Annotated in this window: 48 protein-coding genes, 2 tRNA genes and 1 pseudogene (1 of these 51 only partly in view); 24 read left to right on the forward strand and 27 right to left on the reverse strand. The window is 67.1% G+C overall.

The window, feature by feature from the left end:
- From CSW62_RS19445 to CSW62_RS19465, 5 genes are all read right to left on the reverse strand, one after another.
- On the reverse strand, positions 1-8 hold the 5' end (the start) of the coding sequence (locus CSW62_RS19445) for a MucR family transcriptional regulator (RefSeq protein ID WP_099582373.1). It extends 412 nt beyond the left edge of the window; only the first 8 of its 420 coding nucleotides appear in the window; its start codon is at positions 6-8; its stop codon lies off the left edge, out of view.
- Positions 9-237: 229 nt separating this feature from the next.
- Entirely contained in the window at positions 238-1,458 is a 1,221-nt protein-coding gene (locus tag CSW62_RS19450) for a DUF2336 domain-containing protein (protein ID WP_099580663.1), read from the reverse strand.
- Positions 1,459-1,542: 84 nt separating this feature from the next.
- The gene (locus tag CSW62_RS19455) at positions 1,543-2,427 is read right to left on the reverse strand and encodes a crotonase/enoyl-CoA hydratase family protein (protein WP_099580665.1); all 885 of its coding nucleotides are present in this window, start codon (positions 2,425-2,427) and stop codon (positions 1,543-1,545) included.
- A 163-nt stretch (positions 2,428-2,590) separates the two neighbouring features.
- Positions 2,591-2,776 (reverse strand): DUF5808 domain-containing protein, encoded by a 186-nt coding sequence (locus tag CSW62_RS19460; RefSeq protein ID WP_099580667.1) that lies wholly within the window; start codon positions 2,774-2,776, stop codon positions 2,591-2,593.
- A 73-nt stretch (positions 2,777-2,849) separates the two neighbouring features.
- A complete protein-coding gene (locus CSW62_RS19465; RefSeq protein WP_099580669.1) occupies positions 2,850-4,184 on the reverse strand; it encodes a cytochrome P450 in 1,335 nt (444 codons plus the stop codon).
- A 166-nt stretch (positions 4,185-4,350) separates the two neighbouring features.
- On the opposite strand from CSW62_RS19465, the gene CSW62_RS19470 reads away from it, so the two are divergent.
- The 6 genes from CSW62_RS19470 (at position 4,351) to CSW62_RS19495 (ending at position 11,206) form a co-directional block, all read left to right on the forward strand.
- Positions 4,351-6,018, forward strand: a complete 1,668-nt coding sequence (locus tag CSW62_RS19470) for a GMC family oxidoreductase (protein WP_099580671.1) — start codon at positions 4,351-4,353, stop codon at positions 6,016-6,018.
- A 14-nt stretch (positions 6,019-6,032) separates the two neighbouring features.
- Positions 6,033-7,571, forward strand: a complete 1,539-nt coding sequence (locus tag CSW62_RS19475) for an acyl-CoA synthetase (protein WP_099580673.1) — start codon at positions 6,033-6,035, stop codon at positions 7,569-7,571.
- A 69-nt stretch (positions 7,572-7,640) separates the two neighbouring features.
- Entirely contained in the window at positions 7,641-8,654 is a 1,014-nt protein-coding gene (locus CSW62_RS19480) for a GSU2403 family nucleotidyltransferase fold protein (RefSeq protein ID WP_099580675.1), read from the forward strand.
- A 50-nt stretch (positions 8,655-8,704) separates the two neighbouring features.
- Positions 8,705-10,036, forward strand: a complete 1,332-nt coding sequence (locus tag CSW62_RS19485; protein WP_099580677.1) for an Nramp family divalent metal transporter — start codon at positions 8,705-8,707, stop codon at positions 10,034-10,036.
- A gap of 183 nt (positions 10,037-10,219) precedes the next feature.
- The gene (locus CSW62_RS19490; protein WP_099580679.1) at positions 10,220-10,666 is read left to right on the forward strand and encodes a MaoC family dehydratase; all 447 of its coding nucleotides are present in this window, start codon (positions 10,220-10,222) and stop codon (positions 10,664-10,666) included.
- A 63-nt stretch (positions 10,667-10,729) separates the two neighbouring features.
- Positions 10,730-11,206 (forward strand): OsmC family protein, encoded by a 477-nt coding sequence (locus CSW62_RS19495; protein ID WP_099580681.1) that lies wholly within the window; start codon positions 10,730-10,732, stop codon positions 11,204-11,206.
- A 62-nt stretch (positions 11,207-11,268) separates the two neighbouring features.
- On the opposite strand, the pseudogene CSW62_RS19500 reads toward CSW62_RS19495, so the two are convergent.
- Both CSW62_RS19500 and CSW62_RS19505 read right to left on the reverse strand, forming a co-directional pair.
- Positions 11,269-11,465, reverse strand: a pseudogene (locus CSW62_RS19500) (CsbD family protein).
- 136 nt (positions 11,466-11,601) lie between these two features.
- On the reverse strand, positions 11,602-12,450 hold the full coding sequence (locus CSW62_RS19505) for a serine protease (RefSeq protein ID WP_099580685.1): 849 nt from the start codon (positions 12,448-12,450) through the stop codon (positions 11,602-11,604).
- Positions 12,451-12,582: 132 nt separating this feature from the next.
- Between CSW62_RS19505 and CSW62_RS19510 the strand changes: the two genes are divergently transcribed.
- From CSW62_RS19510 to CSW62_RS19520, 3 genes are all read left to right on the forward strand, one after another.
- Positions 12,583-14,772, forward strand: a complete 2,190-nt coding sequence (locus CSW62_RS19510) for a S9 family peptidase (protein ID WP_099580687.1) — start codon at positions 12,583-12,585, stop codon at positions 14,770-14,772.
- A complete protein-coding gene (locus CSW62_RS19515; RefSeq protein WP_099580689.1) occupies positions 14,769-15,320 on the forward strand; it encodes a GNAT family N-acetyltransferase in 552 nt (183 codons plus the stop codon). The genes CSW62_RS19510 and CSW62_RS19515 overlap by 4 nt, the downstream gene beginning before the upstream one ends.
- Positions 15,321-15,392: 72 nt before the next feature.
- Positions 15,393-17,201 (forward strand): ATP-binding protein, encoded by a 1,809-nt coding sequence (locus tag CSW62_RS19520; RefSeq protein WP_099582374.1) that lies wholly within the window; start codon positions 15,393-15,395, stop codon positions 17,199-17,201.
- A gap of 88 nt (positions 17,202-17,289) precedes the next feature.
- Here the strand turns inward: CSW62_RS19520 and CSW62_RS19525 are convergent, their stop codons facing one another.
- Entirely contained in the window at positions 17,290-17,718 is a 429-nt protein-coding gene (locus tag CSW62_RS19525) for a MucR family transcriptional regulator (protein WP_099582375.1), read from the reverse strand.
- 484 nt (positions 17,719-18,202) lie between these two features.
- A tRNA-Gln gene (locus CSW62_RS19530) sits at positions 18,203-18,276 on the reverse strand.
- Between the two features lie 165 nt (positions 18,277-18,441).
- On the opposite strand from CSW62_RS19530, the gene CSW62_RS19535 reads away from it, so the two are divergent.
- From CSW62_RS19535 to CSW62_RS26205, 3 genes are all read left to right on the forward strand, one after another.
- Positions 18,442-18,518 (forward strand) — tRNA-Pro (locus CSW62_RS19535).
- A 174-nt stretch (positions 18,519-18,692) separates the two neighbouring features.
- A complete protein-coding gene (gene sppA / locus CSW62_RS19540; RefSeq protein ID WP_099580691.1) occupies positions 18,693-20,477 on the forward strand; it encodes a signal peptide peptidase SppA in 1,785 nt (594 codons plus the stop codon).
- A 410-nt stretch (positions 20,478-20,887) separates the two neighbouring features.
- On the forward strand, positions 20,888-21,154 hold the full coding sequence (locus CSW62_RS26205) for a hypothetical protein (RefSeq protein ID WP_143324427.1): 267 nt from the start codon (positions 20,888-20,890) through the stop codon (positions 21,152-21,154).
- Between the two features lie 439 nt (positions 21,155-21,593).
- Here the strand turns inward: CSW62_RS26205 and CSW62_RS19545 are convergent, their stop codons facing one another.
- Positions 21,594-24,578, reverse strand: a complete 2,985-nt coding sequence (locus tag CSW62_RS19545; protein ID WP_233206732.1) for a carboxypeptidase regulatory-like domain-containing protein — start codon at positions 24,576-24,578, stop codon at positions 21,594-21,596.
- 649 nt (positions 24,579-25,227) lie between these two features.
- Here CSW62_RS19545 and CSW62_RS19550 point away from each other — a divergent pair.
- A complete protein-coding gene (locus CSW62_RS19550; RefSeq protein ID WP_099580695.1) occupies positions 25,228-25,635 on the forward strand; it encodes a TIGR01244 family sulfur transferase in 408 nt (135 codons plus the stop codon).
- Between the two features lie 5 nt (positions 25,636-25,640).
- Here the strand turns inward: CSW62_RS19550 and CSW62_RS26210 are convergent, their stop codons facing one another.
- Positions 25,641-25,787: a hypothetical protein gene (locus CSW62_RS26210; protein WP_143324428.1), complete on the reverse strand. Its 147-nt coding sequence runs from the start codon at positions 25,785-25,787 to the stop codon at positions 25,641-25,643.
- Positions 25,788-25,866: 79 nt separating this feature from the next.
- Here CSW62_RS26210 and CSW62_RS19555 point away from each other — a divergent pair, with 79 nt between their 5' ends.
- Positions 25,867-26,760, forward strand: coding sequence for an MBL fold metallo-hydrolase (locus CSW62_RS19555; protein ID WP_099580698.1), 894 nt, complete (start codon positions 25,867-25,869; stop codon positions 26,758-26,760).
- A 12-nt stretch (positions 26,761-26,772) separates the two neighbouring features.
- Here CSW62_RS19555 and CSW62_RS19560 read toward each other — a convergent pair whose 3' ends face one another.
- Positions 26,773-29,757 carry a long-chain-fatty-acid--CoA ligase gene (locus CSW62_RS19560; protein WP_099580700.1) on the reverse strand — a complete coding sequence of 995 codons (2,985 nt, stop codon included), beginning with the start codon at positions 29,755-29,757 and terminating at the stop codon, positions 26,773-26,775.
- A gap of 232 nt (positions 29,758-29,989) precedes the next feature.
- Between CSW62_RS19560 and CSW62_RS19565 the strand changes: the two genes are divergently transcribed.
- Entirely contained in the window at positions 29,990-31,747 is a 1,758-nt protein-coding gene (locus CSW62_RS19565) for an ATP-binding protein (RefSeq protein WP_099580702.1), read from the forward strand.
- Between the two features lie 4 nt (positions 31,748-31,751).
- Here CSW62_RS19565 and CSW62_RS19570 read toward each other — a convergent pair whose 3' ends face one another.
- Positions 31,752-33,251 carry a bifunctional aminoglycoside phosphotransferase/ATP-binding protein gene (locus tag CSW62_RS19570; protein ID WP_099580704.1) on the reverse strand — a complete coding sequence of 500 codons (1,500 nt, stop codon included), beginning with the start codon at positions 33,249-33,251 and terminating at the stop codon, positions 31,752-31,754.
- Between the two features lie 144 nt (positions 33,252-33,395).
- Here CSW62_RS19570 and CSW62_RS19575 point away from each other — a divergent pair, with 144 nt between their 5' ends.
- Positions 33,396-34,016 carry a TetR/AcrR family transcriptional regulator gene (locus CSW62_RS19575; RefSeq protein ID WP_099580706.1) on the forward strand — a complete coding sequence of 207 codons (621 nt, stop codon included), beginning with the start codon at positions 33,396-33,398 and terminating at the stop codon, positions 34,014-34,016.
- Positions 34,017-34,034: 18 nt separating this feature from the next.
- Here CSW62_RS19575 and pdxH read toward each other — a convergent pair whose 3' ends face one another.
- Positions 34,035-34,703, reverse strand: a complete 669-nt coding sequence (gene pdxH, locus CSW62_RS19580) for a pyridoxamine 5'-phosphate oxidase (RefSeq protein WP_099580708.1) — start codon at positions 34,701-34,703, stop codon at positions 34,035-34,037.
- A 117-nt stretch (positions 34,704-34,820) separates the two neighbouring features.
- On the opposite strand from pdxH, the gene CSW62_RS19585 reads away from it, so the two are divergent.
- The 3 genes from CSW62_RS19585 to CSW62_RS19595 all read left to right on the forward strand — a co-directional run bounded on the left by CSW62_RS19585 (position 34,821) and on the right by CSW62_RS19595 (position 36,621).
- A complete protein-coding gene (locus CSW62_RS19585) occupies positions 34,821-35,522 on the forward strand; it encodes a DnaJ domain-containing protein (protein WP_099582376.1) in 702 nt (233 codons plus the stop codon).
- Positions 35,523-35,743: 221 nt separating this feature from the next.
- A complete protein-coding gene (locus tag CSW62_RS19590) occupies positions 35,744-36,160 on the forward strand; it encodes an organic hydroperoxide resistance protein (protein WP_099580710.1) in 417 nt (138 codons plus the stop codon).
- A gap of 11 nt (positions 36,161-36,171) precedes the next feature.
- Complete coding sequence (locus CSW62_RS19595) at positions 36,172-36,621, forward strand: MarR family winged helix-turn-helix transcriptional regulator (protein WP_099580712.1); 450 nt, start codon at positions 36,172-36,174, stop codon at positions 36,619-36,621.
- A gap of 6 nt (positions 36,622-36,627) precedes the next feature.
- Here the strand turns inward: CSW62_RS19595 and CSW62_RS19600 are convergent, their stop codons facing one another.
- The 3 genes from CSW62_RS19600 to CSW62_RS19610 all read right to left on the reverse strand — a co-directional run bounded on the left by CSW62_RS19600 (position 36,628) and on the right by CSW62_RS19610 (position 38,353).
- Positions 36,628-37,032, reverse strand: coding sequence for a DUF4282 domain-containing protein (locus CSW62_RS19600; RefSeq protein ID WP_199170646.1), 405 nt, complete (start codon positions 37,030-37,032; stop codon positions 36,628-36,630).
- A 104-nt stretch (positions 37,033-37,136) separates the two neighbouring features.
- Positions 37,137-37,655 carry a hypothetical protein gene (locus CSW62_RS19605; RefSeq protein WP_099580716.1) on the reverse strand — a complete coding sequence of 173 codons (519 nt, stop codon included), beginning with the start codon at positions 37,653-37,655 and terminating at the stop codon, positions 37,137-37,139.
- A gap of 89 nt (positions 37,656-37,744) precedes the next feature.
- Entirely contained in the window at positions 37,745-38,353 is a 609-nt protein-coding gene (locus tag CSW62_RS19610; RefSeq protein ID WP_099580718.1) for a TetR/AcrR family transcriptional regulator, read from the reverse strand.
- Positions 38,354-38,476: 123 nt separating this feature from the next.
- On the opposite strand from CSW62_RS19610, the gene CSW62_RS19615 reads away from it, so the two are divergent.
- Positions 38,477-39,796, forward strand: coding sequence for an oxygenase MpaB family protein (locus CSW62_RS19615; RefSeq protein ID WP_099580720.1), 1,320 nt, complete (start codon positions 38,477-38,479; stop codon positions 39,794-39,796).
- Between the two features lie 35 nt (positions 39,797-39,831).
- The gene (locus tag CSW62_RS27060; RefSeq protein ID WP_099582377.1) at positions 39,832-39,981 is read left to right on the forward strand and encodes a hypothetical protein; all 150 of its coding nucleotides are present in this window, start codon (positions 39,832-39,834) and stop codon (positions 39,979-39,981) included.
- A gap of 60 nt (positions 39,982-40,041) precedes the next feature.
- Here the strand turns inward: CSW62_RS27060 and flhA are convergent, their stop codons facing one another.
- The 10 genes from flhA to CSW62_RS27285 all read right to left on the reverse strand — a co-directional run bounded on the left by flhA (position 40,042) and on the right by CSW62_RS27285 (position 52,552).
- Complete coding sequence (gene flhA, locus CSW62_RS19625; protein ID WP_099580722.1) at positions 40,042-42,150, reverse strand: flagellar biosynthesis protein FlhA; 2,109 nt, start codon at positions 42,148-42,150, stop codon at positions 40,042-40,044.
- Between the two features lie 135 nt (positions 42,151-42,285).
- On the reverse strand, positions 42,286-43,653 hold the full coding sequence (flbD, locus tag CSW62_RS19630) for a sigma-54-dependent transcriptional regulator FlbD (RefSeq protein WP_099580724.1): 1,368 nt from the start codon (positions 43,651-43,653) through the stop codon (positions 42,286-42,288).
- A gap of 30 nt (positions 43,654-43,683) precedes the next feature.
- On the reverse strand, positions 43,684-44,016 hold the full coding sequence (gene fliN / locus CSW62_RS19635; RefSeq protein WP_099580726.1) for a flagellar motor switch protein FliN: 333 nt from the start codon (positions 44,014-44,016) through the stop codon (positions 43,684-43,686).
- A gap of 15 nt (positions 44,017-44,031) precedes the next feature.
- Positions 44,032-44,670: a flagellar assembly protein FliH gene (locus tag CSW62_RS19640; protein WP_099580728.1), complete on the reverse strand. Its 639-nt coding sequence runs from the start codon at positions 44,668-44,670 to the stop codon at positions 44,032-44,034.
- A 10-nt stretch (positions 44,671-44,680) separates the two neighbouring features.
- Entirely contained in the window at positions 44,681-45,703 is a 1,023-nt protein-coding gene (gene fliG / locus CSW62_RS19645) for a flagellar motor switch protein FliG (RefSeq protein ID WP_099580731.1), read from the reverse strand.
- Positions 45,703-47,379: a flagellar basal-body MS-ring/collar protein FliF gene (fliF, locus tag CSW62_RS19650; RefSeq protein ID WP_099580733.1), complete on the reverse strand. Its 1,677-nt coding sequence runs from the start codon at positions 47,377-47,379 to the stop codon at positions 45,703-45,705. The genes fliG and fliF overlap by 1 nt, the downstream gene beginning before the upstream one ends.
- Positions 47,380-47,660: 281 nt before the next feature.
- Entirely contained in the window at positions 47,661-47,942 is a 282-nt protein-coding gene (gene sciP / locus CSW62_RS19660; protein ID WP_099580735.1) for a CtrA inhibitor SciP, read from the reverse strand.
- A gap of 169 nt (positions 47,943-48,111) precedes the next feature.
- Positions 48,112-49,875, reverse strand: a complete 1,764-nt coding sequence (gene flgE, locus CSW62_RS19665) for a flagellar hook protein FlgE (protein WP_099580737.1) — start codon at positions 49,873-49,875, stop codon at positions 48,112-48,114.
- Positions 49,876-50,006: 131 nt separating this feature from the next.
- Positions 50,007-50,723, reverse strand: a complete 717-nt coding sequence (locus tag CSW62_RS19670; RefSeq protein WP_099580739.1) for a flagellar hook assembly protein FlgD — start codon at positions 50,721-50,723, stop codon at positions 50,007-50,009.
- Between the two features lie 14 nt (positions 50,724-50,737).
- The gene (locus tag CSW62_RS27285) at positions 50,738-52,552 is read right to left on the reverse strand and encodes a flagellar hook-length control protein FliK (RefSeq protein WP_255408379.1); all 1,815 of its coding nucleotides are present in this window, start codon (positions 52,550-52,552) and stop codon (positions 50,738-50,740) included.
- Between the two features lie 404 nt (positions 52,553-52,956).
- Here CSW62_RS27285 and flgK point away from each other — a divergent pair, with 404 nt between their 5' ends.
- The 3 genes from flgK to mnmA all read left to right on the forward strand — a co-directional run bounded on the left by flgK (position 52,957) and on the right by mnmA (position 57,284).
- Positions 52,957-55,068, forward strand: a complete 2,112-nt coding sequence (gene flgK, locus CSW62_RS19680) for a flagellar hook-associated protein FlgK (protein ID WP_099580741.1) — start codon at positions 52,957-52,959, stop codon at positions 55,066-55,068.
- Positions 55,069-55,071: 3 nt separating this feature from the next.
- Positions 55,072-55,995: a flagellin gene (locus CSW62_RS19685; protein WP_099580743.1), complete on the forward strand. Its 924-nt coding sequence runs from the start codon at positions 55,072-55,074 to the stop codon at positions 55,993-55,995.
- Positions 55,996-56,063: 68 nt separating this feature from the next.
- Complete coding sequence (gene mnmA / locus CSW62_RS19690; RefSeq protein WP_199170647.1) at positions 56,064-57,284, forward strand: tRNA 2-thiouridine(34) synthase MnmA; 1,221 nt, start codon at positions 56,064-56,066, stop codon at positions 57,282-57,284.
- Positions 57,285-57,304 lie beyond the last annotated feature (20 nt).

The following is a 57,304-nucleotide window of genomic DNA, read 5'->3' on the forward strand; positions in this document are numbered from 1 at the left end:
TCTTCCATCATAGCCTCGCCCGTCGACAAATCTTTTTGTTGATGCGGCTGATTCCTTGATCAGTCGAGGCGTGCATACAAAGATTGCAAGCGCCGGGCAATACGGCCCCTACAAAGAGATCGTACGTAATATTCCAGTGTTCGTGAGATGGACATGACCGGTCAGAGGTCGTGTCCCGCATATTGAGTCCTGAACGATGTCCAGCGAACACGTTGAGATATCGAAGATATCCCGAAACTATCGACCAAAGTCGCGCGACAGCGCTAGCATCGCCGCGCGCTGCGGGGCCGAGTATTCGTCGACGGCGGCTGCGTCGCCATCGCGAATAGCCTTCAACAGGGCCGGAGTCAGGGCAGAGGTCAGCGACCAGTTCCAGTAACGCAGCACCGTCTGGGCGCGATCGACGGCGATGGCGTCGTAGACGGTGAGCACCCGGTCCAGCGCATGGTCGGTCGCTCCGCTGGCGTCGACCTCCTGCCGGCGCAAGCCGCGCCACAGTTGGCGCACACACTTGCGCGGCAGGCCGGTGGCCTTGCAGAGGATCGCCAGCGGCTCGCCGCCCGGATCGGTGAAGATCTTGGCGCCGGTCATCGGCTTCAGGCCCGAGAGATAAGAGATCTCCTCGGCGATCTCACGGGTGATGCCCGCCTCGCCGGCGGCCACGGCCTCGTCCAGGCTGTCGTAAGGGCTCTTGGCGATGGCGGCGCGGTTGCGCTGGCGGCGCTCGATGAACTGCAAGGCCTTGCGCGACAGCGGGTCCTGCCAGCCCTCGGCCGAGGCCAGGGCGAAGACGTCGCCGACGGCGTCCTGCAGGATCTCGCGCGACACCGCGAAGCGCTGGAGGATCGTCCGGCGCGCCTCGGCGTCGGCCCACCAGAACATCACATAGGCGTGGCTGGGCCGCAGCTCGGGCCGGCGCAGCAGCAGCGGGATCAGGTACTGGGCGTCGCGCGTGATGGCGACCATGTTCTCGACGCCCTGGTGGCTGAACTTGACCAACTCGTTGCGCAGCAGGGTCTCGATCACGGGCGTCTCGCCCATGTCGATCAGGGCGTCGGCGACCACCTCGCTGACCCCGCGCCGCTTGGCGATCAGGCGGCGATGATCGGTGGTCGACTGATAGAGGCAGGCGATCAGGTCGGCGTCCGACAGCTTCTCGGCCTCGACCAGCAGGGCGCGGGCCACCGGCAGTTCATCGCGCATCAGCAGGCGCGCCAGCACGCCCGGGATCTCGACCAGCATGGCCAGGCGGCGGGCGACCTTCTCGCGCTCGCCGACATTGGCGTCGCGCAGCATCTCGACCAGCAGGTCGGCGGTCATCGAGCGCTCGAAGGCGTTGATCCGGCTGGTCGGCAGGCAGACGACGTCGGCCAGCCGCTTCAGCAGGGCCGAGCGCGAGCGCGGCGCGGGCCTGGGGGCCTCCGGCTCGGGAAATGACAGGGACGCGGGCTCGCTCATCGCAACGACAAGACCAGATCGTGCTTAACGACCCGTGAGCGAAGCCCGCGACAAACTCACCTGAAGGCGCTCAGCGAAACGCGCCTAGCGGAACTGGGGCTCTTCCCATTCCGGCCAGATGTCCGGCAGGTCGGTCGAGACCTTGTTCGGATAGACGGGGCCGCGCTTTTCCAGGAACGAGGTCACGCCCTCCTTGGCGTCGCCCGAGGCGCCGCGCGACTGGATGGCCCGGCTGTCGGCCTTGTGGGCCTCCATGGGATGCGCGGCGCCCGCCATCCGCCACAGCAGCTGGCGGGTCAGGGTAACCGAGACGGGCGCGGTGTTGTCGGCGATTTCGCGAGCCAGGGCCCGGGCGGCGGGCAGCAGCTCGTCGGGCGCGTGCAGCGAGCGGACCAGCCCCTTCTCCAGCGCTTCCGAGGCTGGGAACACGCGGCCGGTGTAGCACCACTCCAGCGCCGTCTGCAGGCCCACCAGGCGGGGCAGGAACCAGCTGGACGCGGCTTCGGGGTTGATGCCGCGACGGGCGAAGACGAAGCCGAACTTGGCCTCGGTCGAGGCTAGGCGGATGTCCATCGGCAGCTGCATGGTCACGCCCACGCCGACCGCCGCGCCGTTGATCGCGCCGATGATGGGCTTGAGGCTGTCGTACATCCGCAGGGTCACACGGCCGCCGCCGTCGCGATAGATGTCGCCGACCTTGCCCTCTTCCCGCTCCAGCGCCTGGGGCGAGGTGCGGTCGAAGGTGGCCCCGCCGGCGCCGAGGTCGGCCCCCGCGCAGAACGCCCGGCCCGCGCCGGTGATGATCACCACCTTCACCGCGTCGTCGGCGTCGGTGACGTCCAGCACCTCCAGCAGGTCCTTCATCATCCGGGCGGTGAAGGCGTTCATCCGCTCCGGACGGTTCAGGGTGATCGTCGCGATCCCGTCCTCGACGTCGTACAGCAGGGTCTCGAAGGTGGGGGTGGACATGGCGCGGTCTCCCTGGAGGTCGTTTTCAAACGATCGTATGTCCCGCGCAGCGTTGCAAACAACCGGGTCCGACCGCAAGCTGCCGCGACGGCGCTATCGCTGAAAAATTCGTCACTTGGACTCCGGTCCCGGCGGGCGCGGCGCTGGCGGGACCCGACGCAGGTCAGCGCACCAGGATCGATGCAGCAATGCTTGCGACGATGAGGATGGCTATCAGGACTAGGGCCACTCGCGCCTCTCGATGGGCGAGATTGACGGTCCAGCCCATGATGGGGTTCATCTTCGGCACAATAATGCGAGGATCGTTGGGGTTATTGTAGAAACCCCAAGCGTTGTACCCATTCCGCATGGCGCCAGGCTCCTTCAAACCGGGAATTGTAGCGCCGTTCCCCCACTGGGAAAAGCGCCTCTCGCCACCGCCCCTACCCCCGCTTCACGCCCAGCTTGCTGATCGCATGCACGAAGTTGTTCGGCGCGATCTCGATGTTTCCGGTCCACTTCAGGTCCGGGAAGCGCGCCAGGATCTGGCGATAGGCCTCCTCCAGCTGGATCTGGGCGACGCGCTTGCCGATGCAGGTGTGCGGGCCATAGCCGAAGGCGATGTGCTTGCCCGCATTGGCCCGCGTCACGTCCAGCGTGTCGGGTTCGGGGAACATGGCAGGATCGCGGTTGGCGGCGCCGTAGTACATCACGACCTTCTCGCCCTCTCGGATCAGCTGGCCGTCAACCTCGACATCGGCGGTGGCCGTGCGGCGCATGTAGATCACCGGGCTGACCATGCGGATGAACTCGTCGACCGCGCCGCCCAGCAGCGACGGATCGTCGATCAGCTTCTGCTTCTGGTCCGGGAACTCGGTCAGCAGCTTCATCGCGCCCGACAGGGTGTTGCGGGTGGTGTCGTTGCCGGCGAACACGATCAGCAGCCACGAGCCGTCCAGATATTCGTCGGCCAGCAGCGCGCCGTCGACCTGGGCCCGCGCTATGGCGGTCATCAGGTCTTCCTGCGGGTCCTCGCGACGCTTCTTCAGCATCATCCGGCCGTAGTCGAACATCTCCTCGACGCCGTTGTTGAAGTCCTGGACGAACTGCATCAGCTCCAGCGTCGGGGCGACGGGCGCGGCGGCGTTCTGGACGGCCAGGTCCTGGGCGCGCTCGAGATAGTGCATCCACTTCAGGAACCGGGGCCGATCCTCGTGCGGCACGCCGAGGATCTCGCACAGCGTGAACAGCGGCAGGTGCGATGAGAAGTGCTCGACCAGGTCGATCTCGGCGCCATCGGCCAACAACGGCTCCATGGCGTCCAGAAGCCGCGTCACCTCGGCCCGCACCCGCTCGGTCAGGCCGCGCAGATAGCCGGGGGTGAAGTAGGGCATGTGCTCGCGGCGCAGCTGCAGGTGATGCGGCGCGTCCAGATTGATCATGGTGTCCATCGACGCCCGGAACAGCAGGGCGTGGCGCTTCTCGGGCGCCCCCATCGACATCAGGATGCCGCCGCGCTGTGACGAGAAGGTCGCCGGATCGCCATTGACCCGCTGGACGTCGTCATAACGCGTCAAGGCCCAGAAGCCCGGGCCGCCATAGGGCTCGGGGTGCCACATGACCGGGGCGTCGGTGCGCATCCGCGCGAAGTCGGCCCAGGGCTGACCCTGGGTGAAACGGAAGATGTCGGCGAGGTCGACACCGCTCAGAGTTGGATAGGTCGGCGGGGCTCCAGGGCCGGCGATGCCGTCCACGACCGTCTGACTGATCAAATCCATCACGCATCTCCCAGAGCACCGTTCTTTGACACGACGATAGCCCGGAAACACGCTGGAGGAACGGCGCCGCGACGGCAACTTGCGCGATCCCGAAACCTGGGCGCATGCTCCAACTTAACGCCGATCACGCGGAGACACGCGCGAGGGCGACAGGGAGAGAGAGACGATGACCGGGATCATCGAGGCCGACTACGTCATCGTGGGCGCGGGATCGGCTGGCTGCGTGCTGGCGGCAAGACTGTCCGAAGGCGGCCGGTTCAAGGTCGTGCTGCTGGAGGCCGGCGGCGACGACCGCCCGACCAAGAACCTCTCCCAGTTCGCCTCGAACCTGATGATCCACATCCCGGTCGGCTATTCGTCGACCCTGAAGGATCCCAAGGTCAACTGGCTCTACCAGACCGAGCCCGACCCCGGCACGGGCGGCCGCACCCACGTCTGGCCGCGCGGCAAGGTGCTGGGCGGTTCGTCCTCGATCAACGGCCTGCTCTACATCCGCGGCCAGCACGCCGACTATGACGGCTGGCGGCAGTTGGGCTGCGAGGGTTGGGGCTGGGACGACGTGGCCCCCTATTTCCGCCGCGCCGAGCACCAGGAACGCGGCGAAAGCGACTGGCACGCCACGGGCGGTCCGCTGAACGTCTCGGACGTCACCGAGAAGAACCCGATCTCGAACGCGGTGATCGAGGCCTGCGAGCAGGCGGGCATCCCGCACAACGACGACGTCAACGGCGCGACCCAGGAGGGCGCGACCTACTACCAGCTGACCGTCAAGAACGGCCAGCGCTGCTCGGCGGCAGTGGCCTATCTGCACCCGGCCATGAACCGCCCGAACCTCCAGGTCGAGACCAACGCCCTGGCCGGCAAGGTGCTGTTCGAGGGCAAGCGCGCGGTCGGCGTCGAGTTCACCCAGAACGGCGTCAAGCGCGTGGCCAAGGCCCGGGGCGAGGTGATCCTGGCCGGCGGGGCGATCAACTCGCCGCAGCTGCTGCAGCTGTCGGGCGTCGGTCCCGCCGAGCTGCTGATCCGCAACGGCGTCAAGGTCGTCGCCGACCTGCCCGGCGTCGGCGAGAACCTGCAGGACCACTACGTGATGAGCGTGCGCTATCGGCTGAAGGCCGGCGTGGTCTCGGTCAACGAGCAGTCCAAGGGCGGCCGGCTGGCCGGCGAGGCGCTGCGCTACCTGTTCCAGCGCAAGGGCCTGCTGACGCTGTCGGCCGCCCACATCGCCGCCTTCTGCAAATCCCGTCCGGATCTGGCGGGACCGGACATCCAGTTCCACATCCTTCCGGCGACCATGGACCTGGACAAGCTGGTCAACGAACAGAAGATGGAGCTGGAGAACGCGCCCGGCCTGACCATCGCCCCGTGCCAGCTGCGCCCGGAGAGCCGCGGCCACGTGCGGATCAAGTCGGCCGATCCCAGCGTCTACCCGACCATCTTCGCCAACTATCTGGCCGATCCGCTGGACCAGGAAGTCGCCGTGGCGGGCCTGAAGTGGGCGCGCAAGATCGGCCAGGCCGCCGCCCTGTCGCCCTATGTCGAAAGCGAGATCAATCCGGGCGGCGAGTTCACCACCGACGAGCAGCTCTTGGGCTACGCGCGCCTGTCCGGCTCGACGATCTATCACCCGGTCGGCACCTGCCAGATGGGTCAGGGTGTGATGGCCGTGGTCGACGCCCAGCTGCGCGTGCGCGGGGTCGAGGGCCTGCGGGTCGTCGACGCCTCGGTCATGCCGCGCCTGGTCTCCGGCAACACCAACGCCCCCACGATCATGATCGCCGAAAAGGCCAGCGACATGATCCGCGAGGCCGCCCGCGCGCCCGTGGCCGCTTAGGACGAGAGGCCCAGATGCACCCCTACCTCCACGCCCAGACCCAAGGCGATAAGCCCGCCTACATCATGGCCGGTTCCGGCGAGGTCGTGACCTACGCCCAGCTGGACCAGCGCTCGAACCAGGGCGCGCACCTGTTCCGGTCGCTGGGCCTGACCCAGGGCGACGTCATCGCCATCCTGATGGAGAACAACGCCCGCTTCTTCGAGGTCGCCTGGGCGGCGCAGCGGGCGGGGCTGTATTTCGTCTGCGTCTCGACCAAGCTGACCGCCGCCGAGGTCGAATACATCCTCAAGGACTGCGGGGCGAAGGTGTTCATCACCTCGACCGCCATGGGCCCGCTGATCGACGAGGTGGCCCGGCTGGTCCCGGACCTGACCCTGTTCGCGGTCGGCGGGACATACGGCGCCTATGCCGACTTCGAGCAGGCCCGCGCCGACGAGCCGACCACGCCGATCGCCGATGAAAGCGCCGGCTCGGACATGCTCTATTCGTCCGGCACCACCGGCCGGCCCAAGGGCGTAAAGCCGGCCCTGAACGGCGGCCCGATCGACGCGCCCAACGCCTTGCAGATGATGGCCCAGGGCCTGTTCGGCTTCTCGGGCGACAGCATCTACATCTCGCCCGCCCCGCTCTACCACGCCGCTCCGCTGCGCTGGTGCATGAGCGTCCACAAGCTGGGCGGCACGATGATCGTGCTGGAGAAGTTCGATCCCGAGACGGCCCTTGCCCTTATCGAGCGCCACAAGGTCAATTGCGGCCAGTTCGTCCCGACCCACTTCGTCCGGATGCTGAAGCTGCCGGAAGAGGTCCGCGCAAAGTACGACGTGTCGTCGATGAAATCGGCGGTCCACGCCGCCGCTCCCTGCCCGATCCCCGTCAAGGAGCAGATGATCGCCTGGTGGGGGCCGGTGATCTACGAGTACTACGCCGGCACCGAGGGCAACGGCTTCTGCTGGATCAATTCCGAGAACTGGCTGACCCACAAGGGCAGCGTCGGCCAGGCGGTGCTGGGCGAGCTGCGCATCTGCGACGAGGCCGGCGACCTGGTCCCCCCGCGCACCGAGGGCGCGGTCTATTTCGCCAACGGCCCGGCGGTGAACTACCACAACGCCCCGGAAAAGACCGCCGAGAGCTACAACAAGCACGGCTGGACAACCCTGGGCGACGTGGGCTGGGCGGACGAAGAGGGCTATCTCTACCTGACCGACCGCAAGAGCTTCATGATCATTTCGGGCGGGGTGAACATCTATCCGCAGGAGATCGAGAACCTGCTGATCACCCACCCCAAGGTCGCCGACGCCGCCGTGGTCGGGGCGCCCTGCGAAGAGATGGGCGAGAAGGTCGTGGCCGTCATCCAGCCCATGGACCACGCCGAGGACCAGACCGCCCTCGCCGCCGAACTGATGGCCTTCGCCCGCGCCAATCTCAGCCACGTGAAGTCGCCGCGCCGCATCGACTTCATGGCTGAGCTGCCCAGGCATCCGACCGGCAAGCTCTACAAGCGGCTGATCCGGGATGCGTACTGGGGCAAAGGCGAGAGCCGGATCGTCTAGGTCAATCTTCCTGTTGATTTTCCGAAAAGTTGCCACCACTTTATCGGAAGTGGTGGCAACGGTGATGTCGTGACCCTTCCGCGCCTTCCCCTGGCGATCCATACCAATGTCGCCGAGCTTCTCGACCAGTTGCGCGCCGCGCAGATCGCGGAGTTTGGCGAGGGGGCAAACTTCCTACGTCGCGAACGCAAGGGACGCTTCTACTGGTATGTCCGGTCCAGGCAGGTGGAAGGCCAGCGCCCCGAGCGCTACCTGGGTCCCGAAACACCCGAACTGCTCGAGACCATCGAACGCGCCAAATCCCTGAAGAGCGCGGCGGACGGTCGGCGCATGCTGGTGCGCGCCCTGCGCGGGGCCGGACTTCATGCGCCGGACGAGCGAACGGGCCGCCTCCTCCAAGCGCTCGCCCAGGCCGGCGTCTTCCGCTTGCGCGCGGCGATCGTCGGCACCGTTGCCTTCCAGACCTACGGCGCCCTGCTGGGCTTTGCGCTGCCCGCCCAGGCGGTGAGGACCGGCGACCTCGACATCGCGCAGGACTATGGGATCTCAATGGCGCTGGATGACGGGCTAGACCGGTCGTTCCTGGAGGTTCTACGCACGGCCGATACGGCCTTCTCTCCCGTACCCAAGCTGGACCCCAGCAAGAGCGCGACCTACCGCACCCCCGACGGCTACGCGGTCGACGTTCTGACCACCAGCCGGCACGCGGGCGACGAGGAGACATCACGCCTCGACGCCTTGAAGACTGACGCCACGCCCCTGCGCTTCCTGGATTTCCTGCTGCGGGAAACCATCGAAGCCGCCGTATTGCATGGCGACGGCGTGCTGGTGCGCGTTCCCGCCCCGGCGCGTTACGCGGTGCACAAGCTGATCATCTCGCGCAAACGCAGCCAAGCCAACCCGAAGCGGCGGAAGGATCTCGAACAGGCGGCCGCATTGATTCAGGCGCTAGCCCAGGACGACCCCTTCGCCCTGCGCGACGCCTATGCCGAGGCCCGCGAGCGCGGCGAGACGTGGCGAACCTTGCTGGATGAGGCCGTCAGCCTGCTGCCCGAGGCCGCACGCGCGGCGTTGGAGCGCTAAGCCGCGCCTTTGGTTCTATAAGTCCGGCGAATCCACGGTAACGCTTGGCCATGCTCGCAGCCCTCCTCGACCGCCTGCCCAAGACCGCCACCGCCCCGTTCTGTCCGGCCGAGGTCCGCGGCGCCGTCGCCGTGCCCGATGGTCTGCCGGCCTGGAAGCGAATGCTGCGGGTGGCCGGGCCCGGCCTGCTGGTCAGCGTCGGCTACATGGATCCCGGCAACTGGGCGACCGACATCGAAGCCGGCTCGCGCTACGGCACGTCCCTGCTGTTCGTGGTGGTGCTGTCCAGCCTGGCGGCGATCGTGCTGCAGACCCTGTCGATGCGGCTGGGCCTGGTCACCGGCATGGACCTGGCGCGGATGTCGCGCGAGCGGTTCGGGCCGCGCGCGGTGCGGATACAGTGGCTGCTGGCCGAGCTGGCCATCATCGCCTGCGACATCGCCGAGGTGCTGGGCAGCGCCCTGGCCTTCAAACTGCTGCTGGGCATTCCGCTGTGGGGCGGCGCGCTGCTGACCGCCCTGGACACGGTCATCGTGCTGGGCCTGAAGGGCAAGGGTTTCCGGCAGCTGGAGGCGATCATCCTGGGCCTGATCTCGACGATCGGGATCTGCTTCCTCGTTCAACTGATCCTGGCCCCGCCCAATGCCGGCGACGTCGCGCGGGGTCTGGTTCCCTCGCTGGACGCGCTGAAGCAGGGCAACGCGCTCTATCTGGCGATCGGCATCCTGGGCGCGACGATCATGCCGCATAACCTCTATCTGCACTCGGCGATCGTGCAGACGCGGATGACGCCGACCGACACGCCGGGCAAGCGGGCCGCGATCCGCCTGTCGACCATCGACACCGTCGTCTCGCTGCTGCTGGCCCTGTTCATCAACGCCGCGATCCTGGTCCTGGCGGCTTCGGCCTTCCACGGATCCGGCCTGACGGAAGTCGCTGGCATCGAGGAGGCGCACAAACTGCTGGCCCCCATCACCGGCGGCGCGCTGGCCGGCGTACTGTTCGCCATCGCCCTGTTCGCCTCGGGCCAGAGCTCGACCTTCACCGGCACCATCGCCGGCCAGGTGATCCTGGAGGGGTTCCTGGACCTGAAGATCCCCTGCTGGCAGCGGCGGCTGATCACCCGGGGCCTGGCCATCGTCCCGGCCCTGATCGGCGTGCTGACCCTGGGCGAGCACTCGGTCGGCAAGCTGCTGGTGCTGACCCAGGTGGTGCTGAGCGCCCAACTGCCGTTCGCCATCTGGCCGCTGCTGCGCTTCACCGACGACAAGGCGCTGATGGGGACCTTCGCCAACGGCTGGATCACCAAGACCGTGGCCTGGTTCCTGTTCGTGGTGATCTCGGCGGCGAATGTCTGGCTGGTGGTTTCGACCTTCATTTAGCCCCCTTCCCCCTTTGATGGGGGAAGGGTCGGGGATGGGGGTGACACCGCTTGACGGAATTGCGCGGCATCAACCGCCGCATCCCCCCCTGCCCCTCCCCCATCGAAGGGGGAGGGGAAAGCTTGCCGTGACTGCTGTCCCATGCGATCCATCCGAACAACTGTTCGAGGGAGAGAAAACACCATGAAGGAAGTCGCCTACGCTGACGTCGCCAGCCTGGTTGGCCAGGAGATCGGCGTGTCCGACTGGGTCGAGGTCACCCAGGAGCGCGTCAACCTGTTCGCCGAGGCCACCGGTGACCACCAGTGGATCCACGTCGACGTCGAGCGCGCCACCCGCGAGATCGGCGGTCCGATCGCCCACGGCTACCTGACCCTGTCGCTGATCCCGATGCTGGGCGCGGACATCCTGCGCGTCACCGGCGTCACGCGCGGCATCAACTATGGCTGCGACAAGGTCCGCTTCACCGGCATGGTCCGGGTCGGCAAGCGCGTGCGCATGCGCCAGAAGCTGCTGTCGGCCGAGCCCAAGTCGGGCGGCCTGCAGATGAAGAACGAGTGCACCATCGAGATCGAGGGCGAGGAACGCCCGGCCTGCGTGGCCGAGACGATTTCGGTCATCTACGGGTAAGCGCTCCACGCGCCTCGGGCCGGCGGAATCGCGCTAAGCGTCCAATGGTCCGAGGAGCGTCCGATGGCCAAGCAGCACGACTATACCAGCCTGATCGAATGGACCGGCGATCGGGGCCAGGGCACGAAGACCTATCGCGGCTATGACCGGACCTGGACCATCGCCACGCCCGGCAAGCCGCCCGTCCCCTGCTCCAACGATCCGCTTCTGGGCGGCGATCCGACGCTGCACAATCCCGAAGACCTGCTGCTGTCCTCGCTAAGCGCCTGCCACATGCTGTGGTACCTGCACCTGGCCTCGGTGGCCGGGATCGTGGTGCGCGGCTACCGGGACCAGCCGATCGGCGTCGGCGAGAGCACGCCCGACGGCGCCGGCCGCTTCCTGAGCGCGACGCTGAAGCCCCATATCCGGGTAGAGCGCGGCGCGGACCTCGCGAAGGCCGACGCCATCCACCATGAGATCCACAAGGTCTGCTTCATCGCCAGGTCGGTGAACTTCCCAGTGGCCTATGCGGCGACGTACGAGGAAGCGGACGCCTGACAGGCGGCCCCCGTCCAAAACGAAAACGGCCGCCGGATCGCTCCGGCGGCCGTTTCGTCTAGTCATAGCTCGGCGTTCACTTCTTGATCGCGTCGCCGATCTTGTCCTGAGCCTGGCCGACCTTGTTCTGCACGTCGCCCTTGGCTTTCTGGACGGCGCCTTCGGCTTCGAGGCGTTCGTTGCCGGTGGCCTTGCCAGCGGCTTCCTTGACGGCGCCCACGCCCTTGTCGATAGCGCCTTCGACACGATTGGTGCTCATGGCTCACTCCTGTGTGTGGTGTTGAACTCCCCACAAGAACGGGCCTGGCGCGCATCGCGTTCCGAAATAGTCCTAGAGCGTGGCAGCCGAAAGTGTGAGCGGTTTCGGCGCCCGCTACGCTCTAAATGTTAGAGTCCTAGTGCGAAGCGCCCATCGCATTGGCCGAGATCGCCACCGCCGCGACCGCGCCGGGTATGCTCGGTTCCGGCTTGCTTAGCCGCGCCTGGGTGACCGGCGAGCCTGGAACCTTGTCCAGCAAGGCCAGGGTCTCGCGGATGAACTTGGCGTGGGTGACGATGCCGATCTCCAGGCGCTCGCCCGACAGTTCGACCTGCTGGGTCAGGAGGCCGGCCACGAACTGGACTTCCTGGCTTTCGCTGGCGCCCGGCCGGCGGCGCGCGCCCTCGGCCATGAACACCGGCCCGCCCGAATTGCCGGGGAACACCGAGAAATCCATCAGGAAGGTCGGGAAGTTGGTCGCCGGCGCCAGCGGGTACGAGGCCACCCGGCCCGAACGCAGGATCGGGAAGCCGGCCGGGTTCGCGGAGAGGCCGCGCGGGAAGCCCAGCGCCATCATCTCGTCGCCGGGGCCGAGCGCGTACTGGTTGAAGGTGTCGTCCTGGGCCAGGTACTTCATCGGGATGGCGGCCTTGACGAACTCGGGCGGAGCCTCGACCACCATGACCGCGACGTCGCGGGTCGGGTGCTTGACCCACAGCGGGTGGTCGCCATCGCGGATCTTCAGGGTCTCGGGATCGAAGCGCCAGACGCCGTCGCCGCCTTCGATGCGGTAGCCGATCTTGGCCGACATGGCAGGCATCTTGTCGAACACGTGGGCGGCGGTGACCAGGATCGTCCGGGGCTTGCCGTCCGGGGTCGGGTCGGAGATCAGAAAGCCGGTGCCGACTGTCCGCGTGCCGTCACTCAGCGGCTGCTCAATCTGAACCGTCGCCTTGATCAGGTCGACGGAGAGATCCCAGGCCATATCGCCCCCTTGGTTACGCTTAACTCGACTACTCGCCCGACCACAGAGTGAGTTTGACCACAGGATTCTCGCGCCGCAAGTTGTCGTTCTGCCGCAGTCGCGCGTTAGAGCCTGTTGGGGAAAATTCTGGCCATGAACCGGCGACAGATGATGACGAGCGCGGCCGCGACGCTTACGTCATCCCCCACAGTCCTCCCTGGAATAGCTTTCGGATCCGCCATGTCCTCAGACACCGCCCGCCCTGTCCCGCCGGTCGCGCGCAAGATCCCCAAGACGATCGAGCAGCTGGGTCGCACCCGCGTCGACGACTATGCCTGGATGAAGGACGACAACTGGCAGAAGGTCCTGCGCGACCCGGCCCTGATCAAGGCCGACGTCAAGGCGCACCTGACCGAGGAGAACGCCTACGCCAAGGCCATGCTCGCCTCGACCGAGGCGCTGCAGGCGGCGATGTTCGAGGAGATGAAGGGCCGCATCAAGGAGGACGACGCCAGCGTCCCCGCCAAGGATGGCCCGTTCGAGTACTACACCCGCTTCGAGAAGGGCGCCCAGCATCCGATCCACGCCCGCAAGCCGGTCGGCGGCGGCGCTGAAGAGATCCTGCTGGATGAGGAGACCGAGTCGAAGGGCAAGGCCTTCTACCAGGTCGGCGCGGCCAGCCATTCGCCGGACCACAAGCTCTACGCCTTCGCCGTCGACGAGCAGGGTTCGGAGGTCTATCGCGTCCATGTGAAGGACCTGGCGACCGGCGAGGTGCTGGAAAGTCCCGTCGAGAGCACCACCGGCGACTTCTGCTTCTCGCCCGACAGCCAGTGGCTGTACTGGACGTTCCGGGACGACAACGGCCGTCCGGCCAAGATCTACCGCCGCCCCGCCAAGGGGACGGCTCAGGACGACGTGCTGATCTATGACGAACCCGACGAGGGCTTCTTCATCGGCGTCGGCGTCACCAGTTCCGACAAATATGTCGTCATCTCGTGCGGCAACCAGGAGACCAGCGAGAACCTGCTGATCCCCGCCGCGACGCCCACCGCGACGCCGGTCGTCTTCCACCCGCGCGAGGTCGGCGTCCGCTATGAGGTTGAGCACTGGAACGACCACTGGGTGATCCGCACCAACGCCGACGGCGCGGTCGACTGGAAGCTGGTCACCGCGCCGGAGAACGCCACCGGCAAGGCGAACTGGAAGGACTGGATCGCCCACCAGCCGGGCCGCCTGATCTCGGGGACCATGGCCTTCAAGGCCTGGTTCGTGCGGCTGGAAAAGGTCGACGCCCTGAACCAGGTGGTGGTCACCGCCTCGAATGGCGATGAGCACACCATCGGCTTCGACGAGGCGGCCTACGCGCTGAGCCTGGAAGGCGGCTACGAGTACGACACCGCCAGCCTGCGCTTCGTCTACAACTCGATGACCACGCCCCGGCAGTGGTTCGACTACGACATGGCCTCGCGCCAGCGCACCCTGCGCAAGACGCAGGAAATCCCATCGGGCCATGACCCGGCCCAGTACGAGACCCGCCGCCTGAACGCCAAGGCCAGCGACGGAACCGACGTGCCGGTGTTCATCCTGATGAAGAAGGGGACCAAGCTGGACGGCTCGGCCCCGCTGCTGCTGTACGGCTACGGCAGCTATGGCATCGCCATGGAGCCCAGCTTCTCGATCCGGAACCTGAGCCTTGTGGACCGCGGCTGGATCTGGGCCACGGCCTGCCCGCGCGGTGGCTCGGAAAAGGGCTGGGGCTGGTTCCTGGGCGGCAAGAAGTTCAAGAAGAAGAACACCTTCACCGACTTCATCGCCTGCGCCGAGCATCTGCACGCGGCCGGCTATGGCGCGCCTTCGAACACGGTCGCCTATGGCGGCTCGGCCGGCGGCCTGCTGATGGGCGCCATCACCAATATGCGCCCGGACCTGTTCGCCGGGATCATCGCCGCCGTGCCGTTCGTCGACGTGGTCAACACCATGAGCGACACGTCCCTGCCCCTGACCCCGCCGGAATGGCCCGAATGGGGCAATCCGCTGGAGGACAAGGAAGCCTACGACTATATCGCCAGCTATTCGCCTTACGACAACGTCTCGGCCAAGCCCTATCCGGCCGTGCTGGCCACCGGCGGCCTGTCGGACCCGCGCGTCACCTACTGGGAGCCCGAAAAATGGGCCGCCAAGCTTCGTGACCACACCACCAGCGGCGCTCCGGTGCTGCTGAAGATCAACATGGACGCCGGCCACGGCGGGGCCTCGGGGCGCTTTGACTTCCTCAAGGAGATCGCGCTCGACTACGCCTTCGCCGTCTGGGCGGTCGAGAAGGGCTGGACCAAGGCGTGAGCGTGCTGATCCGTCCTTCGACCGACGCCGACCTGTCGGCGATTACTGGCATCTATGCCTGGAACGTCCTGAACGGCCTGGGCACTTTCGAGGAGATCCCGCCGGACGAGGCCGAGATGGGCCGCCGTCGGCAGGCCTTCCTCGATCGCGGCCTGCCCTATCTGGTCGCCGAGCTGAACGGCGAGGTCGTGGGCTACTGCTACGCCGGCCCGTTCCGGCTGCGCGCGGCCTATCGCTATACGGTTGAGGACAGCGTTTATGTCTCGCCCAAGGCGGTCGGCATGGGCGTCGGCCGAGCCTTGCTGGAGGCCCTGATTTCCCATTGTGAAGCTTTGGGGCTGCGGCAAATGTGCGCAGTGATCGGCGACAGCGGAAACGCCGCCTCCATCGGCCTGCACACGGCGCTCGGCTTTGAAAAGAGGGGCATTTTCCCGGACATGGGCTACAAGTTCGACCGCTGGGTCGACTTGGTCTGGATGCAGCGCTCTCTCAACGGCGGAGGCGACGCACCGCCCGATGCGCCAGGATTGATCCTCAGCGGCGTCTGATACCGGCGTTCGAAACAAGGCTTAACCAGTGTTCGTCTAGAGTCCCGTCCTGGGATGCTCGAGGACTGGTTCTTGGCCGCTTCGAAAACTAAGCAAACGCGGCCGGAGAAGGTCGCTCTGATGCAGGCCTATGTGCCGATCGTGAGCGGCTACCTGCTCGCGACATCGATCTACTATGCGCTGATCTGTCTATCCCACCCCTTCTACGAGCAGGGTCTGGCGTTCGTCGTCCTTGAAGGCCTGTCGGTCGCCGCCGGTCTCTACGCGATCTCCGCCTGGGCCCTCTTGCGCCGGGGCCGGACCCTGGGCTTGCCGCTGGAGGCGCTCGCCCTGGGTATGAACGCCCTGTTCCTGATCAACACCGTAGCCTACCAGACCCTGCACTTCGAGGCGCAGAAGCTGGTCTATTTCGTGCTGATGGCCCTGGTCTTCGCGACCTCCGCGCCCAGCCGGCGCGTGGCGCTGATCAGCGCCACGGCAGCGATCACCGGGCTGCTGTGGATGACCTGCAATGTTGCCCCGGAGAGCGCCGACCAGTTTCTCTTTGTCGGCCTCGCCGGCGCCTTCGCGGCGGCCGGCATGTCGGCCCTGATGCGCGGCGTCGTCGGCCGCGAAGTGCGCGCGCGCCTGGCCAGCGAGGCCCTGAACGCCGAGCTGCAGCGCGAGCTGACCGAGAACCGCCGCCTGAAGACCGAGGCCCAGGACCTGGCCCTCGCCGCCGAGACCGCCAACCGCGCCAAGACCGAGTTCCTGGCCACCATGAGCCATGAGATCCGCACCCCGTTGAACGGGGTGCTGGGCATGGCCCAGATCATGAGCGCCGGCGACCTCGCAACCGACCAGCGCCAGCGCCTGGAGACCATCACGGCCTCGGGCCAGTCGCTGCTGGGCGTGATCAACGCCATCCTCGACATCTCCAAGATCGAGGCCGGCAAGATGGAGATCCTGCCCGCCCCGTTCGACCTTTGCGCCCAGCTCAACGGGCTGCGCCAGCTCTATGGCGGCCTGGCGCGCGACAAGGACCTGGCGTTCAGCCTCGAAGTCTCGCCCGAGGCTGGCGGCTGGCGACTGGGCGACGCCGAGCGCCTGCGCCAGGTGCTGTCGAACCTGATCTCCAACGCCGTGAAGTTCACAGAGGCCGGCGCGGTGCGGGTGATCGTCGAGGGCGATGCCGCGACGCTCACCGCGCGCGTGATCGACACCGGTGTCGGAATCCCCGAGGACCAGCGCGAACGCCTGTTCACCAAGTTCGCCCAGCTGGACAGCTCCAGCACCCGCCAGGCCGGCGGCTCGGGCCTGGGTCTGGCGATCTGCAAGACCCTGATCGAGCTGATGGGCGGCGCGATCACCTTCTCGGCGCCCGCGGAGGGCGGCTCCTGTTTCACGATCGTCCTGCCGATGGCCAAGGCCGAGCCCGTCGCCCCGCCCGCTCAATCCCTGGACATCGCCACGCCCGAGCTTGACCGTCGCGCGCCGCGAATCCTGGTCGTCGACGACAACCAGACCAATCGCGCCGTGCTCCTGACCCTGCTGGGCCACCTGGGCGTCGACGGCAACTTCGCCGTGGATGGCCGCGACGCCGTCGCGATGTGGGAGAGGGACCGCTGGGACGCCATCCTGATGGACGTGCATATGCCGGTCATGGACGGGGTGGAGGCCAGCCAGGCCATCCGCGCGGGCGAGCGACGCACCGGCCGCCCCCGCACGCCGATCATCGCCGTCACCGCCAGCGTGCTGACCCACGAGCGCACGCTCTATGCCGACGCCGGCATGGACGCCCTTGTGCCCAAGCCCGTCGAGATTCCCCGCCTGGTCGAGGCCTTGGCCCGGGTGCTGGCCGTGGAAGAGGCGGACGAAGCCGAAGCGCGCGGCGTCGCCTAGACTTTCCGTCTTCCCTTGCGGGAGAGGGCGAAACGAAAAAGGGGACGCCCGCCAGCGTCCCCTTCGTCTTATCTAGGCTGTTGAGCGGTCAGCCCTTGCGCGAACGCGTAACCTTGCCCTTGCGGCCGCCCTGCCCCAGGCCGAGGGCCTTGGCCATGGCCGAACGGGCTTCGCTGTAGGCCGGGGCCGTGGTCGGGTAGTCGTTCGGCAGGCCCCACTTGGCCTTGTACTCGGCCACGGTCATGCCGTGGGTGGTCAGGTGGCGCTTCAGCGTCTTGTAGGGCTTGCCGTCTTCGAAGCTGATCAGCGCCTCCGGCGTGATGCTCTTACGGATTTGAGCCGGAGTCGCCTTGGTCACGGCCTCGACCGTGGGCGCCGGCGGCGCGCCAATACCGGCCAGAGCGTCGTGCGTGGCACGGATCAACGCAGGAAGTTCGGAAACCGGCGTAACGTTATTGGCCACATAGTTGGCCACGATTTCGGCGGTGAGTTCGATTAAGGTAGCTTTATCTTCCACGATCACAACTCCATTCCCCTTTTATCCGCAATTACACCGTCGCCTGAGAAACACAAGTAGTTTGCCGGCGATTTGTGAGCGAATTCGTGAATTACTGTAACAATTGACTGTCATTGAGCTCGTTCAGCAACGCCAATTTTCGCCAACTATATCGATGACAACGCTGTTATCAGGCATCGGTTCGATGCGCTAAACCCCAGCGAGCGAACCTTCTATCTCGCAACTGCGAACTGGACCTGAAAGAGTTCTGGCGTCGCCGGGGTCAATACGGGGACATGCTGCGTGCCCGAGGCTCGAAACAGCGCCGCTTTCGACCCCGGAGCGCTGTGATGGCGAGAGCGCCTCGCATGTCCTGCTCGACAATCATCGGATCGCAAAATCCCGCAAGACGGCCACGCGTGCGAGGAAACGCTCGCCGCGCCTATCCCAGGCTAGGAGACGTATCCAAGGACTGAAAATCAGTCCTGCTAGTCATGGAAGGAAGTGGCTGGGGAACTAGGACTCGAACCTAGAATGACGGTACCAAAAACCGCAGTGTTACCATTACACCATTCCCCAGCAGGAACGGCGAAACCCCTCAGGGCTCGGCGAGGCGGTGGAAATAGCTCACGACTCGGATGGATGCAACATCCCATTTCAGAACTTTTTTCGGGCTGTCACACGAACCTCGAAAAAGGCGCTTGCGCCCTCCGAAACCGCCACCTATAAGGCCGGCCTCCAAGTCGGAGTGTGGCTCAGTCTGGTAGAGCACTGCGTTCGGGACGCAGGGGTCGCAGGTTCAAATCCTGCCACTCCGACCATTTGCTCCCCGCCAACCAGAGGCGGGAAAATAGCCCAAAATTCATAAGTTTAGGCGCCGCGAAAGCGGCGCCCGACTTGCGACTCGCTGGAACCCCCTCGCGTTGCGCGCTGTTCATTTGGTCGCAACCCGAACAGCGGTTAGCTTGTCGCTGGTTTCGCTCACAGGACCTCCGATGAAGCAGTTCTTCCTGACCGTCGCCGGCGTCTTCGTCGGTCTCCTGCTATTCGTGGTCGGCATACCGTTCCTGCTCATCGTGATGGCCGCCGGCGCGGCGCGGCCCGCCCCCGTTCCCGCCCACACCGTGCTACAGCTGGACCTGCGCGGCGGCCTGTCGGACCAGGCGCCCCAGAACCCCTTCGCAGCGTTCGGCGGCGGCGGGGATTCGGTGATGTCGATCATCGAGACGCTGCGGCGGGCCGAGAAGGACGACAAGGTCAAGGCCGTGCTGGTGCGGCTGCCCGAGGGCGGCATGGCCCCGGCCGCGGCCGACGAACTGCGCCTGGCGTTCAAGCATTTCCGCGAGACCGGCAAGAAGCCGATCTACGCCCACAGCCAGGGGCTATATCCGTCCGGCATGGTCACCTCGACCTACATGCTCGGCGCGGCCTCCAGCGAGTTCTGGATGCAGCCCGACTCGAGCTTCCAGGCGGTCGGCGTCTCGTCGGAGTCGATGTTCTTCAAGCGCTTCTTCGACAAGTACGGCGTCAAGGCCGAGTACGAGCAGCGTTACGAGTACAAGAACGCCGTGAACCCGTATCTCTACAGCGACTACACGCCGGCCCACCGGGAATCGACGCTGTCGTGGATGGGCTCGGTCTATCGCACGGCCATGGCCAGCGCGGCCATCGACCGCAAGCGCGATCCGGCCGCCCTGACCAAGACCCTCGAGGCGGGGCCTTACAGCGCTCAGGAAGCCCAAGGCAACGGTCTGATCGACAAGGTGGGCCAGGTCAGCGACATCCAGGCCTTCGCCCTCGACAAGGCCGGAAAAGGGGCAAAGCTGGTCGACTTCGATGACTACGCCGCCCGCTCCAAGCCACCGACCGTCAAGACGGGTCCGGCCATCGCCGTGATCGGCGCCGAGGGCGCCATCGTCACCGGCGCGGATGGCGGCGGCTCGCCGTTCAGCGGCGACAGCAATGTCTACTCCGACAACGTGGCCCAGGCCTTCAAGACGGCGATCGACGACAAGGACGTCAAGGCGATCGTCTTCCGCGTTTCCTCGCCCGGCGGCTCGGATACGGCCTCGGAGCAGATCCTGTCGTCGGTGAGGGCCGCCAAGGCGGCCGGCAAGCCGGTGGTGGTCAGCATGGGGACCTATGCGGCCTCGGGCGGCTACTGGATCTCCAGCCAAGCCAATTCCATCGTCGCCCAGCCCTCGACCCTGACCGGCTCGATCGGCGTCTATGGCGGCAAGTTCGCCGTCGGCGACGCCCTGGCCCGCTTCGGCGTCGACACCAAGCCCCTGCATGTCGGCGGCAGCTACTCGGAGGCCTTCGGTCAGGGCGACGGCTTCACGCCCGACCAGCGCGCCAAGTTCTCGGGCTGGATGGACCGGATCTATGCCGGCTTCGTCGCCCGCGTGGCCGAGGGTCGTCACCTGCCGCCCGAGCGCGTTCGCGAGATCGCCAAGGGCCGCGTCTGGACCGGCGAACAGGCCAAGCAACTGGGCCTGGTCGACGAACTGGGCGGCTTCTACGACGCGGTTGACAAGGCCAAGGCCCTGGCCAAGCTGAAGGACGATGTGCGCCTCAAGCGCATGGATGGCGGCAAGTCGCCGTTCGAGGCCTTCGAGCGCTTCCTGGGCGTCTCCGAGACCTCGGCCAAGACCCTGGCGGCCGCCGCCTGGGTGTTGGGCGATCCGCGCTCCCAGGCGATCCTGGACGAGATGGCCAAGGCCCGCCTGCGGGCCGCTCCGGGCGGCGCCTCGGTGCTGGCGGATACGCCGATCCGCTAAGGCGACCGACACATCCGTCAAAGACGACGAGAGCCCCGACGCCGCCAGCGTCGGGGCTTTTTCGTGGCCCTCTATATACGCCCGCTCTTACAGTGCGGCGACATGGGTCCGACACCTTGGCATCAAGGTGGATGACGCGGTGGAGATGTCCGAGCAGATCGACCTCTAGCGTATCAGCCCACCAGCAAAACGCGGTCCGAGCGCGCGATGCGCCTCCAACGAAAATGGCGTTCCTGGAGGCGCGCCAACGGCGGCCGCTAGCGCATAGTGCCCTTTGAAACGTCCGAGCAAGGTGGAGGCTAAATTGCCACCTCAAGTTACTCACAGCGAGTCATCAACTCGCGTTTGTGCATCTGCTCAATCTATGGTGCAGTTGTTGCTGGCAGTTTCGCCCGTTCAGGAGATTATGCATGAAGCGCTTCGTTACAGCCTCGCTGGTAGCTGCTCTGGCACTTTCCGCGATCCCCACAGTCTCGACAGCGAGGATTAATTTCTACCGGCAGGTGACCTTCTACAGCACGTATTATGTTGACAATAGCGGCCCGAATGTCCCGTACGATCCGACGCCACACAGATTTCAAGTGGGCTATATTCGCTACTACTGCGACGGAAGCGTCCGGCAAGTCGGAGACGAGACTTCGGATTACGATGACGATATCGTGGGTGTTTGCACCTGAATTCGTCCGGTAGGCCCGTCGTCAGTGGCGGCGGGCCTCCACCATATCAGGCGGCCTCGGCTGATGACCCGCCCCCCTAGGACAATGACGAGCCGGCGAGCGGAAGTTAGTTCTGTCTTGGCTTCTTCCGCTAGGCTGGCGCTCAAATCAAAAAGCCCCACCGGTTAGGGTGGACGTCGCCTAAGAGGCTTCGGGTCCAGGAATCGGCGCCGGCGACATCAGGCCTTGGGCGCCTGGCTGCTCACCGTGCGCCAACTAGGTCTGGAAGGGTCGAAGAGGTCCCTAACCCTTGCGCCTTGTCACCCCCGAAGCGCGTCGCGCGACCCTGGCCATGGCCGGCGCGGAGCAAAGCTTCCGTCTCCCCCACGGCTAGGCGCAAAAGAAAAGCGCCGGTGCTTTCGCACCGGCGCTCGCCTTGGATCGACTTGGCTACGTTCGGTTAGAACGAGTAGCGGGCACCGAGGTAGAAGCGGCGGGGTTCGACCCAGCCGTTGGCGACACCGTAGTTATACGTGCCGTCGCCGTTCACCAGCTTCTGGACGCTGTTGGCCGACTGCTTGTTCAGGATGTTGAACGCGTCGAGGAAGAACTCGACCTTGCCGCCCAGACCCGGAACCGAGTGCTCGTACTTCAGACGCATGTCGAAGGTATAGTACGAGGGGTTCTTGCCGCTGCCGACGCCGCCCGGCAGGACGAAGGTGTCCTGCACGCCGCCGTACCAGGACAGCGCCATCGGAGCGAAGTAACGGCCGCTGACCGGAACGGCCGGCGTGAAGAGCGAACCGCTGTTCCAGTTGAACACACCCGAGACCTGCAGGCCGAACGGGGTGTCGTAAGCGCCATAGGCCTTGAACTGGTGCTTGATGTTGCCCGCTTGCGGGCCCCACATGTTCGGCGCGCGCGGATCCACGGCGATCAGGTCGCCTTGGAAGTCGGCGTTACCGTCCGAGTTGGTGTTACCCTCCGCCCAGTTACGGGTGTAGGACATCTGGCCGAACCAGTTGGTGGTCTTGAACTTCGTGACCGTCAGTTCGAAGCCCGTGTACTCACGCTTGCCGCCGGCCAGGGTGCCGAGGACGTAGTTCGCGTTCGGCTTCGACGAGAAACCGAAGTACGAGTACGGCAGGTAGAACGGGGTGCCCGGCGAAGCCGAGCTGTTCGGCGCCGCGCCGCAGGTCGCGACCGTACAGGTCGGATCCGAGTAGATCGCCAGATCGTAGTCTTCGAAGATGTTCTTGGTGACGCGGCGCGTCAGCGAGGTCGAGACGTTGATCGACGAACCGAAGGTGGTCGAGCCACCGATCATGTATTCGTCGGTGTACGGGGTCTTGGTGGCCGGACCGAACACCGAGTCCGGCGTCACCGCGCCGCCGCGGGTGCGGAAGGTCAACCATTGGTTGGCCACGTACAGCTGCTCTTCGGTGACCGGGCCGTTCAGGTTGCCGGCGAAGTTGGCCATGTCAGAACGGATCGGGTCATAGTAGCGACCGAAGAACGCATAGACCTTGCTGCGGCCGTTGCCGGTCACGTCGTAGACGACGTTGATGCGCGGAGCCAGCTTCCAGTCGAACGTGAACAGCTTGTCGCCAGCCGAGCTGAAGTGGCTCCACTTTTCGGCGCGAACGCCGGCGGCGACCGTCAGTTGGTTCAGGGTCCAGGTGTCTTGCAGATAGACGGTTTCACCTTCGCTCTTGATGGCGTAGGGCGCGTTGACCGAACGAACCGCGCGGTAGGTATTGACGTTGCCGGTGGGGTTGCCGGCCGTCGAGTTGAAGCGCAGGGCGTTCACTTCGGCGGCGGAGATCACGCCGTTGGCGTCGGTATCGAGCGCGGCGCGGAATTGCGCGGCGTTCGGGCTGGCCGTCATGGCGGCGATGATGCGCGGAACGTCGCCGGAGGCGAGCAGGCGCGCCGTCCAGCCCGGACCGGTCGTGTAGTCCTGGAACGTGGCGCCCGAGTCGATCAGAGCGATCGAGTTGTAGGTCGCGCCGCCCGGAACGGTCGAGTTGCTCTTGTAGATGTGCTTCGAGGTCGAGTAGCCGCCCTTGAAGGTGTGGCTGCCGAAGCCGGTGTCGAGGTAGTACTCGAGCTTCACGCCATATTCTTCAGAGTCGCGGTGCGTTTCGCTGTTGCTGCCGAAGCCGCCGAGGTTGCGCTGGGCGTTGGTCGAACCCGCCGTCTTGAACGACAGGGTGTCGCGGAGCGTCTGGTCGGCAGCCAGCGTCGTCAGCTCGGCCTTGTGGTTGTAGTAGTAGGCGTTGATCGACAGATCGTTCCACGTGTGGGTGTAGTCGAGCTTGTAGTTGTCGCCGCCTGCGTTCTGGGCCGTGTCGCGATTGTTCAACGTGGTCGCCGTGCGCGAACCGCTGATCTTTGTCGGGTCGTTGAAGAACGTACCGGTCAGACGGTCGTTGTCGGTGATCTGCCAGGTCGCCTTGAAGAAGGCGTACTTGTCGTCTCTGGTGACGGTACGCTGAACCGCACCCGTGGTCGCGTTCAGCACTTCGTCCGAACGGTGCTTCTTCTGGTACGAACCGAAGACCCAGAGCTTGTCCTTGATGATCGGACCGCCGAGGGTGAACGCCGTGTCGTAGGTCTTGAAGCCACCCGAGGTCGAGTGCTTGTCCTTGGCGACCAGGCTGTCGTTCTGCAGGTAGTAGTTGACCGAGCCGTGCCACTCGTTCGAGCCCGACTTGGTGACGACGCGCGAGATCAGGCCCGAACCGCCGTCATATTCAGCCGGCACGCCGCCGACGATGACTTGCTGTTCCTGGATGATTTCCGAGTTGAAGTTCGAACCGAACGTACCCGTCAGCGGGTCGGTCACGTTCACGCCGTCGATGTAGTAGACGTTGTCGGTCGAGGAGCCGATGGCGCCGCCGACGTCCGAATAGTTGACGCCCGAACGCGACGACGGGTTGCCGCCCGACGAGGGCTTCACGCCCGGAACCAGCTGCAGGTAGCTCTGATAGTTACGGCCGGTGGGGAGCGATTCCACCGTCTGCAGCGTCAGGGTGGTGGCGACGGTGGCCGAGGTCACGTCGACGGCGGCCAGCGAACGGCCGGTGATGACGACTTCTTCGATCGTGTTGCCTTGGGTGGCCAGGGCGTAGCCGACCGAGCGGTCTTGGCCCGAAACGACAGCGACGTTGCTGGTGCTGAAGTCGTTATAGCCCGACGAGGTCACGGTAACGGTGTAGTTGGTCGCGGGGTCGAGGCCGCTGACGCGAACCTTACCTTCGGCGTCGGTCACACCCGTGCGCGGCTGGATGCTGTCCGGCGACTTGACCAGAACCGTGGCGCCCGCGAGGGGCTGGCCGTTCGGGCCGGTAACCGTGACGCGCAGGGCGCCCGACGACGCTTGCGCCAGGGCGACCCCGGTGACGCAAACGCTCAGCGCAATGCCGAGCGCGGCGCGGCTCACGCCCTTCGCGAGGCGCGCGCGTGCGCTACCTTTGTTGAATTCCATGCTCTTCAAATCCCCTCTGAGCGTGGCGCGAGCGGCAAGTCGGACAGAACCCCTCTAGAAACTTTGCCCGACCTGGAGCGGAAAACCGCCGAACGGCGCCACGAGATCACTAGTGTCCCGGAAAACATTTCTCCGGTTGGACCGACGTTAGGGGGGCGCGACGCCGAGGGTCAATTGTCATTGCAAATTTGTAATTCACATCGCCGATGCCTGTCGCAAAATCGCCACAGGGCCGCCGCTTTTCCGGAGACCGTTGCTCACTTGGAATACTGAAGGTTCAGAAGCTCGCGCAAAATCTTGGTCATGCTTTTGTTTTAATGGGGCTATTCCGACCTCGAGGAACGCCGTTCAGGCCGCTATTGTTTCGAAGAAAATCAAGCGAGAAAATTACCGGCCAGAATTGACAGACACAAAATCATGCCCGTAACGGCGTGATTTGACACAAATCTCTTTTGACTAAGGCGCTAATGGCGACACAAACTCTTCACAAATGCCGCCTTGGCGCGCACCGAGACGAACAGCACTGACCATTGCCTAGGCGCCTGTCGCCCGTGAAGATGCCGATGCGGCGGAGCACGCCGCGCGATGTGAGCTCCAAGAACCGATGAGTGAATTTCGACGCGTCACCGACTCCCTTTCGGTCAGTCCGCAGGTCTTCGAGGCCGACATGGCCCTCGCCGCGGCGCAGGGATTCGTTCTGGTGATCAACAATCGTCCCGACGGCGAGGACCCCAGCCAGCCGTCGAGCGCGACGATCGAGGCCGCCGCCCGCGCCGCGGGGATGGACTATCTGCACGTACCGGTGCGGGGCGGCCCGACCCAGGAGCAGGTGGACGCCGTTCGTGCGGCCACGGAAAGCGCCGGCGGACCGGTGCTGGCCTTCTGCCGCTCGGGCACGCGCTCGATCGTCACCTGGTCGATCGGCCAGGCGCTGGCGGGCGAGGATCGTGAGACCCTGGTGAGCCAGGGCCGTGAAGCGGGCTACGACCTCTCGGGCGTGCTGCCCGGCTGAGGGGATTAGAAAGCGGCCGACTCGCGAGCCGCCATAGGCGTCGGTTCGGGCTGGCAGCTGGCCAGCGCGAACTGCGCCACGATGATACACAGGATGGCGAAGGCCGCGCGCTGGAGCCGTTTTGAGACAAAAATCGCCGCGTCCGCCGTCATGGCCGATCCTTCCAGGGTTACTGGAAGCTTAAAACGCAAGACCGGCGCCGCCCGGCCTGCGTCGAACAGGAGCGCTCCGATGATCCCCTTCGTTCGCGAGCTGGACTTCGAATATGGCCGCTGTGATCAGGTCTCGCCCCTGATCCGGCGGGTGATCGCCCGCAATCCGGGGCCGTTCACCTATACCGGCACCGGTGTCTACATCGTCGGCCGAGGCGAGGTGGCGGTGATCGACCCGGGTCCGGACCTGGCGGAGCACTTCGACGCCCTGAAGGCCGCCCTGGCCGGCGATCGGGTGACCCACGTCCTGGTCACCCATCACCACCTGGACCACTCCCCCCTCGCCCATCCGCTGGCCCAGGCGTTCGGCGCCAAGGTCCACGGCCTGCCCGCGCCGGCCGATCACGGCGAGGCGGCGTCCCCGGGGCTGGAGGAAGGCGCCGACGACCGCTTCCGACCCGACGTGACGCTGACCGACGGCGACGTGATCAGCGGCCCCGGCTGGACGCTGGAGGCGGTGATGACCCCTGGCCACACCTCCAACCACATCTGCTTCGCGCTGAAGGAAGAAAACGCCCTCTTCTGCGGCGACCACATCATGGGCTGGTCGACCACGGTGATCACACCGCCCGACGGCGACATGGGCGACTACTTCGCCAGTCTGGCCAAGGTGCGGGCGCGGAACTTCGACGTCCTGTGGCCCACGCACGGCGCGCCGGTGCGCGAGGTCACGCCGTTCATCGACGCCTATGTCGCCCACCGCCGCGCGCGCGCGGCGCAGATCCTGGAGGCGCTGGGCGCGGGCCTCACCACCATCAAGGCGATGGTGCCCAGCCTCTATGCTGCGGTGGATCCGCGCCTGCACCCCGCAGCGGCGCACTCGGTGTTCGCCCACATGATCCAGCTGGTGCGCGAGGGGCGGGTCGTGACGCCAGGCGAGCCCGGGTTGGACGCGGAGTACCGGCTGGCCTGAGGCGGTCTAGCCTTACTGCCCCCGCACCGCCGTCATCAGCGTCCCGATCCGCGCGCAGTTTCGGCCCTGATCCGGCCCGGCGTCGCGGCCGATCGAGCGCATGTCGAGGCGCGAGCCCCGGGCGTCCGGACGCACCCGGACCACCAGGTCATCGGTCAGGCCGTACCAGAAGCTGCTGCCGTTGGCCTCCAGGCGGCCGTCCATCGGATCGTCAGTGACCAGGGTCATGCCCGAGGCCAGGACGGCGGCCTTGATCGACTCGTAGACGTCGCCGGGCGCGCGTTCGCTGACCAGCGGTCGGGCCGCCGGACAGGTCTCGGCGTTGATCTCGGCCAGGCGGCGGCCGGCATAGGCGGCCGAGCCCACGGGCAGGCTGGGGTCGTCGACCACGATCTCCGCCGAGCCGCCCCGGGCGGCCATGGCCGCGTCCGAAAAGCCCAGCGGCGTCTTCCAGTCGGTGGCCACGTCGTGGATCGGCGGCGACTGGCCGCCCAGCGCCTTGGCCGCGACCATCACGCCGAAGGTGGCAGCCGTGATCGCCAGGGCCAGCACCGCGCCCTTCCACAGCCGGCCGAAGCCGGCGCTCAGCGCGATGATCAGGCCGATCAGTCCGGTGGCGACGCTGATGAAAGCCAGCCGCGGCGCCCAGTCCAGGGTCATGGCCGTGTAGCCCAGCGGCAAGGGGATCATGCCCAGCTTGACGCCCAGCGCGCCGCCGCCAGCCAGGATGGCCGGGGCCAGGGCGATCAGCAGGGCCAGGTCCAGATAGAGCGACGCCCAGCGGGGCGGCTTGCCCGAAGCCTTGCCCGCCGCCTCGCTCTTGGCCTTGGCGGCCGCCTTGCCCTTGCCGCGCTTGCCCGGCGTGATCGGCATGGCGAACGGCAGGGCCTCGCCGGCGTCGGCCAGGACGGGCGTCGGCTTGGACGGCTCGGCCGGATCCGGCTCGCGCAGGCGCAGCGGCGGTTCGGGTTCGGCCTTGATCTGGACAGGCTCGGGCTCCGGCGTCGCGACCTCGGCGACGGCGGTGGCTTCGGCCTCGGGTTCGGGAAGCTTCTCGGGCGGCGCCGCGGCGGCGGCGATGGCGGTGGCCTCGGCGATGATCGCGTCGGTGGCCGAGACCTGCTGGATTTCAGGCTCCGGCGGAGGCGCGGCGACGAGCTCCGACTCAGGCGCGATTTCCGGCTCAGGCGCAGACAGGACCGTGTCGGCCTCGACCTCCTCGACCGGTTCGGGCGCGTAGATGACGGCCCCGTGGCCGCCATCGGCGGCGGCCAAGGTCTGGGTCGCAACAGGCTCGGGCTCGGGTGGCGGCGGCGGCGGCGCGGGCGTCGGCTGAACCGGCGCCTCCGGCAGGCTGTAGCCTTCGTCGGCAAGGCGCTTGCGGATCAGCTTCTTGTCGATCTTTCCGGTCGCGCCCAGCGGGATGTCGTCGACGAAGATCACGTCGTCCGGCATCCACCACTTGGCGATCTTGCCCTGGAGGAAGTCGATGAACTCGACCTTCGTCGCCGTCTCGCCCGCCTTCAGCTTGACCAGCAGCACGGGCCGCTCGTCCCACTTGGGATGCGGCATGCCAACCACCGCGGCCAGGGCGGCCTTGGGATGGCCGACGGCGATGTTCTCGATCTCGATGGTGCTGATCCATTCGCCGCCGGACTTGACGACGTCCTTGGCGCGGTCGGTGATCTGCATGAAGCCATGCTCGTCGATCGTGGCGATGTCGCCCGTGTCGAAGAAGCCGTCCTGGTCGAGGATCTTGCCGCCGGCGCCACGGAAGTACTCGGCGGCGATGATCGGGCCGCGGATCTTCAGGTGACCGAAGGCCTGGCCGTCATGCGGCAGCAGATTGTCGTCGTCGTCGGTCAGGCGCAGCTCGACGCCCAGAGGCGGCCGGCCCTGCTTCAGGCGATACGGCATCTGCTGGTCGTAGGGCAGCTTTTCCAGTTCGTCGGTCAGCACCGACAGGGTCCCGACCGGCGAGGTTTCGGTCATGCCCCAGGCATGGACCACCTCGACGTCATAGGTCTCCTGGAAGGCGCGGATGATGGTCTCGGGACAGGCCGCCCCGCCGATCACCACCTTCTTCAGGACCGGCAACTCGGCGCCCGTGGCTTCCAGGTGCTGCAGCAGCATCTGCCAGACGGTTGGCACCGCGGCAGAGAAGGTCACGCCCTCGGTGTCCAGCAGTTCGAAGATCGAGGCGCCGTCCATCTTGGGGCCCGGCATGACGATCTTGGCGCCGGAGCCGGGGGCCGAGAACGCCACGCCCCAGGCGTTGGCGTGGAACATCGGCACCACCGGCAGGATCACGTCCTTCTGCGACAGGCCCATCACGTCCGGCTGCAGAGTGATCAGGGTGTGCAGGAAGTTCGAGCGGTGCGAGTACATCACCCCCTTGGGGTCGCCCGTCGTGCCCGAGGTGTAGCAGAGGCCCGCCGCCGTGCCCTCGTCGAAGCCGCCCCAGGCGCACTCGGCGCCATGCTGGTCGATCAGGTCCTCGTAGGCGAGCAGGCCCTTGAAGCGCGGAGCCTCGCCCGCCAGCGGGAACTCTCCCGGCATGTGGTCGCGGTCGGTGAAGACCACCACGTGCTCGACATGCGGCAGACGCGGCAGGATCGCGGCGATGATCGGCAGGAAGGTCAGGTCGGTGAAGATCAGCCGGTCGCCGGCGTGGTCGGCGATCCAGGCGATCTGCTCGGGGAACAGGCGCGGGTTCAGGGTGTGGCAGACGGCCCCGATGCCCATGATGCCGTACCAGGCTTCCATGTGGCGGCCGGTGTTCCAGGCCAGCGTACCGACGCGGTCGCCCGGCTTGATCCCCAGGGACAGCAGCGCATTGGACACCCGCTTGGCGCGGTCGCGGATCTCGCGATAGGTCGTGCGCACGATCGGCCCCTCGACCGAACGGCTGACCACCTCGCGCCCGCCGTGCCACTGGGCGGCGTGGTCGATGATCTTGTCCAGGGTCAGGGCCCCGTGCTGCATCAAACCCTGCATCTGAACGTTACTCCCGGCGGCTTATCGTTGTTCACGCAAGGCTATCGGTGTGCGGCGCAACACGCAACGCGCAGCGCCCCAAGGGCGAAAAGAGAACCGTCCGATGTCGCGATTGATCGGATACCCGACAACACCGCGCCAATCGGCCGCAGGACGCATTTAGAGACTCTTGGTTGCGATCACTTGATAGTTCTTCGTAGGCGAATGTGGTTCGCCGACAGGAGGCGATGGCGTGCGCTGGCTGGCCGACACTCTGGCGGATGAGAGACTGGACGAGGTCGGCGCCGACATCCGGCGGCTCGGCGTTTCGCGTCTCATCTCCGGTTGTCTGGCGGCCGGGGTCGTCGGTCTTGGCCTTGGCGCGACCGCCGCGGTCGCCTGGCTGGCTGGCTTTCTGTTCGCCGAGGGCTTGGCCACCCTGGCCACCCGCAACTTCGGCCGGGACCGCCCGGTGTCGCGTGGCGATCGCGCCGCCTTCATGCTGGCCGCGATCCCCGTCAACGGCAGCTGGGCCGCCCTGGCCAGCCTGCTCTGGCTGCAGGGCTCCGACCGGCTGAAGATCGCCGCCGTCGCCATCTGGTGCGGCCAGCTGGTCTTCGCCCAACAGTATCGTCACCAGCCGCTGGCCCTGCTGATCATCAGCGGGCTGATGCCCGTGGTCAGCCTGATCGTCTTCCCGTTCTTCTTCATGGCCGGCGCTGACATGGCCACCCAGGCGACGCGCTGGTCGCTGGTGCTGCTGATCGGCGTGACCTTGAACGTCGCTCTGCGCAACCGCGCCGCCGCCCAGCGCATGGACGCGCTGACCCGGGGCCTGCGCGAGGAGCGCGAGCGGGCCCTGGAGGCCGCCCGCGCCAAGTCGACCTTCATCGCCGTCACCAGCCACGAACTGCGCACGCCTATGAACGGCCTGCTGGGCATGGCCCACGCGCTGGAACGCTCGGACCTCAACCCCGCCCAGCGCGAGCAGGTCGCCCTGATGCTTCGGTCGGGCGACAGCCTGATGCAGCTGCTCAACGACGTGCTGGACATGTCGCGGATCGAAACCGGCCGCGTCGAGCTGGCCCCGGAAGCCGTCGATCCCCGCGCCATCGTCGCCGAGGTGGTCGACACCTGGCGCGACGCGGCGGAGTTCAAAAGCCTGTCGCTGTTCACCGATTTCAGCGCCGAGGTCCCGACCTGGATCTTCGCCGACCCCCTGCGCATCCGCCAGATCCTGACCAATCTGGTGTCCAACGCCGTGAAGTTCACCACCGAGGGCCATGTCCGGGTCAGCGTCGGCGCCGAGCGCGCGGGCGAGGCCTGGATGCTGCGCTTCGCGGTCAGCGACACCGGGCCGGGCGTGCCGGCCGACGCGGCAGACCGAGTGTTCGACAGCTTCACCCAGGCCGACGAGACCATCTCGCGCAGCCATGGCGGCGCGGGCCTGGGCCTGACGATCTCGCGCGCCCTGGCCCGCCAACTGGGCGGCGACCTGGACCTGCGTCCCGCCCCGGTCGGAGCCTGCTTCGTGCTCAGCATCCGCGCCGAGGAGGCCGAGGCGGCCGCACCGCCGCCGGCGCTCGAAGCCGAAGACGACGAGACCCTCGATCAGATCCATGTGCTGATGGCCGAGGACAACGCCGTCAACCAATTGGTCGTACGCGCCATGCTGGAGCCGACCGGCTTGGCCCTGACCATCGTCGAAAACGGCGAGGAGGCGCTGAAGGCCATGGCCTCGGGCCACTACGACTGCGTGCTGATGGACATCAACATGCCGGTGATGGACGGCATCACCGCGCTGGAGGCGATCCGCCAAGGCCGGGCAGGCGATCCCGCCCTGCCCGTCATCGCCCTGACCGCGTCGGCCATGGCCGGCGACCGCGAACGGTTCCTGGGCATGGGCTTCGACGACCACCTGGGCAAGCCGGTCAAGCCGATGGACCTGATCATGGCGATCGTCAGGGCCGTGAACCCGGATCCGCCAAAAGAGGGACTGCGGGCGGCGTAATCCCCTACCCCATCGTCTCCGCCAGCGCCCGAGCCTCGTCCTCGAAGGCGTTGACCGTGTCGACCTTGCGCCAGGTGATCTCACCCGTCTCGCGGGTCAGCTGGTTTTCCAGCACCGCCACGTCGGCGTCCGAGGCGTCGTTGACGCGGGCCGCCACGCGCGCGCGCAGAACCTCGGGCGGCGCCTCCAGCCAGACGCCCAGAAAGCCGACGTCGCAGGTCTTGGCCAGGGCCTCGGCGCGGGCGCGCTCCTCGGGTTTCAGGAACACCGCGTCCAGCACCACCGAGCGGCGGGCCTTCAGGCACAGCTCGGCGTCGTGGAACAGCTGGTCATAGACCTTGGCGCTCATCTCCGGCGTATAGGCCTCGCGCGGCAGGCGCTGCAGCGAGGGAACACCCCACAGGCGCTTGCGGATCTCGTCGGTGCGCAGGACCACAGCGCCCGGAGCCGAGCCCAGGCCCGGCGCGCAGACGCGCGAGAAGGTCGACTTGCCCGAACCCGACAAACCGCCGGCCGCCACCAGGCTGACCGGACGCGGCGCCAGGTGCTCGATCGCGGTGTTCAGATACGCCCGCGCGGCCTCGTCGTCGCCGGTATAGGCCCAGACGTGGGTGCGCACGGCGGCGCGGACGGACAGCATCAGCGGCAGGGCGGCCAGGCCCGTCCACAGCCCCTCGCCGAACGTGCGGGCGGCCTCGTCCAGATAGGCGTTCAGCACCCGGCCGGCGGCGTCGCGGCGACGGCGGAAGTCCAGGTCCATCAGCAGGAAGGCCAGGTCGTACTGCACATCGATGTCCGACAGAGTGTCGTTGAACTCGATGCAGTCGAACAGGATGGGCTGGCCGTTCTCGATCAGGATGTTCCCAAGGTGCAGGTCGCCATGGCAGTGGCGGGCGAAGCCCTCCGCGGCGCGGCCGTCCAGCAGCGGACCCAGCCGCTCCAGGGCGATATCGGTCTCATGCACCAGGCGCTCGACGGCCTGCTTGCCCAGCCGCGAGGACAGGCCGCGCAGCAGGTTGGCGTTGGAGCGGATCGTATAGCCCAGGGCCGAGACGCCGCCGCCTTGCGGGCGCAGGCTCGCGCTGGCGTGGAAGCGGGCCACCGTGCGGCCCAGCGAATCCTCGAGCGCGTCGTCGATCGCCCAGGGCTGAGTGGCCAGCACGCCGTTCTGGTCGAAGCGGCGCATCTCCAGCAGGTACTCGACGATCTCGCCCTCGCCGTCGATCTCCAGGCCGCCATCGGCGGTGCGGTTCAGCTGGCGGACCTCGCGATAGATGTCCGGCGCGGCGGCGCGGTTGAAGCTCAGCTCGCGCTCCAGCGCCCAGCGCCGCAGCTCCAGGGTCGAGTAGTCCAGAAAGCCGAAATCGACCGGGCGCTTCACCTTGAAGGCCGAGCCGTCGATCAGGAACACCCGGGCGCACGAGGTCTCGATCGTGCTTTCCGCTCGGTCGCCAAACCAGGCCGCCACTTCCTGTTCGCGCGCGGCTTCCGCGTCCTTGATCACGCCCAGTTTCCCATCTCGTCGCGCCCGAAAACCGGCGCCGGGGCTGCATAGCCGAAACCCGCGTCCGCGTCCTCTCGCGCAAGCCTTGCCGAACCCTCATATTCGCGGTTAGATTGTATCGAAGTCATCAGTTGCGAGTGTCATATGCTTGTCGGCGCGGGTCTGAAGCGGTCGGGACACAAGCGGGAGGAGATCCTCGCCTCCGCCCGATTTCTCTTCCTGAAGGAAGGCTATGCCGACACCGGCATGGAGGTGGTCGCCCGCGCCGCCGGAGTCTCCACCGCCACGCTCTATGCCTATTTCCCCAGCAAGGCCGACCTGTTCAAGGCGATCGTGCTGGAAACGGTCAGCAGCGTCGGCGCGCCGGTGCGCGAGGCTGTGCGGGTGAAAGGCGACGCCCGGACCCGCCTGGCCGCCCTGGCCATCGCCTACGCGACCTTCCTGTCACGCGCCGACACCCGGGCCATGTTCCGGATGGTCACGGCCGAGCGCCGCCGCTTCGAGGATGTCGCCGAATATTTCCTGCAGAGCGCCCGCGACGAACTGGGCGGCGCGGCGATCTCGGTGATCAACGACCTGACCAAGACCGGCGAGATCAAGGTCGAGAAGGCCTCCTGGGCCGCCGGCCAATTGCTGGGCCTGCTCGACCACGTCACCCTCGTCCTGGGCATCACGGCCGGCGACGAAGTGCTGTCGCGGCGGCCGATCAAGGACATCGCCGACGACGCGGTCGAGACGTTCCTGGCGCGCTATGGGGTAAGGTGAGCCGGAGCGGGCGCTGGCCTACGGAAACAGTCGCTTCGTCGTCCAGCCCCCGGCCGCGCGGTCGAACACCAGCCGCTCGTGAAGGCGGAACGGACGATCGCGCCAGAACTCGATCGTGACCGGGACGATGCGGTAGCCTGACCAGTGCGGCGGGCGCGGAACCTTGGAGAGGCCGAACTTCAGGCCCATCTCGGCGACGCGCTTTTCAAGCGCCAGGCGGTCCGGGAGCGGACGCGACTGGTCGCTGGCCCAGGCGCCCAGCTGGCTATGGCGGGCGCGGCTGGCGAAATAGGCGTCCGCCTCGGCGTCGCTGACCGGCTCGACAACGCCGCGGATCCGCACCTGACGGCGCAGGGACTTCCAGTGGAACAGCAGGGCCGCCTTGGGATGGGCGTTCAGCTCCACGCCCTTGGCGCTCTGGGTGTTGGTGTAGAAGACGAAGCCGCGCGCATCGACATCCTTCAGCAACACCATCCGCGAGTCCGGCATGCCGTCGGCGTCGACGGTCGAGACGGTCATGGCGTTGGGGTCGTTGGGCTCCTTCTTGCCCGCCTCCTCCAGCCACTCGGCGAACAGAGCGAACGGATCCTCTTCCGACAGCAGGGGCGGCGGCGTCGCCTCGGTCACCTGGCGGACATAGTCGTCCTCGCTGGGCGAGGCGGGGATCAGGGTCGGGTCAGCGCTCATGCCCTTCGATATAGAGCCTGGCGCGGTCGAGGGCCACATCAGGGCGAACCCTTTGGGGACCTTGCCCTAAAGTCTTAACTTAACCCGCCGTTGACCATCCGGCGCCAGGGTCGGACCATGACGACCCGTACGCCCGCCCTGACGCTTTCGGCTGCCCGCGCCCTGCTGGGCGTCGCTCCGAACGCGGACGAGCGCGAGCTGCGCATGGCCTATCGCGAGGCCGCCAAGCGGGCCCATCCCGACCGTCCGACCGGCGACGCGGCCCTGTTCCGCGACGTGCTGGCAGCCTACCGCCTGCTGCAGGATACGCCGGTCGTTCAGCACAACTTCCCGCCGGCGGTCGCTCAGCCGATCCCGATCGCCGACCGCGTATTCCTGGAGATCGACATCGCCACCGCCGTCAGCGGCGGCGCCGAGGAGCTGGCCATCGACGGCCGCCGCCTGCGGCTGAAGCTGCCCGCCGGCCTGCGCGAAGGCGACAGGGTCCGGGTCGAGGGCGTGTTGTTCGAGGTCCGCCTGCGCGCCCAGGACGGCGCCCTGGTGCGCGGCGACGACATCTGGCTGACCGGCAAGGTTGATCCGCGTGTGCTGGCCGAGGGCGGCCGAGTCGACGCTGAAACGCCATTGGGGCCGCGCCCGGCCTGGATCTCGACCAAGGCCGCCGCCCGCGGTCTGGTCCGCCTGCCCGGCCAGGGCCTGCCCGCCCGCGCGGCCCACAAGGCCGGGGACCTGTTCCTGCGCCTCGAAGCGGCCGAAGCTGGCGCGGAGAGTCCGGCGCGCTCGCTGCTGAAGCGCTTCGCGGCGGCCTGGGCGGCCTAGGGCCGCGCAGCCCCCTCCGGCCCTTCGGGCCACCTCCCCCATAAAGGGGGAGGAGAACCTCGGATCCTGCTTCCCCTTTATGGGGGAGCTGTCGGCGAAGCCGACTGAGGGGGTTACGCAAGCTCAATTAAATCGCGCACGATCTTTTTTAGCACGAACCCCTTGAAATTATATCGCGCACGATTAAATCGCTCACATTACACCAAGCCAAGGAGGCTCCCATGACCACGCTCTACACCACCCGCGCCACTGTCGTCGGCGGCCGTGACGGCCACGCTCGCAGCGAAGACGGCCTGCTGGACGTTCAGCTGTCGATGCCCAAGGCCCTGGGCGGCAAGGAAACCGGCACGAACCCCGAGCAGCTGTTCGCCGCCGGCTACGCCGCGTGCTTCCAGAGCGCCATGGCCCACGTCGCCCGCACCCAGAAGATCGCGCTGACCGGCTCGACGGTGACCGGCCAGGTCGGCCTGGCCACGCAAGAGGTCGGCTTCAAGCTGGAAGTCGCGCTGGACGTCGAAACCCAGGGCCTGAGCCAAGCCGACGCCGAGGCGCTGGTTGCGACCGCCCACCAAGTCTGCCCCTATTCGAACGCCACCCGTGGCAATGTCGATGTGGCCATCACCGTGAAGGCCGCCTAAGCGATCGTCTCATGACCCAGCAGAAGCCCGCGCCGTCCGATGCTCCGATCGAGGTCCTGCGCCTCGACAACCAGCTGTGCTTCGCCCTCTACGGCGCGGCCAACCGGATGACGCGGCTCTACCGGCCCATGCTGGACGCCCTGGGACTGACCTATCCGCAGTATCTGGCGATGCTGGTGCTGTGGGAGGCCAGTCCCCGGACCGTCGGCACTCTGGGCGACGCCCTGGACCTCGATTCCAGCACCCTGACCCCCCTGCTCAAGCGCCTGGAAGCGGGCGGCCTTGTCGCGCGCACCCGCGATCCGGAGGACGAGCGGCGGGTCATCGTGGCGCTGACCGACAAGGGCCGAGCGCTGCGCGATCAGGCGGTCTCCATCCCGGAGAAGCTGTTCTGCGCCCTCGACATGCCGCTGGACACCATGGGCGCGCTGCGCGATCGTCTCAAGACGGTGGCGAAGTAGAGGTCTCTAGACCTGCGTACGCGGCGGCTGCGCCGCCTGGCGGGCGCGAATGGCGGCGTGGTCGGCGTCGCTGGTCTGGCGCAGGGCCCGCAGGTCCTCGCTGATCCGGAAGATGGCGACGTAGAACTCGCAGAAGGCGCGCCAAAGCAGCACTAGCGCCCCCGCGACCAGCAGGCCGGCGATCAGCACCGGGAAGGCCAGCAGCAGCGAGCCGACGCCAGGCTCCTTCAGCGCCAGGCCGACGGCGGCGCCGACGACCGAGAAGCCGAACAGGGCCACGACTCCGAGGCCCGCCCAATAGATGAAGTGAATCACCGGCCCGGTCACCAGACGATCGAACGTCAGAAGATCCCAGAGCAGTGAATTCGACCCACGCTTAGTCTTATTGGCCGGAGGCATACGGAACCCCAAATCGGCGAGAAACGCCCCGATAAGCCTGCATCGCTAGCAGTGCGAAGCCCGCTCGGCAATGCCGGGCGGGCTCGCGGTTGTATCAGCCTAGACGCGATGGCGCATTACTGCGGCTTGGCGCCCGCGACCGTGGCGTCGATCTGGGCCTTGGTGGCCGTGGTCGAGACGCTGCCGTCAGCGCCCGCGCTCAGGCTGTTGGCCGGCAGGGCGAACTTCACGCCGCCATTGGCGACGATCACGTTGGTCGAGCCGTCGGCGCCGGTGCTGGTGCCGGTGATCTGGCCGACCGAGACGCCGCCGGCGTCCTTCACGGCCGAGCCGACCTTGAAGCTGGCGACGCTGGCCGAGGTCGGCGTCCCCGCGGCGTCCGCCGGGTTGGCCGAAGGCGGCGTGGTGGTCTGAGTCGTCGTCGAACCCGACGGCGTCATCGTGGTGGTCGTGCTCTGAGCCGGCGTCATGGTGGTCGTCGACTGGGTCGGCGCCGGCATGGTGGTCGAGGCCGGCGGCATGGCGCCCGTGGTGGGCGAAGCCGGGGTCGTCGTGGTGGTCGTGCTCTGGGCGAAGGCCGCGCCGGCGAACGTCAGGGACGCAGCGGCGGCGAGCAGGGCGATCTTGTTGGTCATGGTCACTCTCTCCGTCGAAAGGGCCCCTCCCTTGCCGAAAACAACGTGACCTTGCGGACACGGTTCCGTCGGCGAGTCGACTCGCTGGTCTACCGCCGCGCGTCGTGAGCCATGACCAGGGCCCCGATATAGGCCTCCATCAGCCGCACCAGCTCGTCCTCCAGCCGCATGGGATCCAGCGCCAGCTCCGCCTCGGCGGTGGCCGCGCGCAGCAGCCCGACCACCGCGTGGGTCAGGACGAAGCCGGCCTCGGGCGACAGCGGAAAGCCGAAGGCGGTCTTGCCGGCGATCGCATCGAAGAAGGTCAGGTGGTGACGCATGACCACGTCGTCGCCGCCCGCCAGGGTCAGGGCGTCCAGCAGCGCGCGGCGCGTGGCGGGCGAGCCCTCGAACGCCGTGGCCAGGGTGCGGACGATCAGGCGCACCGCGCCCAGCTCGGGTCCCGCGATGACGATCTCGGCGATGCGGTCGCGGGCGGCGCCGGCCTGCCGCTGAGCCAGGGCCGCCAGGATCGCCTGCTTGCCCGCGAAGTACTGGTACAGCGTGCCGACGCTGACCCCGGCCCGCTCGGCGATGTGGTTGGTGGTCAGGGCCTCGACCCCGCCCAACTCGAGAAGTTGAAAGGCCGCCTCCAGAATCGCCTCGACCGTGGCCTCGGAGCGCGGCTGGCGCGGCGTTCGCCTCGTCTTTTCAGTCACTTGCGGCCTGGCCTCCAGGAAGCGCCGGCCTTGCGGACAAGGCGAGTAGCGCGGGGGTCCGTGGAGCCTAACCTAGAAGCCGGGACGAGGATCCGCCAAGGGTCCGCTACGCCAGGAGATCAGATGAACGCCGCGCTCGAAAAGGTCCGCGCCAAGGTCGCGTCGCAGAAGACCGCCCTGCCCGCGCTGTATGGCGACATCGATTTCGACCTCACGCCCGAACGCTTCACCGACGATCCGAAAGCCAGCGTCGCGCCGCGCCTGCGTAAACTCGATCCGGACAAGGTCGCCCTGATCAAGGCCTACACCCTGCTGGGCGACGTTGTGGCCGACGCCTATGCGGCCCTGATGCCCCAGTATGGCTTCCGGCCGCTGATCGCCATGCTGACCAAGGCCTGCGACGAAGGCGTCGCCGCCGTGCCCGACGCGCCGCCGGAACTGGCCGCCTTCATCGCCGACATGGAGGCCACGCCCGCCTGGGTCGACATGGACCTGGTGCGCGAGGGCCAGCGGCTGGACCGCAACGCCGCCGCCAATCTGGGGCCGTTCGCGATCCGCGGCGCGTTCATCGCCACCTTCATGAACAAGTACGCCGCCCTGCCGATGGCCCTGACCGGGACCCTGTCGAACGACACCGCCGCCCGCCGGGTCAACGAGACGGCGACCTTCTTCACCACCACCCTGCTGCCGGGCTCGCTGGAGCGCCACGGGGCCGGCTTCAAGGCCGCCGCCATGGTGCGCCTGATGCACTCGATGGTGCGGTTCAACGCCCTGAAGCGCTCGGACCGCTGGGACGTGCGCGTCTATGGCATCCCGATCCCGCAGGTCGACCAGATGCCCGCCGGCCTGATCCCGATCTTCCTGATGAGCTACAAGATCGTCGCCCAGGGCCGGAAGACCTTCACCGCCGACGAGCGCGCCCGGGTCGAGCTGGCCCGCTACCGCTGCTTCCTGCTGGGCCTGCCCGAGGACCTGCTGGCCGACACCCCGCAAGGCGTGGTCGACACCATGAACGCCCGCTCGGGCACCCTGCGCGCCGGTTTCGACGACGCCACATGCGGCGAGCTGGTCCGCGCCACCCTGAACGCCTACCTGCCGCCGGACGAGCGCCCCGAGAACCGCCTGTTCGACAAGGTCGAGCGCCGGTTCTCCAAGGTGTTCTTCCTGCGCAACTTCATGAACGGCGACGTCGCGGCGGCCAGGCGCATGGGCGTCGAGATCGGCCCGCGCGACTTCATGATGTTCGGCGTGGTGGCGCTGCTGGTGACCAGCCAACTGCTGGCCTACCGCCTGGCGCGGAACGTCCCGGTCGTGAGCGACCTGGCGGACGCCCGGCTGGTCGGCAAGCTCAAGCGCCAGCTCGCGCGATACGGCCACGCCGAATTCACGAGCGACGCGGAGAAGTACCGCCCGGCGCCCGGCGCGGCGTCGAAAGCGGCTTGAGGAGCGGGAAGGCTAAGCCGACGTTTCGAGACGCGGTGTTAGGTGGTTTTCGGACATGCTCCCTCTCCCATAGGGAGAGGGCTGGGGTGAGGGGTTACAGTGCTCGACGGAGTGCCGGCACGCCGTCAAACCTCGTAACCCCTCACCCTCCCACCGCTTCGCGGCGGGCCCCTCCCTCTCCCTAAAGGAGAGGTTTTCTAGGGTCCGCCTCGGATCGAAAGCAGCCCTCGGGATGACCAAGATCCCTAAACCATCCCCACCGTCTTCAGCCGCGCGCGGGGGTGGATTTCGTTCTGGCTCATCACCACGGTCTGGCCGCGGAAGCGTTCGATGATCGAGCGGACATAGGGGCGCACGCCCGGGCTGGTCAGCAGCACGGCGTGCTCGCCGGCCAAGGCGGCGCGTTCGAAGGCGTCGCGGACGCCGCGGATGAAGTCCTGCAGGCGCGAGGGCGGCAGGGCCAGCTGCTTGTCGTCGCCGGGGCCGATGAGGGCTTCGGCGAAGGCCTGCTCCCAGTCGGCCGAGAGGGTGATGATCGGCAGGGCGCCGTCGTCGCCGCGATTGGCCCAGCACAGCTGGCGCGACAGGCGGGCGCGCACCTGCTCGACCAGCAGGGTGACCGAGGCGGTGTGCGGCGCCGCCTCACCGATGCCTTCCAGGATCTGCGGCAGGTCGCGGATCGAGACCCGCTCGCGCAGCAGCGACTGCAGCACGCGCTGCACCGTGGCGGCGGTGGCCGTGCCCGGGATTAGGTCGTCGACCAGCTTCTTCTGCGACTCGGGCAGCTCCTTCAGGAGCTTCTGGACCTCGGCGTAGGAGAGCAGGTCGGCCATGTTCTCCTTGAGGATCTCGGTCAGGTGCGTGGTCAGCACCGTGGCCGGATCGACGACCGTGTAGCCGCGGAAGGTGGCCTCCTCGCGCAGGTCGTCGGCGATCCAGGTGGCCGGCAGGCCGAAGGCGGGCTCGCGCACGTGCTCGCCGGGCAGCTCGACCTGGCCGCCGCGCGGGTCCATGGCCATCAGGCTGCCCAGGCGCACTTCGCCGGCGCCGGCTTCCATTTCCTTGATGCGGATGGCGTAGCCCTGGTTGGCCAGGCGCATGTTGTCGAGGATCCGCACCGGCGGCATGACGAAGCCGAACTCGCCGGCCAGGGTCTTGCGCAGGGCGCGGATCTGGTCGGTCAGCTTGCGGCCGTCCAGGTCGTTGATCAGGGTCAGCAGGCCGTAGCCCAGCTCGATCTTGACGTCGTCGATGGCCAGGGAGGCGCTGATCGGCTCTTCCTCGGCCTCGGTCGGCCCGGAGGCGGCCTCGAGCAGGGACGGATCGATGGGCTTGGGCTTCTTGGCGTCCTGGATGCGCTTGTAGGCCAGGGCCCCCGCGCCCAGCGACAGCACCGCGAACGGGATGATCGGCATGCCCGGGATCAGGGCGATGATGCCGGACGAGGCCGAGACCATGCCCAGGCCCGCCGGGTTCATGGCCAGCTGGGTCGTCAGGGCCTTGTCGGCCGAGCCTTCGACGCCGGCCTTCGACACCACCATACCGGCGGCGATCGAGATGATCAGGGCCGGGATCTGGCTGACCAGGCCGTCGCCGATGGTCATGATGGTGTAGGTCGAGGCGGCCTGGCCGATCGGCAGCTTGTGCTGCACGACGCCGATGATGATGCCGCCGACGATATTGATGCCGGTGATGATCAGGCCGGCGATCGCGTCGCCCTTCACGAACTTGCTGGCGCCGTCCATGGCGCCGAAGAACGTGCTTTCCTGTTCCAGTTCCTTGCGGCGCAGCTTGGCGCCTTCCTGGTCGATCAGGCCGGTCGACAGGTCGGCGTCGATCGCCATCTGCTTGCCGGGCATGGAGTCCAGAGTGAAGCGGGCGGCGACTTCGGCGATGCGGCCCGAACCCTTGGTGACGACCATGAAGTTCACCACCACCAGGATGATGAAGACGATCACGCCGATGACGAAGTTGCCTTGCATCATCAGGTGACCGAAGGCCTCGATGACCGCGCCGGCCCCGCCGGTGCCCTCCTGGCCGTGGCCTAGGATCAGGCGGGTCGAGGCGACGTTCAGGCCCAGGCGATACAGCGTCGAGACCAGCAGGACGGTCGGGAACGAGGTGAATTCCAGCGGCCGCTTGATCAGGATCGCGGTCATCAGGATCAGCACCGAGCCGGTCACCGAGATGGCCAGCAGCATGTCCAGCAGCATCGGCGGGACAGGCAGGATCAGCAGGACGATGATGCCCACGACGCCCAGCGCCAGGCCCATTTCGCCGCGCAGGAAACCATCCAGCAGCGACCGGGCGCTGGGCATGGAACTGGCGGTCTTGGGGACGGCGGCGTCGGCCATGCGGAACCTTGAACCGTGGAGGGAAAGCTAGACCAGCGCTTGGAGCGATTTGCGGTCCGCCGCCATCTCCTTAACGAGAATTAGCCATGTTCGGCGCTGGACGGATGGTCGCGGCGCCGAGCCATGTCGTCACACCTAAGCGGCGGCGCCGACCCCGCCCTGCGGCGGCGGAACGGGGACGCCGGCGTCGCCATATTCCTTGAGCTTGTTGCGCAGGGTGCGGATCGAGATGCCGAGGATGTTGGCCGCGTGGGTGCGGTTGCCCAGGCAGTGTTCCAGCGTGTCGATGATCAGCTTCTGCTCGACCTCGGCGACGGTCGAGCCGACGAAGGTGCGCGAGACGGCGTCTGCGGCCATCTGGGCCCCGCGGGCGACCGCGACGTCCGGCGCGGGCGCCAGTTGCTGGCCGTCGGGCAGGCGGATGGCGAATTCCTCGATCTCCGGACCGCTCGACAGCAGCACGGCGCGGTGCATGGCGTTTTCCAGCTCGCGGACGTTGCCCGGCCAGCGGTGGGCCAGCAGGCGACGCTTGGCCTCGGCCGAGATCGGCTTTTCCTCGACGCCGTTGGCGGCCGCGTACTTCTTCACGAAGAACTCGCACAGGCTCAGCACGTCGCCCGGACGCTCGCGCAGCGGCGGCAGGCGCAGGTTCACGACGTTCAGGCGGTAGAGCAGGTCTTCGCGGAAGATGCCGTCCTTCACGGACTGGGCGAGGTCGCGGTTGCTGGTGGCCAGGATGCGGATGTTGACCTTGACCGGCTTGGAGCCGCCGACGCGGTCGATCTCGCGCTCCTGGATGGCGCGCAGCAGCTTGGCCTGCAGGCGGACATCCATTTCGCTGATTTCGTCCAGCAGCAGGGTGCCGCCGTCGGCTTCCTCGAACTTGCCGATGCGGCGGGCCATGGCGCCGGTGAAGGCGCCCTTCTCGTGGCCGAACAGCTCGCTTTCCAGCAGGTTCTCGGGGATCGCGGCGCAGTTGACCGAGATGAACGGCGCCTTGGCCCGGCGCGACTTGCCGTGGACGTAGCGGGCCATGACCTCCTTACCCGAACCGCTTTCGCCGGTGATCAGGATCGAGGCTTCGGACGCGGCGACCTGGTCGGCCAGCTTTATGACCGACTCCATGGCCGGGTCGCGGACGACCATCGGCTTTTCGTCGTCGGTGACGGCGGCCAGGACAGCCGCGATCAGCTCGGCGTCCGGCGGCAGCGGGATGAACTCCTTGGCCCCGGCCTTGATGGCGGCGGCGGCGCGCGCCGGATCGGCGTCGACGCCGCAGGCCACCACCGGCACCCGCATCCGCTCGGCCTCGTTGGCCGCGATCAGGCCCGCGATATCCAGCGAGTACTCGACCATCAGCAGGTCGGCGCCCTGCCCGGCGCGCAGCGCGTTGGTCGCCTGCTCCGTCGTTTCGACGTGCGAGACCTTCGCGCCCGCGTTCATCGCCATCTTCACGGCGACCGAGAGCTGCCCGTTCAGTTTTCCGACGACCAGAAGCCGCATTTTCTACACTCCCTCACGGACGGCAGGGCGTTAGCCCTGGTCGCCGTCCTTGATGATTTCCGTCATGGTCACGCCCAGGCGCTCGTCGACGACGACGACCTCGCCCCGGGCGACCAGGCGGTTGTTTACGTAGATGTCGATCGCCTCGCCGACCTTGCGGTCCAGCTCTAGGATCGAGCCCTGGTTCAGCTGCAGCAGCTGAGCCACCGACATGTGGGCGCGTCCCAGCACGGCCGAGATGTTGACCGGGACGTCGAAAACCGGCGCCAGGTCCGACGCGGTCTTGTCGCTGAGCTCGACCGGCATTTCGGAGGCCAGCATGCTGCCTCCGAATTCGTCGAGCGGGAGATTGTCGTCGGCCATCTTAGGTCAGCCTTTTCAGGAGAACAGGGGTTCGGCGTGGAGACCTTCGGCGGCGATGGCCGCTTCCAGCGCTTCGGCGACGCGTTGGGCGGCGCCGTCTGGATCAAAGGCCGCGCGGCCCTCCCCCCAGTCGAAAGTGAAGGCCGCGGGGGCCATGGCGCCATCGGCGCGGGCGACGATCTGGCCCTGGAAGCCGATCTGCGTCGCCACCTGCTCCAGCGCGGCTTGGGTGCGCTCCTCCAGCTCGGGCGAAACCCGGACGAAGATGCGCGGCTGAGCCTCGACTTCGCGGGCCAGGGCCTCCAGCGCCGCGGAGACCGGAGCCTCGGGGAAATGTTGCAGGGCCGCGTCGGCGATCTTGCGGGCGCAGGCCAGGGCCAGCATGGCCGCGCCTTCGCGGTGCTCGTGCGCCACATGGGTCAGCGACCCGAACGCCTCGCGGATGGCGTGGGCCACCTCGTTCAGGGCGTGGGCGGCTTCCTGCTCGGCGCGGGCCACGGACGAGCGCTCGCCCTCCTGGTAGGCCTGGGCCTTGGCCGCTTCGATCTCCTCGAGGGTGAAGTTCTTCTTCACCTTCGGCGGAGTGTAGGCGACGCGACCACGGTCGTCGAAGACCGTGCCGAAGTCGAATCTGCGGTGAGGGGTGTCGTTCATGCCATCCGCCTCAGTAAATCAGCTCGTCGTCGCCGCCGGAGCCGGCCAGCATGATTTCGCCCTTGGCGGCCAGATCCTTGGCGACCTGCACCATGCCCACCTGGGCGGCGTCGACGTCCTTCAGGCGCACGGGGCCCATGCTCTCCATGTCCTCGCGCATGATCTTGGCCGCGCGCTCCGACATGTTCGAGAAGAACATGTCGCGCAGCTTGTCCGAGGCGCCCTTCAGGGCCAGGCCCAACTGTTCCTTCGGCGTGCCGCGCAGCAGGGTCTGGATGCCGCCCGGGTCCAGCTTCGACAGGTCCTCGAACACGAACATCAGGGCCCGGATGCGCTCCGCCGCCTCGCGGTTGCGCTCCTCCAGGGCCGCGATGAAGCGGGCTTCGGTCTGGCGATCGAAGTTGTTGAAGATCTCGGCCATCATCTCGTGGCTGTCGCGCTTGGACGTGCGCGCCAGGTTCGACATGAATTCGGTGCGAAGGGTCATCTCGATCTTGTCGAGGATCTCGCGCTGCACCGGCTCCATCCGCAGCATGCGGGTGACGCATTCCAGGGCGAAGTCTTCCGGCAGGCAGGCCAGCACGCGGGCGGCGTGGTCGCTCTTCACCTTCGACAGGACCACCGCGACGGTCTGCGGGTATTCGTTCTTCAGGTAGTTGGCGAGCACCGCCTCGTTCACGTTGCCCAGCTTGTCCCACATGGTGCGACCCGCCGGACCGCGGATCTCCTCCATCAAGGCGTCGACTTTTTCCTGCGGCATGAACGAGGCCAGCAGGCGCTGGGTCTGTTCGTAAGAGCCCATGATCGCGCCCGTCGAGCTCATGCCCGAGACGAACTCGACCAGCAGATCTTCGACGACGCTGGCCGAGACCGTGCCCAGGCCGGCCATGGCCTGGGAGACCTCTTTGATCTCCTCGTCGTCCAGGGCTTCCCAGATCTTGGTGTGGTCTTCACCGAGGGCGAGCAGAACGATCGCGGCCTTTTCCGGCCCCGACAGGTTCTTGATATCGGTGACGGCGGCTTTCATGGCCATCAGGTCGACTCGTGCAGCCAGTTACGGAGGATCGCGACCGACTCGTCCGGATGCTTTTCGACGAACTCGGACACCCGCTTGATCGACGAGGCCTTAACCTGCCCCTCGATCTTGGCGATATCGATGCGCGAGTCGATGTCGGAGGTCGGACCCGCGATGGCGATCGGCTCGCCCGACTGGTCGACCACGACCTGCTGCTGGGTGCCGTCCGAGAGGGTGACGAGGCGAGTCACCTGGACCCCGCTGCCGCCGCCGCTGCCGATCGGGCCGGCCAGGGCCATCTGGCCCGGCGCGGGGGTCGACAGGTTCTTGATGAACGGGCGGACCGCGAACAGCAGAACCAGCAGGGCGACGATGCTCAGGATGCCCAGCTCGGCGAAGCGCATGATGTCGTTCTTGTCGAAGCCGGCCAGCAGTCCTTGCTTCTCCAGGCCCTGGTCCTCGGGCTGCGGGAACTTGATGTTGGTGACCTTCACCTGGTCGCCGCGCTGAGCGTCGAAGCCCACGGCGGTCTTCACCAGCTCCTCGATCTGCGCGATCTCCTGGGCGGTGCGCGGGGTGTAGGCGCCCGGCTTGCCGTCCTTGCCCGGAGGGGCGGTGATCCCGTCGATGGCCACGGCCACGGCGACCTTGCGGATCGTGCCCGGCTCGCGGACGGTCGTGGTGACCGACTTGGAGATCTCGTAGTTGGTGACGCTCTCGTTGGCGTTCGAGCGCGAGCCGAGCTGCTGGAAGCCGTTGGCGCCGCCCTGACCCGGCACGTTCGCGGTCGCGGTGACGCCCGAGGTGTCGTCGTTCTTGGTCTCGCTGTTGCCCTGCTCGTTGGTGCTTTCCGAGCGGACGACCTGGCCGTCCGGGTCGAACTTCTCTTCCTGGGTGGTGACGCGGTTCAGGTCGAGGTCGGCGGTGACGTTGACGCGGGCCTTGCCCGGGCCGAGCACGCCTTCGATCATGTCCTTGACGGTCTTGGCGATACGGGCCTCGGCCTCGGTGCGGCGATCCTCGGCTTCCTTGCCGGCCAGGCTGTCGTCGCTGGGGGCCGACAGGGTCTTGCCGTGCTGGTCGATGACCGCGACCTTCTCGGCCTTCATGTTCGGAACCGACGAAGACACCAGGTTCTGGATGGCGCGGACCATTTCCGACGAGGGCTCGCGAGAGCCGACGCCGATGGTCACGGCGGCCGACGGTTGCTCGGCGTCTTCCTCGAACAGCTGGCGTTTGGGTAGCACCAGGTGGACGCGGACGCTGTTGACGCCCTGCATGGCCTTGATGGTGCGTTCCAGCTCGCCCTGCAGGGCGCGCTGACGGTTCAGCTGCTGGACGAAGTCGGTCTGACCCAGCGCGTTGTTGCCGTCGAAGATTTCGTAGCCGATCGAGCCGGAGCTCACGAGACCCTTGCCAGCGACCATCAGGCGGGCGCTTGCGACCTTGTCGCGCGCCACCATGATCGTCGAGCCGTCGCCCTTGGTCTCGTACTTGATGCCGGCTTGGTCCAGCGCCTGGGTGACCTGCGAGGCCTCCTTCAGGTCCAGGTTCGAATAGAGCAGCTCATTGGGCTCCTTGCCCATGAACATGACGAGGGCCACCAGAACCGCGACGACGCCGGCGCCCACGCCAAGCATCGCGGCCAGACGGCCGACGCCAAACTGCTTGATCGAACCCAGAAAGCTTTCCACGAAGCCTCACCCTTGATCCCACGGTCCTCCACGAGGGAGGAACCGACAGGGCGAACGAGAACCGCCCGTCGGTAGGCAGGATTTACCCAGTACAAGGTAAACGAGGCGTTTATATTTGGATCCGGAAGGGCCGCGAGGCGGCGCCAAAACGTCGCGGCCGCCCCCTCTCGGGAGCGGCCGCTGAACGTCGTCGAACCCTTGTGGCGCAAGGCCTGCAGGGTTTTCTGAGGTAGCAAGAGGTGGCGACATTGACGCACCTCCTCTAGCCGAACGGCCTACCTTTAACGGTACTGCTGGATCCGAGTGGTCCGCAGGCCCGCCAGGCCGTGCCGGTCGATCGACTGCTGCCAGCTGAGGAACTCATCGTTCGTCAGCTTGTAGCGATCGCAGGCCTCGTCGAGCGAGAGAAGACCCCCGCGGACGGCGGCCACGACCTCGGCCTTCCGACGGATCACCCAACGTTGGGTTTCCGGCGGCGGCAAATCCGACAGGGTAAGAGGCGCACCGGTAGGACCGATAACGTACTTTTCACCCCGGCTGTTCGTGCGCTGCTGTTGCAACATGGCTTTACGCCTTTCCCACAACCATCACTGTTGAGGCCTCACTATAGGCGCCGCCTAATAACATCGGCTTAATCCCAATAGTAAAGAAGGCCTGAACAGGGTGGCTCCCTTAGCAGTCAGTAGTGTCTCGATGTGAAACACAAGAATTAAAGAGCGTTAATCCCTATGATCAGCGCTTAATATTCAAGAGTTCTTCGAGCATCTGATCGGCAGTCGTGATGATTTTCGACGACGCCGAGTAGGCGCGTTGCGTGGTGATCAGGCCCGTGAACTCAGTAGACAGATCGACCGTCGAAGCTTCCAGCGTCGACGGCGCCAGCGCGCCGGCCCCGCCCGAGCCCGGAGCCTTCAGGCTGTAGGTGCCGCTTTCGTTGGTGACGCGATAGGCGTTGCCGTTCACGCCCTTCAGGCCGTTCGGGTTGCTGAAGGTAGCGACAGCGACCTGGGCGATCCGGCGGGTGACGCCGTTGTCGAAGATGGCCGAGACGTAGCCGTCGTCATCCACCTCGATGTTGGTCAGGTTGCCGAAGGCCGTACCGTTGGTGTTCACCGACTGGACGACCGACTGGCTGTTGTACTGGGTCAGGCCGCCGGCGGCGTTGGCAAGGTCGATCTGAACGTCCTGGGTGTCGATGCCCAGGCTGTCGGCCCAGATTGGCGGTTGCGGCAGCGGCGGGGTGACCGGCGGGGTCGGCTGGACGGTCAGCGGGGTGCCCGAGGCCTTGACCGAGATCGAGGTCGGGCTGGTGCCGCCGAACAGGTTGCCCGTGCTCTGCAGCTTGCCGTCGGTGGTGAACTTCACCAGGCCCGAGCTGATCATGCCGTTGGCGTTGTTGGCCAGGTCGCCCGGCTTGGCGCGCAGTTCGGCGTACCATTCGTTCGGCCCTGGGCCCTTCAGCAGCGACAGGGTGACCGTGCGCTGGCCGCCCTTGGAGTCCGAAAGCGGGACCTGGATCTCGAAGTCCGGCTTGACGCCCTTGGTGTTGTTGAGGGCGTAGTCCGACATCGACCAGGTCGACGGATCGTACAGCTTGCCCAGCTTGACATCGGCGTCGGTGGCGATGCCCAGATCGACCAGGTTGACCTTGTCGCCGGCGGCGTTGATCGCCGTGTCCGTCACGTTGCCGGCCGGCGTGGCCGCGCCCTTGTAGTCGATGGTCGAGCTGACCAGCGCGCCGGTGCTGTCGTAGCCGACCTTGCCGCTGGCGACGATCACGCCGTTTTCCTTGATGTCGACCAGATACTCGTTGTTGGCGCCGACCGGATTGGCCACGCCCGTAGAGCTGTAGACGACGTCGAAGTTGTGGCTGACCAGGTTGTCGTCCTGGACGTTGCTCTTCGACGGCGAGCCGGCGGTGCCGACCTTGTACGAGACGGCGGCGGCCACCGGCTGTTCCGAACGCAGGTTGGCGTTGATGCCGACGCGGGTCGTCTTCTCGGCGGTGCCGCCGACGCTGCCGACGTTGATCGACGACAGCTGCATCAGGTCCGACGGGTCGGGCGTGATCTGGCCGCTGACCGGATCGGCCAGCCAGCCTTGCAGGTACAGGCCGGCGTCATTGCGCAGGTAGCCCAGGTTATCCAGCTGGAACGAACCGGCGCGGGTGAACGAGCGGGTGTCCGTCGCGGTCAGGTTTTCCGGCTTCTCGGTGGTGACGAAGAAGCCCGCGCCCGAGATCGACAGGTCGAGGTTCGAGGTGGTCGACTGGGTCAGGCCCTGCTGGCTGACGTACTGGTGCGTCTGGGCCTTCACGCCGCCGGCGCTGTAGGCCTGGTTCTTCGAACCCGAGGTCACCAGGGTCGAGAAGTTGGCGCTGGAGCGCTTGTAGCCGACGGTGTTGACGTTGGCGATGTTGTCCGAGATCGCGGCCAGGGCCGACGAGTTGGCGATCAGGCCGGAAACGCCGGCGAGCATGGCGCTGTTGATGCTCATGACTGAAATCCTACTTCTAAATGGGGTTCGAAGGGTTCAGCGCTGTTTGCGTTTGGGTCCGGGGGAAGACCGTCTTCCGGGGACCGCGTCGGCGTCATTCTGACGCCCGTTCGATAGGGTGGCGAAGAGACCTAGGCGGCCTTGTCTTCCGTCTTGGTGTCGGAGTTGGCGGCTACGGCGGTGATGCCGATGACGTTGTCGATGGGGACGGCCTTGCCGTTGATGATGACCTGCGGCGAGCCGGTGGAGTTATCGACCGCCGTGACCACGCCTTCGGTGCGGCCCTTGACGTTCGTGGCCTTGATCTCCTTGCCGTCCGCGCCCTTGGCGCTGACGGCGATGGTGTAGACGCCGCCGTCGGGCAGCTGGGCCCCGCTGTCGTCCTTGCCGTCCCAGGTGATGGTGTGGTCGCCGCTCTTCTGGTCGTCCGGCTTCAGGGTGCGGACCACCTTGCCGGCGGCGTTCTTGACGTCGATCGACATCGAGGTCGAAGCGCCCGGCTGGCTCCACGAGAAAGTGGCCTTGCCCCCCGTCAGCGTCGAGTTGTCGCTGGTGGCGGTGACCTGCTTGCCGATCATCGACACGCCTTCAGACAGGTTGGTGCCCGTGTTCATGCCGACCAGAGCGGCCAGCAGGTCGTTGGTGACCAGCTGCTGCTCGACCCCCGTCATCTGCGTGATCTGGCTGGTCATTTGGGTCGTGTCGGTCGGCGACAGCGGATCCTGGTTCTTCAGCTGGGTGGTCAGCAGCTTCAGGAACGTCTGCTCGTTGTTGGCGAGCGAGGTCCGTGAGTTGTTGATCTTGTTCAGGACCGAAGAGGTGTTCTGAGACGAGATGGCGTCAGCCATGGCTCGGTCCTTCCTTAGATGCGGATGTCGAGACCGCTGTCGGCAACCGTTTTCAGGCCGGGCAGCAGGTCAGCGGGGGTGATGGCGATGTCTTCCTCGCCGGTCAGGGCGGCCTGGAAAGCGCGGCCGGAGAAGGCGCGCTGTCCCTGGTCGCCGAAGTCCTGGAAGGCGAGGAAGGGGTTGGAACTCTGGCCGTTGTTCTGGCTGGAGACATCGAACGACAGGCCGTTGTCGGCGACGTTGAAGCCAGCGTCGTTCAGGGCCTGGCGCAGCTCGCCCGCCTTGCTGCGCAGTTCCTGCGCGGCATGGAGGGTGTCGAACTTCATCGAGGCGGTCATCGCGCCGTCGCGGCCGATCTCGATGCGCACATCGACCTTGCCCAGGTTGTCCGGGGTCAGGGTCACGTCGAAGCGGGTGGCCTTGTCGGCGCGCTTGAGGATCTCGGCCGACAGGGCCGCGACGGTCTCGGGCGAGCCACGCACCGGGGCCGGCGCGGCGGCCGAGGCCGAGGCGCTGGCGGCCTGAGCCTGGGCGACCGGAGCCGCGACGGCCATGGCGTTGGTGTCGACAGCCGCGGCGGCGGCGGCCGGCGCCTCGACCGAAGCGATCGTCGCAGCGGCCTTTTCGGAGCCCTTGGCGTCGTTGGTCGTCTCACCGCCAGCCGAGCCGCCGGCGACGGCGGTCACGGCCTGGGCAGTCTCGACGGCGACGGCGTCAGCGAGCTTGGCCTGGGCGGTCAGCGGCGACTGCGCGGCCTTCGACGGCTCGGCGGTCTTGGTCGCGGTCTGGGCGGCTTCGGGCGCGGCGGCCTCGGCGGCGACGTCCGTAGCCGCCGAGGCGGCGTCGGCGGTGACGGTTTCGGCGACGACCGGCGCGGCCTCGACGACAGGCGCTTCGACCAGTTGCGCGGCGACCTGAACGGCGGGGGCCGGCGTGGCCGGTTGGGCGACGGCGGCCTTCGGGGTGTCAGGGGTCTTGGTCGTTTCGGTCTTGGCGTCGGCGGCCTGGGGGGCGGTCAGGTCGTCGGTCGAGGCCGGGGTGGCGGCGTCGCCGGCCAGGGCGGCCAGCGCCTCAAGGGCGGCCGCGTCGACGGCATGGCCTTCCGGCGCGGCGGCGATCGGCGCGGTCGCCTGGGCCTGAGCGGCGACCGTCTGTTGTGGCGCCTGAGCGGGCGTAGCGGTTTCGGCGGCGGCTGGCTGGGCGGCGACCGGCCCGGCCTGGGCGGTCTGCACGGCGGCGGCGAAGTCGGCGGCCTGGTCAGCGACAGTGGCCGTCGCGTCGGCGACGGGTTGAGCGTCGGCGGCGGCTTCAACCTTGATCGGCGTCTGGATCGGGGTGGTCATGGCGGCGATCAGGGTAGCGGCGGCCTGGGCCGCGGCGTCGGCGGCGGCCGTCGCGTCCGTCTGGTTGGCGTCCTTGTCCGAAACCTTGTCGTCGACGGCGTCGCCCTTGGCGTCCTGGCTGGCGTCGGCCTTGTCCGAGGCCTTCGCATCGGCCTTTGCGTCGGCGGCGTCGGCTTTCTTGGCGTCTTGAGCGGCCTTGGCGTCATCCGCCTTGTCGGCGCGATCGGCGCGCTTGGCGTCGGTCTTGCTATCCGTCTTGGCGGGCTTGTCGGCCGCCTTGGCGTCCCGCTCGTATTTGGCGTCGTTCTTGTCGTCGCGAGCGTCGCTCTTCGATTCCGTCCGCGACGGAGCGCGCGGCGCGGGCGCCTCGTCGCTCTTGCCGGCGATGGCCAGCAGGGCGTCGAAGCCGTCGTTCGACGCCTTGGCGCTCACCACCGGGGTCGGCGCGGCGGGAAGAGCGGCGTTGGGTGCGGCGATCGCGGTCATTCGCAGTCGTTGCTCGGTTGGGACGGCGGTCCATGACGAACGCGCCTTTGTCCGGCCTCCCTTACGCAACGGTCGGGCCAACTCGCCAAAACCGGGTCAAGTATCTGTTTTAGTTCGTTTTAATGGCTTGTTTACGAAGCAAATACGCTCTCCGTGCGGCGCTTTTTGCCGAGCCCGCCCGGTCGAAAGGGACGGGAGTTGCCGCGTCGACCCGTCGCGAGGCCAGTTGGCGCCGTCCTTGCGCATGATCCCTCGTCGAACTTCCGACCACCGGAACTTTTCGCAATGAATTTCAATAGCTTGGTAAATATCGGGAACGCCATTCCCTCCGCGACCCGGCAAGTTTCGCCGGGCAACGACGCGTCGTGCGTTGCGCGGTTTGCCCAGCTTAAGGGAGCTGCCGCATGTCGCTGAATGCGATCATGAACACGGCGACGTCCGGCATGATGGCCGCGCAGACGGGTCTGCGCGTCACCTCGGACAACATCGCCAACGTCAACACCACGGGTTACGTCCGCAAGACGATCTCCCAGTCGAACCTGCTGTCCAACGGCATGGGCGTGGGCGTCAGCATCGACGCCATCAAGCGCGCGACCGATCGGTTCCTGCAGTCGGCCAGCCTGAACGCCGCCTCGGACAGCGGGCGCACCTCGGTGGTGAACGACACCCTGAACCGCGCCCAGCAACTGTTCGGCGACCCCAGCGGCGACACCAGCTTCTTCTCGACCCTGGACGACATCTTCTCGGCCTTCTCGTCGGCGCAGGACGATCCGTCCTCTTCCCTGCTGCGCACCCAGGCGCTCACGCGGGTGGACGACTTCCTCAGTGAATCGAGCCGCATCACCTCGTCGCTGTCCAAGCTGGGCAAGGACGCCGACACGCGCATCTCGGCCGATGTCGACCGCGTCAACGACCTGCTGAGCCAGATCGACGGTCTCAACACCGACATCACCCGCGCCAAGGTGGCCGGCGCCGACGCCACCGGAGCCGAGAACGTCCAGAGCAGCCTGGTCGACGAACTGGCCAAACTGATGAACGTCCAGGTCACGCCCCGCCAGCTGGGCGGCGTCTATGTCCGCTCGACGGAAGGCCTGTCCCTGGCCGGCGACGGCGCGGCCAAGCTGACCTACCAGACCTCGGCCACGGCCACCGGCTACCTGACCGTGCAACTGGCCAGCGGCTCGGTGCAGCCCACGCCGATGAACATCTCCAGCGGCGAGATCAGGGGCCTGCTGGACGTCCGCAATACCGAGCTGGTCAATCTGTCCGACCAGTTGGGCGAGTTCACCTCGCGCGCGGCCGAGGAGATCAATCGCGCCGCCAACGCCGCCTCGTCGGTGCCCGCCCCGACCAGCATGACCGGCCGCAACACCGGCCTGGACGACACGGCCGCCATGACCGGCTTCACCGGCAAAACGACGATCGCCCTAACCGACAGCAGCGGCGTCATCCAGCGCCGGATCGACATCGACTTCGACGCCGGCACGATGAGCGTCAACGGCGCGGCGGGCCCTACCTTCAATCCGTCCGACTTCATGGCCCAGCTGAACACCGCCATGGGCGGCATGGGCGCGGCCGGCTTCTCGGGCGGGGCCATGACCCTGACGGGGAACGGCGGCCTGGGTGTGGCCATCCAGGACGATGCGACCAACCCGTCGAGCAAGGCCGGCAAGGGCTTCAGCCACTATTTCGGCCTGAACGACATCCTCCGCACCAACGGCTATTCACCGTACGAGACCGGCCTGACCGCGGCCGACCCGAACGGCTTCACCTCGGGCTCGATGACCATCCGCCTGACCGATGTCGAGGGCGGCCGCATCCGCGACATCGTCGTCGACCCGCCCGTCGGCGGCACCATGCAGGACATGCTGGACGCCCTGAACTCCCGCGCCTCCGGCGTGGGCCTCTACGGCCAGTTCTCACTGAACGCCAAGGGCCAGATGAGCTTCTCGTCGAACGGCGTTACGCCGGTGACGATGTCTGTCCAGGCCGACACCACGGAACGCGGTCTTGGCGGCCCTTCGGCCAGCCAGCTGTTCGGCATTGGCCCGGCCGAGCGCAGCACGCGGGGCGAGAAGTTCTTCGTCAGCAAGGCGATGAACGAGAACCCGAAGCTGCTGCCCCTGGCCCAGCTGGACCTGAGCCAGGCCGTCGGCGGCAACGCCGCCCTGGCCGTCGGCGACGGACGCGGAGCCCTGGCCCTGGCCAAGTCCGGCGATACCACCGCCGGCTTCTCCGCCGCCGGCGACGCCGACGCCGTTCATATGAGCGTCAACCGCTACGCTTCCGACTTCAGCGGCTCGATCGCCCGCAAGTCCGCCACCGCCGCCAGCCGCAAGGACGCCGCCGACGCGGTGTCCAGCGAAGTCGACAGCCAGCGGCAGTCGGAAGAGGGCGTAAACCTCGACGAAGAACTGATCAACCTGACCACCTATCAGCAAGCCTTCAACGCCTCGGCCCGTCTGATCCAGGCGACCAAGGACATGTATGAAGTGCTCACCGGACTCCTGGGGTAAGCCATGACCCGCGTCTCGACCGTTCAGAACTACAACATCATGACGGCCAACCTCATGAAGGCGCAGATCCGCCAGAATGACGTCGGCGCCCAGGTGTCCAGCCAGAAGGTCGCCAACGACCTGAAGGGCTACGCCAAGAACGCCGAAATCCTGACCGCCATGCGGGGCACCCAGAACCGGATTAACGGCCTGCTCGACCAGTCCAAGCAGGTCAATAACCGCCTGGAGATGCAGGACACGGGCCTGGGACGTGTCGCGGACGCCACCCAGAGCGCGCGCGGGGCCATCGCCAACGCGCTCGCCGCCGGCAACGCCACCACCCTGATGCAGCAGATGCGCGCCGCCTTCGGCGACGTGGTCCAGGGCCTGAACACCAAGTCGAACGGGCTCTACGTGTTCTCAGGCGCCAAGACCGACACGGCCGCCACCTCGGCCACCACCATGAACGATCTGACCGCCGCGCCGGCCACCGCCGACCTGTTCCACAACGACCAGTACATCACCACCAACCGCATCGACGAGCAGACCAACGTCAAGACCGGCGTTCTGGGCGACGCGATCGGCACGAACGTGTTCGACGCCTTCAAGCAGGTGCAGGCCTATGTCGACGCCAATGGCGACTTCACCGGCAAGCTGGACGACACCCAGGTCCAGTTCCTGACCGGCCTGCTGAGCACGTTCGACGCCGCCCAGAAGGGCGTGGTCGACCTGCAGGGCAAGAACGGCGTGACCCAGAAGCGCTTCGAGGCCGCCACCACCGACCTGTCGAACCAGGCCGACACCCTGACCGGCATGGTCGGCGGCATCACCGACGTCGACATGGCCGACGCCGTGACCCGCCTGGAAGCCGCCAAGCTGGCCGTCCAAGCCTCGGCACAGGTGTTCACCAGCCTGCAGGCCTCGTCGCTGCTGAACGTGCTGAAGTAGCGGATGCTCGCCCGCATCGCGGGGGAGGAGAACTCGCAAAAGCGCCCCCTAACCGCTATATGGCGGCGATGGACGCCGACTTGCTGACCCCGACCGCCCCTAACGACGCCGACACGCTCATCGCGCGGGCGGTCGAACAGGTGCGCGCGGCCGTCGGCCTGCCGGAGGGGACGCGGATCGTCGCGGCCATGTCCGGCGGCGTGGATTCCACCGTCACCGCCGCCCTGCTGGCCCGCGCCGGCTATGACGTGGTGGGCGTAACGCTGCAGCTCTACGACCACGGCGCGGCGATCACCAAGAAGGGCGCCTGCTGCGCCGGCCAGGACATCCTGGACGCCCGCATGGCCGCCGAGCGCATCGGCATCCCGCACTACGTGCTCGACTACGAAAGCCGCTTCCGCGAGCAGGTCATCGAGGACTTCGCCGACGCCTATCTGCGCGGCGAGACGCCGATCCCGTGCGTGCGCTGCAACCAGACGGTCAAGTTCCGCGACCTGCTGGACGTGGCCCGCGACCTGGGCGCCGAAGCCATGGCCACCGGGCACTATGTGCAGCGCGCGTTCGCCGGTGGCGGCAACCGCCCCCAACTGCGCAGAGCCGCCGACCCAGCCAAGGACCAGAGCTATTTCCTGTTCGCCACCACGCGCGACCAGCTGGACTTCCTGCGCTTCCCTCTGGGCGGCATGGACAAGCCGACCGTGCGCGCCGTCGCCTTTGGTTTGGGCCTGGCCATCGCCGACAAGCCCGACAGCCAGGACATCTGCTTCGTCCCCGAGGGCAAGTACACCACGGTGATCGACCGCATCCGCCCGCACGGCGCTGAAGCGGGCGACGTCGTGCATCTGGACGGCCGCGTGCTGGGCCGCCACGAGGGCGTGACCCGCTACACCATCGGCCAGCGCCGGGGCCTGAACATCGCCGTCGGCGACCCGCTGTTCGTCGTGAAGATCGACGCCGACAAGCGCCAGGTCATCGTCGGCCCGCGCGAAGCCCTGCTGACCGCCGCCCTCACCCTCAAGGAAGGCAGCTGGCTGGGCGGCCAGGACAGCCTGGAGGCCGCCGCCGAGGACGGCCAGCCGGTGCTTGCCCGCGTCCGCTCGACCCGTGAACCCGTCGCCGGCCGCCTGGCGATCCGTGACGGCGAGGTTTCGGTGGTGTTCGACGGCGCCGAGGAAGGCGTAGCGCCCGGCCAGGCCTGCGTGCTGTACGATCCGGCCGATCCCGAACGCGTTCTGGGCGGCGGCTTCATCGCCGCTACGACGCGCCAGATGGATCTCCCGGAAGCCTGAGTGGCGCCCAGGCGTTGGAT

It is taken from the genome of Caulobacter sp. FWC2 (assembly GCF_002742625.1).
GTDB lineage: Bacteria > Pseudomonadota > Alphaproteobacteria > Caulobacterales > Caulobacteraceae > Caulobacter.

Excerpts from the sequence above, each read along its gene's own strand:
- CSW62_RS19685 (WP_099580743.1), top strand. The coding sequence starts at position 55,072 with ATGACCCGCGTCTCGACCGTTCAGAACTACAACATCATGACGGCCAAC.
- CSW62_RS19555 (WP_099580698.1), top strand. The coding sequence starts at position 25,867 with ATGATCCCCTTCGTTCGCGAGCTGGACTTCGAATATGGCCGCTGTGAT.
- CSW62_RS19485 (WP_099580677.1), top strand. The coding sequence starts at position 8,705 with ATGCTCGCAGCCCTCCTCGACCGCCTGCCCAAGACCGCCACCGCCCCG.
- CSW62_RS19550 (WP_099580695.1), top strand. The coding sequence starts at position 25,228 with ATGAGTGAATTTCGACGCGTCACCGACTCCCTTTCGGTCAGTCCGCAG.
- CSW62_RS27285 (WP_255408379.1), bottom strand. The coding sequence starts at position 52,552 with ATGACCGCGATCGCCGCACCCAACGCCGCTCTTCCCGCCGCGCCGACC.
- flhA (WP_099580722.1), bottom strand. The coding sequence starts at position 42,150 with ATGGCCGACGCCGCCGTCCCCAAGACCGCCAGTTCCATGCCCAGCGCC.
- CSW62_RS19615 (WP_099580720.1), top strand. The coding sequence starts at position 38,477 with ATGAACGCCGCGCTCGAAAAGGTCCGCGCCAAGGTCGCGTCGCAGAAG.
- CSW62_RS19585 (WP_099582376.1), top strand. The coding sequence starts at position 34,821 with ATGACGACCCGTACGCCCGCCCTGACGCTTTCGGCTGCCCGCGCCCTG.
- CSW62_RS19455 (WP_099580665.1), bottom strand. The coding sequence starts at position 2,427 with ATGTCCACCCCCACCTTCGAGACCCTGCTGTACGACGTCGAGGACGGG.
- CSW62_RS19505 (WP_099580685.1), bottom strand. The coding sequence starts at position 12,450 with ATGGCCTGGGATCTCTCCGTCGACCTGATCAAGGCGACGGTTCAGATT.
- CSW62_RS19640 (WP_099580728.1), bottom strand. The coding sequence starts at position 44,670 with ATGAACGACACCCCTCACCGCAGATTCGACTTCGGCACGGTCTTCGAC.
- CSW62_RS19670 (WP_099580739.1), bottom strand. The coding sequence starts at position 50,723 with ATGGCTGACGCCATCTCGTCTCAGAACACCTCTTCGGTCCTGAACAAG.
- sppA (WP_099580691.1), top strand. The coding sequence starts at position 18,693 with ATGAAGCAGTTCTTCCTGACCGTCGCCGGCGTCTTCGTCGGTCTCCTG.
- CSW62_RS26205 (WP_143324427.1), top strand. The coding sequence starts at position 20,888 with ATGAAGCGCTTCGTTACAGCCTCGCTGGTAGCTGCTCTGGCACTTTCC.
- CSW62_RS19475 (WP_099580673.1), top strand. The coding sequence starts at position 6,033 with ATGCACCCCTACCTCCACGCCCAGACCCAAGGCGATAAGCCCGCCTAC.
- CSW62_RS19465 (WP_099580669.1), bottom strand. The coding sequence starts at position 4,184 with ATGGATTTGATCAGTCAGACGGTCGTGGACGGCATCGCCGGCCCTGGA.
- flgK (WP_099580741.1), top strand. The coding sequence starts at position 52,957 with ATGTCGCTGAATGCGATCATGAACACGGCGACGTCCGGCATGATGGCC.
- CSW62_RS19490 (WP_099580679.1), top strand. The coding sequence starts at position 10,220 with ATGAAGGAAGTCGCCTACGCTGACGTCGCCAGCCTGGTTGGCCAGGAG.
- flbD (WP_099580724.1), bottom strand. The coding sequence starts at position 43,653 with ATGCGGCTTCTGGTCGTCGGAAAACTGAACGGGCAGCTCTCGGTCGCC.
- pdxH (WP_099580708.1), bottom strand. The coding sequence starts at position 34,703 with ATGAGCGCTGACCCGACCCTGATCCCCGCCTCGCCCAGCGAGGACGAC.
- CSW62_RS19575 (WP_099580706.1), top strand. The coding sequence starts at position 33,396 with ATGCTTGTCGGCGCGGGTCTGAAGCGGTCGGGACACAAGCGGGAGGAG.
- CSW62_RS19510 (WP_099580687.1), top strand. The coding sequence starts at position 12,583 with ATGAACCGGCGACAGATGATGACGAGCGCGGCCGCGACGCTTACGTCA.
- flgE (WP_099580737.1), bottom strand. The coding sequence starts at position 49,875 with ATGAGCATCAACAGCGCCATGCTCGCCGGCGTTTCCGGCCTGATCGCC.
- CSW62_RS19590 (WP_099580710.1), top strand. The coding sequence starts at position 35,744 with ATGACCACGCTCTACACCACCCGCGCCACTGTCGTCGGCGGCCGTGAC.
- CSW62_RS19605 (WP_099580716.1), bottom strand. The coding sequence starts at position 37,655 with ATGACCAACAAGATCGCCCTGCTCGCCGCCGCTGCGTCCCTGACGTTC.
- CSW62_RS19450 (WP_099580663.1), bottom strand. The coding sequence starts at position 1,458 with ATGAGCGAGCCCGCGTCCCTGTCATTTCCCGAGCCGGAGGCCCCCAGG.
- CSW62_RS19495 (WP_099580681.1), top strand. The coding sequence starts at position 10,730 with ATGGCCAAGCAGCACGACTATACCAGCCTGATCGAATGGACCGGCGAT.
- CSW62_RS26210 (WP_143324428.1), bottom strand. The coding sequence starts at position 25,787 with ATGACGGCGGACGCGGCGATTTTTGTCTCAAAACGGCTCCAGCGCGCG.
- CSW62_RS19470 (WP_099580671.1), top strand. The coding sequence starts at position 4,351 with ATGACCGGGATCATCGAGGCCGACTACGTCATCGTGGGCGCGGGATCG.
- mnmA (WP_199170647.1), top strand. The coding sequence starts at position 56,064 with ATGGACGCCGACTTGCTGACCCCGACCGCCCCTAACGACGCCGACACG.
- sciP (WP_099580735.1), bottom strand. The coding sequence starts at position 47,942 with ATGTTGCAACAGCAGCGCACGAACAGCCGGGGTGAAAAGTACGTTATC.
- CSW62_RS19460 (WP_099580667.1), bottom strand. The coding sequence starts at position 2,776 with ATGCGGAATGGGTACAACGCTTGGGGTTTCTACAATAACCCCAACGAT.
- CSW62_RS19560 (WP_099580700.1), bottom strand. The coding sequence starts at position 29,757 with ATGCAGGGTTTGATGCAGCACGGGGCCCTGACCCTGGACAAGATCATC.
- fliG (WP_099580731.1), bottom strand. The coding sequence starts at position 45,703 with ATGGCCATGAAAGCCGCCGTCACCGATATCAAGAACCTGTCGGGGCCG.
- fliN (WP_099580726.1), bottom strand. The coding sequence starts at position 44,016 with ATGGCCGACGACAATCTCCCGCTCGACGAATTCGGAGGCAGCATGCTG.
- CSW62_RS19595 (WP_099580712.1), top strand. The coding sequence starts at position 36,172 with ATGACCCAGCAGAAGCCCGCGCCGTCCGATGCTCCGATCGAGGTCCTG.